Below are 57,671 nucleotides of genomic sequence, written 5' to 3'. Positions count from 1 at the left end.
AAGATCTTGTTGAGACGCTTGTCCTATCTCTGCAATCGCTTCTCCATTTGCAGGGTTATAACTGGTAAAGGTTTCAGCAGATGTTGCACATACTGCTTTACCATCAATGTATAGTGATTTCATTTCCATTTGAAGAATCTAACTTATTTTAATTTTGTGAATGAGTGATGTATTAGAAGTAACTGACTCGATACGTTCTTAAATCATCAAGAATTCATCGATTGTTGGGAATAAAAGGTGAGTTGTTTATCTAAGTAATCGTTGATGATTTCAGTGGCTTTCTCTCCATCAATACCATCAGGGTTGAGTGTGCCCCGCAGCCATATACCATCAATTAATGAAGCAACCCCGTGAGCCACGAGATCTGCTTGTTCAATTGGAAATAATGCTTTCAACTCAATTTTAAGATGTGACAATAGACGTTTTTCATTGACCCGTTGTAAGCGTTTAAGCTGAACGTCATGCATTGAATAAGACCAGAATGCTAACCACGTTTTCGCTACTTCATTTTTAACTTGATAGCCTTCGAAATTACCTTTAATGATCGCGTTGATCCGCTGATGGTGAGCATCCACAGGCAGTAATTTCAATTGGGAAGTGATACTGGTGGACAGCTGACGAAGGATCTCTCGCATCGTCTCTTCAAGCAGGCCGTGTTTGCCGCCAAAATAGTGATTAATGATTCCAGTCGACACACCAGCTTCTTTGCTGATCAACGAAATGCTCGCGCCATGAAGCCCTACTCGATCTATCACTGCCATCGTCGCTTTAACAAGTTGCGGTTTGCGAATATCTGGCATTCCAACCTTGGGCATTTCTGAACCTTTTATTTTTTATTGAACGATCAATTAAGTATAAAGTGCCAGAAAAATAGTTAGAGTACAAATTATTATTTCACCAAAACATTACATCTCACAACATACAAGCGCCACAAAATTACATAAAGGCAACATTTAATGCTTATGTTCAGAACGTAAGCAGAGCCATTAATTTCTTTAATTACAACAGTATAGAAATGATACTGAATATTTACAATGTAAACCCAAAAAGAACAACAGGATGGAAAATCATTAGACTACGAATTAATTACTTTGTAACAAAAACGGCTCCACTAACTTCATATAAGACACGTATTAAAGAAACATTCATCTGTTCAAATGGTGTTTTACTGGCACAAAAAAGCCCCAGTATCTAACTGAGGCATATAAGTTACAGGCATTAAAATCTGCCGTTCTCACCATTCATTGATTGTATATTGTCTGATCACCCTAAATCAAATTGCACTAAATCAGGTTCCAATCTTGATTCTCAGCAAGAGTCATTTTGAGGATGCTAAAAACTAATGATACTGACAAATACAGAGATGAGGATCCCGCCGACCATTGGAATCGTTGTTCTTTTTGCAAGTTCAAATGGTGAGACATCTGCAACGCCCGCAATGGCAACCATGTTAGGTGCGATTGGTGAGATATTACGACTCATCCCGGCAACAAACTGCATCGGTAACAGCATCATCACTGGTGCAATGCCCATCTTACCTGCGATTTCAGGAACTAAATTGGCAAACGAGAAAAATGCCGCATTACCTGAACCCATCAAAATAGCTGAAACCATAATGATTGCGACCATCACAATCGTCATAAGTACTGGGCTAAATCCAGCAGATTCGGCTGCATTTACAATCACATCGATGGCACCAATGGTTTTCAAACCTTGCGCAAAAACTTGGCCTGCAACAATGAATGTCACGACGTTAGCAAACTGACGCCCCATCCCATCGAAGAATATTTGAATAGAATCAACGACCGCTTTAGCATTGTCACGACGGACAAATTCAAATCCTAAAGTGATGACAATAGAAACGAGCATTGCCGTAGTCACGTCCATTTTAATGCTACTTATCATTAATTTACTGAAAGTAAAAATAAGCACTAAAGGAATAACCGGTAAAATAGCGTAGATGGTAGGCGCAATCGCTGAGCTTTCTTCGCTTACAGCCACAGTTTCTGATTGCTCATTCAAATGGCGATGTTCACTTGCGATATGGCCACTTTTTACATCAAAATACTTTTGTACCAGTACATGAAGAACAGCAATAACAGCTAATGCAGCAAGCGCAACCGCCAATTGATATTGCACAACGTAATCAACAACATCTATACCAATGATCTCTGCTGCAAAGTTCACGTTACCTTGACCCGGTCCCATCTCTACCGCAACCGCAGTCGCAATAGGCGCACATGCAGACAAACGACTTAAACCAACACTTCGCATTAATGGGTATAGCGTCACCATTAGTAGCACACCTAAACCAGATGCACTTGTAATGAAAATTGAGAGAAACTCACCAATAATGAAACACATCGCCATAAACAGGTAAGGCATATGCTTAATGTGAGTTAGCGGACGAGTAAGAACACGCACCAATGCCTCTGATGCACCAATCTCATGCATATAAAAAGCAAAGCCGGCAATCGCCATGATTTTCAGACCTAAACCGGCGCTCTGACTTGAAAAAGTGAGCTTAATAAAATGGAAAATATCAAGCCATTGAGACCCCGTTGAAGCACTTTCTGGCAGTGGTAAATCCTGCCCAATTAGCATTGCTGAAACCATCAAAACAATACCACCAGCAATTAAGATGGCTTGAGCCTTGTATCCCTTGAGTACAAAAGTCGCAACAAGCCCTGTCACGATCAGAGATATAATAATAGATAACATATAAATTCCCGAATAAAGCCCTAAAAAAAATCGATTCGCGCGGAGTTTATATTAAGAATTTTGACAATAATGTGATATTTGCTCGGAATATAAATTTATATGACATTAAATGCTTACGTTCCAAATATCGAATATTACATTGCATGTATATGCATAAAATATAATAGATAACGTGTTCTCTAGCACTTTAAATATTGCTCAATTGTTGTAGCGCTACAATTAAAATCAGACCAACGATGTACTTTGCCCTATTATTTATTACGAACTATTTTATAAACCAACTGTATTTACCTAATTAATGCGCGCAAATTTTATAATTAAAGAAATACACACTAATAAAGCAAAAGTGATTTGTGATAGATATGAAAAAAGCCCCAGCATTTCTGCTGGGGCTTTTAATCAATAATGGAGGCGCCTCCCGGAGTCGAACCGAGGTCCACGGATTTGCAATCCGCTGCATAGCCACTCTGCCAAGGCGCCATAATTGATATTGCTCTAATGAGCTTTGTTTCGATTTTACTAAAAGTAAAAATAAGATGGTGCCCCGGGCCGGACTTGAACCGGCACAGCGCGAACGCCGAGGGATTTTAAATCCCTTGTGTCTACCAATTCCACCACCAGGGCACGCAATTCTTGATTGCGATAATCGGCACCACTGTCAATAATGACAATTCCAATTTTCGTAAAATTCTTTTACTCAACAAGCTAACTGTGCGTTGCTCCCTGAGAACGAGATGTACTTTAACTGATTAAGAAAATGAGTCAACAATAAATTATATTGATTTGATTCAAATGGTTAAAAACCAAGCTCAACGAACATTTTAACACCAAAACGCAGTAAAAAAGGAGTTCAAACTTACTATTTAAGCTTTAGAGTTCTTGTTCAGAATTTGAAAACTTCAATATCTCAATATCTTTCACCGTCACTTTGCCATCCCTTCCCGCTTGATTGTCTTCGATAACATAATGATTCGCGTCAGTTTTGGTTATTGTATAATCACTTTCTGCTCCTGAAAATATAACGCTATTATTTCCTGAGTTACCCGTAACCCCGAGATTGTCGATTTTGGTTATCAATTGATATTGTTCAATCTCTTTGCTCGTCATATAGTGCATCTCATCTGACGCAGCGACATTAAGCGTAAACCAATAGAAACTCGCAGGAACCCCCATTTCTTGATAGTAATCTAAATATGGCTTATGCACGGGGCTTGATATAGGAAAGCTCCCACCATCCTTTACACCATCACTCCATGAGTGCACTCCCACTCTAGCACCTTCTACGAGTCTTCTCTTTGTTCCAGCGAGAAACAGATCGGTACCACCAGACGCAACATGCCCAGTTTTCCCAATTGACGTTGTAACTCCACTTTGCCTAATAAGCCTGCCTAACTGTAGGTTCGCATCATCGTCCGCTGAGCCATCAATATTAATGAGTGATAATGTTTTTATATTGGAGTTCGCTGCCAACATCTTACTAAATGCGGATGGTGTCCCGTCACAAACAACCCCAGTCACTTTTGCGATATCCCCTTCCACTGTGAATGACAGAGGCTTATCACCATCCATAGGAATTGAGCAGCTTGATTCAAATACTCCGGTGTTAGGAGAGACCGCTGTTGATGTTGAAGATGTTGAATTACAACCAACAAGAGATGAAACAACCATTGTGGTTAAAAGCGCAAGTTTTATATTCATTGCAATAAGCCCTATTTCGAGAAACGATGTGTTTACTTGAAATCACTTTAACAACATCAATACTGTAATTCTGGGCATGACACTTAGTACGACATACTGATATAAAGTGATACACAACAGCACAAATGAAAAGCGTCAGCTCATGTTCATAATTACGCCAAGGGATCAACTTCGTTCCCTATATTTGGGTAACTTGTTCAAAAAATTCGGCTAGTGAGGCGCTTTTGCACTTTCCATTAGATGAAACTTATATACAATATCGAGATTGCTCGCACATAACTAAAAATTTATATAATTAATACCAATACTACTGGGCAAAATTGCCCTATCTTGGTAGATAGTAGAATTATTGCTCTATCCAGTTATAAGAATAAATAAGGAGCAAATCTGGTGCTTCAGGAAGTAAATTTATCCGATCTAGAAATTGGAATGTACATCGTAGAAATCGCGCAACAAAAAAGTAACTCGCGTTTGCGTGATCCCGACTGGGTAAAAAGACAGTCAACCATTAAAAAGCTCGCAGAAAATGGCGTAATAAGTGTCATGGTTAATCCAGAAAAACGTAAATACGTTAAATCTGAAAACCATATAAAACACTTACAGCATAAGAGTGCGTTTGAAGATCTTGATGAAGCAAGTGAGCTTTTTATCGAGTCTAAATCTGTACAAAGGAAAGTTTTTGAAAACATACAAAACGGATTACAAATTGATGTGGAACTTGTGAAAGCAGCCACTGATAAGTCCATAGATATGTTATTCAAAAACCCTAACGCTATCAGCTGTATGCTGAATATTCGTGAAAAAGATGAGTATTTGCTAGAGCACTCGCTAGGTGTTGCTATTCTCACGGCCATGTTTGCTCGTTACCTCAATCTCAAGAAAGAAGTTATTCAGCACATGACTGTCGGTGCAATTTTGCATGATGTCGGTAAAATTGATATTCCAGACAATATTCTGCACAAGCCAGCGCGGTTAACTCATCCAGAGTTCGATATTATGAAAAAACATATCGACCACTCAATCACTAGGTTAGAAAAAACACCAGGGTTATCCAAACTTGCGTTAAGTACTGCGGCTTTGCACCATGAAAAGATCAATGGCAAAGGTTACCCATATGGTTTATCTGGAGAGGATATTCCACTCAATGGCCGAATAATTGGTATTTGTGATGTATTTGACGCTTTAACTGCAACACGTTGCTATAAGCAAGGATTTACTCATACGAAAGCATTCACTATTGTGCGCAAAATGGCAGCCGAGGGTGATCTCGACGAAGTGTTAGTCAAAAAATTCATTGATTGCGTGGGCTCATACCCTGTTGGTGCTATGGTGGAATTAACATCTGACAAGCTTGCGATTGTCGACACTCGCAACATAGATGATTCAACGAAGCCGAAAGTCTACACTTTCTATGACTTGAGCTCTCGTAAATACAGTGATGTGGTTCGCGTTGATCTAGCTGAAAAAGAAAATGTACAAATTGTTAAATGCATTCGAGCGGAAGAATATGGCTTAAATTTCCGTGAAGCGATTGAGCATATCAACACCAACAAAGTTTAAATCCCATTTGCAAAAAATCGCGATACCTAAACTCAATAGATCGAGTAGAAGGTATCGCGATTTCATTTTATCCCACTATAAGTCTTATCTACTACCACTTATTTTCAGAGACAATTACATATATTTGAAGACAAAAGATAAACAATATTAACTTCTGCAAGTATCAAATATATCCATCTCTTTATTATATATATTCGTATTTACATCCATTACACCAAGAATAGAATGAAATATATTATCCTGAGAATACTTGTTACTGCTCGCTTCACCTTTAATGCATGAAGTGTTGATCTTTTTAGTCTGCTTGAAACCATCAGACATCCAAAGCATCAGGGGAACTTTGGTTTGATATTCTGGAGCTAATCCATACGGCATTCCATGTAAGAACATACCGTTTTCTCCAAGAGATTCACCATGGTCAGAAATATATACCAGCGCGGTATTATATTTATCATTCAGATCTTTTAGCTTTTGTATCGCTTGGCTGATGACATAGTCAGTGTAAAGAATCGTATTGTCATATGTGTTAACTATCTCTTCAACGCTGCAGTTCTCAATATCGCTTCGTGGGCAATCGGGTAAGAATTTCCTCGCCTCTTTCGGGTAACGCTTATAATACGTTGGTCCATGACTGCCAATTAAGTGCAATGCAATCATCCTATTACCATCTAATGACTCGACATCTTGCTCAAAGCCTTCCAACAGAGCCATGTCATAGCATGTACTCCCATCACAGAGTTCATTCACTTCACTACGATCTACCACTTTTTTTGTAATGCGTTCGGCGACATTTTTATCCCCACCATCATTCTCTTTCCAAAGCACTGACACCTTCGCTCTATTTAAAATATCGAGTAAGTTATCTTGATTATCGGCAACCTTACGGTCGAAATTATTTCGAGTTAATGAAGAGAACATACATGGAACAGAAACGGCGGTTGCGGTTCCACAAGAGCTAACATTTTGAAATGAAACTACATCTAAATCGCGAGTAAACGCATTCGTAGGTTTAGAGTAACCGTTTAATTCATAATTTTGTGAACGAGCAGTTTCGCCGACCACAAATACAAGCAGAGTAGGCTTAGATTTTGAATCCTGCAGTGCTTCATCACTTTGTTTTGCATCTGCCCCTATATATTTATATTCAAGTGGTGTTGTGAGGTATTTATCCTTAATAAAACCTGTCGCGCTGTATATAAACTGAGTTGGAATGATTGCTTTTTTAAGTGCGCTATTATTTCTGCCTACTGATGCATAATCTTGATAATACATCATTGCAATTAAAGCAATCACTATAACGGAAGCTAGCATCGAACCGAGTTTAGATAAAACCATTTTGATGATATTTTGGTTCGCACTCAGCTTCGTCATCATTAGAATTAAAGCGGGCACTACACCCATTAAGAGAGTCCACACAACGGAGTAAACACTCAAATAAGAGCCGGCTTCACTGGTATCTGTTTCTATAACGTTTGCGATCATATTATAGTCAAACAGAGTTCCATAGTTATAACCCGCATAACTTACGACACTAGATAAAATTAAGACTATTACAAAAAATGGCTTTGTAATCATCGGCCAACTAAACAGATTGAAAATTAGATTCAATGCTGCCAAAAAGAAAATTGGGATTGATATTACAAACCCGACTTTAACGCCATTGATATCATTCAATATTGAACTAAGCTCGCTGTAAACAGGGATATTAACCACTACCGCAAAATACAAAGCGAGTATAAAGGTGACACCAGTATATGAAACCTTTCTTTTAAAGAGAGGCTTAATTAAATAATTCATTTTATTACCAATAGAGGTTAAAGCAGGATAATAGCCCATGTTAAAGCGGCAAAAACAAGCGAAACAAATACTGCGGCTGAGCCTATATCTTTTGCTCGACCACTCAACTCATGCCATTCAGACCCAATTCTGTCAACAACAGCTTCTATTGCAGAGTTAAGTAATTCGGCTAATAGGATTAAAACTAAGCTACCAATTAATACAACCCTTTCTACGTCGGTAATTGTAAAAACAAATGTAGCTATTGTTAATAAAAAGCAAAACACCACTTCTTGTCGGAATGCGGCTTCATTTATCCATGCCGCTTTTAAACCTTTCATTGAATATCCGGTTGCATCATATATTCTAGCAATTCCGGTTTTACCTGGTTTCATAATACATCCAAATATGAAAATCATTTCGAGGTCATACTAATCTTGTACGAGTGAATTTTATGTGTACAACTGAGTTATTTCCTCTTACTTTTTATAAATTAGGAAAAAATATAGTCCATCGGTTCCTAAATTCAATTCAATATTATTAAATTAGTTGCTTAATCTTCCGCATCATATACGGTGTATCCTTTCTTCACTAAACAACGTCTCAACACTTTGCTTTGCACTGCGGTCGCATCATTTGCTCCGGTTGCTGCTCCTGCTCCGGCACCAACAGCACCTCCGGCAACGGCACCAACAGCTGCCCCACCGACACCATCTTCAAGTACACCGACAAGAGCGCCCACTACTGCTCCTGTCACTGCGCTATTCTTCGCTTCCGTTTTAGCTGCTTCTGCTTTATCAACTTGCTCTGCGTAAGACTGGCAATACTTAAAATCTTGGTCATATTGATTTGCATCGACACCTGTCATATCTACGACAGGTTTTTGGTTGTAAGCACACGCTGATAGAGTGCTTGTCACTGCGAGTAACCAGATAATTTTTTTCATAACGGTACCTTATTGATTAAATTTAAAGTAACGTAAATGTACAGCGTTTTATTGGATATGACTGTCCTAATTTGTCTCGCTTTTGTCATACTCTGTCAGACACAAAAAAAAAGCGGTGCAAATGCACCGCTATATTTTTATAGAACACCGTTAATTATCTGACTATAAAGATTAATCAAACATCGTTTGGTATTTTTACAACAAAACAAGCTCCGCCTAAATAACTGTGGGAAATGCTCACTTTTCCTCGGTGACGATCGGTAATTTGCTTGACTATCGCCAGCCCTAAACCATGCCCTGATTTCTTTTTGTTTCGAGCTGAATCTGCACTATAAAATGCATCAAACAAATATGGCCAGTGCTTCTCATTGACTCCTTCACCGTCATCATGAACTTCAATACAGATATAGCCCTCATCTTTTGATAGAACAAGATGTATGTTCTGCTGTGCGAATTTACAGCCATTTCTAACTAAATTGTCCAACGCTCTTTTCAGTAAATGTGAGTCTGCTGTAAGGTAAGTTTCGACCGCAAACAAATCCGACTTAATATTGATCTTTGTATCTTTCCTCCAACGAATAATTTGATCTGTTATCCATTCATTGATTGAAATCGACTGTAGATTTAAATCTGTATCTGGCCTCTCGACACGAGCATAATACAGAAGTTCATCAACCATCGTCTCCATCTCTTCTGTATCTTCAATGATGCTTGCAATCGTCGTCTGCTGTTCTTTATCCAAATTCGTATCAGATAATATTTCAGCCTGCCACTGCACCCTAAAAATAGGGGTTCTTAGCTCATGTGCAACCGCATTAGTTAACGCTCGGTTACTGGTAATCAAACCTGAAATTTTATCAGCCATGTGGTTAAAGCTTTGATTTAAAGTTCCAACTTTTTTTGAACCTTTTAAAGGTGCTCGCGCATTAAAATCACCATCAGCAAAAGCCAAGGTGACTCTTTCTAATTCACGTATTCTGCGACTTAAAAACCAGATAAGTAGCACACAATAAAGAGCAAATCCAAAAATAAAAAATATCCAAACGATATTGTCATCAAAATCTATTTTCCGAATTAACGGAGCATCAGCATCAACATCCATTGTATAGATGTCATTACTATTGTTTATCGTAAACCATAAAATGCGTTCATCATCATAATAAAATCGCTGATCCACATGAGCAGCGATTCCATCTCGAACTTCTTTTGACTCACTACCTGAAGGTATAGTGGTTAGTATTTGGCGTGTTTTACTGGTGAAGTTATGCAGGGCTTCTAACGCAGCTTCTTTTCCTTGCCCATCAGATATTGTATCAATGGTGTCTAGGTAAGCCTCAGCTTCGTACTCTTGTAAAATATAATCGTAATCAGTATTAATTTGATAAATAACGATTTCATAGCCCACTAAACTCATAAAAAAAAGTAATATAAGCCCAAAGAATGACTCTAAATATATTCTTCGCATCTCACCCCTACCATATAACCATCATTATCGAATCTAGTTTTCCCATGCATCAGGGATAAACAGATACCCTTTACCGCGAACAGTGATGATTTTCTTTGGTGGCACGCTCACATCACCCAGCTTTTTTCTTAGAGCGACGATCTTATTATCGACGGTTCGATCAATACCATCATACTCGATGCCTCTTAGTAACTTAGTGAGCACATCCCGAGACAACACCTCTTCCGCTGATGATGCGAGTAAAAGTAGCAGGTCAAATTCGCTGTCTGTCATCACGATGTTCTGAGCACCAAGTTCACAACTACGATGCGCTTTATTTAACTTCAGTTGTCCAAAATGTAATTCATTCTTGTTTTCGACTACAGAAGTACTCTCTGCCCTACGTAACAACATACGGATACGAGCTAAGAGAACCCTTGGCTTGACCGGTTTACTCACAAAATCATCCATTCCAGTCTCTAGAGCTGCCACATGATCAAAATCATCATCACTTGCAGTAAGCATCAAAATCTTACCTCTATAGTCATTTCTGATCTGTCTACAAATTGTCAGTCCATCTTGGCCAGGCAACATGAGGTCGAGTAACACAAGATCTGGATTTTCATTGAGGATAACCTGCGGAGCTTCATTTCCATCCCCCACAGTAATTACGTTAAACCCTTGTTTTAAAAAGTAATCATTGAGCATTGACTGAAGTTTTAAATCATCTTCAACGATAACGAGTTTTTGAACGGACATAATTGATTCTCTGTACTTCAACTAGCGATTATGAATTGTCAGAGTTCGCCTGACACATGATTACAATGTTATAGAATTTCAGGTCATATGTATTTATAAATTGCGGCTGCAACCATAAATATCGCATATTTAGAAAACCGAAGTATCAATAAGTTCAATACGTTACTTACAAAAAAAGAGGCACCAAAATGATGCCTCTTTAAGAGAAAGTAATTATCAGTTAAGCGATGAGCTAATAGCTCACGATTATGGTTTGTTGATGCGATACATTTTGAGCATCAATAGCCAGTTCAAGTGTATTCCCCTGCATTTTCCATGATGTGATTTTTTCACCGTTCAATTCGACTTTTGTTGCTGAGAGCCCATCAAGTTGCCACTCAACCAATATTGGTCTTAATTGAGGAGCGCCTTCATAAGTCCCACTCGTCGTGAGCGTCAGTTTTGCCTCAGATTTTTTCGTATCTAGTTTGATTAATGTACGTCTTAAATCACCATCCAAATACTCGTTAGTGACGCCATCATCTTCATAGAGTGTAAATTCACTGTGTTGAGGTAAACCAAATACTTTCAGCGCTATAGTTTCAGGAACGTCACTGGTTAACTTACCGCTAGCAGCAGGGTTGAATGGCACAATGGCCCCCTCTTTCGCGTAAAGTGGTAGTTGGAACAGTGCTTCACCTTTCAGCTCAGAATAGAGCGGTTGTTCTTTCAACTCGATGCCAGTATCACTGTTATATGATTCGCCTGTTCTAAAGTCAAACCACTTCCCTTTCGGTAAATACACATCCACATTTTTTTGGCCTAACTTTGCGACAGCAACACTGAGTAATGATTCACCCATCATTTTGTGATTGCTTAGCGTTACTGCTTTTGGATCGTTTCCGAACTCAAAACCAAGACTTGGGAACACAGGAGCGTTGGTTAAATGTGCCGTATGAGCATTTGAGTAAATATACGGAATTAGCTGATACCTCAGTTCTAGGTTCGACTTATTACTCTCTAGATCACCGACTCTGTCCGGCGCTGTTTCTTTACAATTACATAAGTTCTCAGTGTGCGGACGAACAGGCACGTCAAACAATGAACTGTATGCGAACCACTGTGTGTAGGTTTCAGCTAGCGCTGCGTCTTTATCCTTACTCGGCACACCTAAACCCGCGCGATGGAAACCACCAATATCTGAACCATAATAATCCATACCCGATAACATCATATTGGTCTGCATACCCAGTTGAACCGACAAACTGGTAAGATTCGAACCAATATCACCCGACCACATTGAAGCACCAAAACGTTGAATACCTGGTGCACCTGAACGTGACATCATGAACGGACGCTGGCTGACATCATTACGCTGATAGCCTTGGTATATACTTTCTAACCATTTGTAATTGAAAATATTGTGTATTTCATTGTGTCCTTGATCGCCAGCATAGATACCATTGCTATTGTACATTTCAGGCTCACCAAGATCCGTCCAATGACCAATTACGCCCATATCAATCAGCGGTTGGCGTTTCCAATCATGCCACTTAATACCCGCCTCTTTATTGGTCCAATCAATCATTCCGCCTTTACCCCACCAGTAGCCACCGCCGTCTGAGTTGGTATTGATCGCTTTACCTGTTTTAGGGTCTCTGGCTAAGAATCCAGACTCTTCCATTATGCTATGCTCTTCGAGATCACGGCTCACGTATGACTCTTCAATCAACATCATGCCAATGCCGCCGTCTTTTAACTGAGCAATTTTCTGTTTCGGTTTTGGAAAATTATCTTCATCCCAAGTCAAAGTGCCCATATGGCTCATTGGATCGTAAGGCTGAACATTCCCAAACCACTGCAAATCCATCACGACGCCATCGATCGGAAATTCATTTGACGCTAACGTTTCAAGCTTGCTGTCCATCTCTTTCCAATTATCAAAGCCGTACTCCGATAACCACATACCAAACATCTTTCTTGGTGGAACAAGTGGGTTACCAACCATCGACATATAGGACTGGCGCAATTCAGGGAGATTCTCGGCTGCGAAATAGAATAAGTTCACATCGCCTTGCGCAGACTTAATTTTCCACGGGGACTGGCTGAAATCCCACTGTGTTGAGTACATATTGTCTAAATAGACGGCAAAATCCGTTTGATTTGGTGATGATGCATATAAAATTGGGAACATGGTATTGCCTGTTCCACCGCCATTAAACCCTTCCATACGGTTATTGGAGTGTCTCACTTTGCCATTCCAACTAGAGTCAATAACGCCTGGGTTCTGAAACTCTTGCCCTAAACCATTAAGTCGATACTGCTCATCCGCTGAAACGGTAAAGGCGGTGTTTGTGTCCGGGCAAATTTCACTTAATTGGTTATCTTTCTGATTTTCAAACGAAATACATAAGGTTTGCTCATCAACAGACACATCCAAGGCTGGCGTATTAAAGCCGTGTTTCGTTTTCTTAACCTTTGATGGTGCTTTAAATTTCGATAGATCAATCAGATCAGAGTGTTTAAACGATGCCTTTTCATCAGCGTCTTGGTAGGTGATTTGTAGAGCATTATCTGAATGAACAAAAATAGACAACTGCTTACTCTTTTGCGTCGCTCTCGCTTTGATGTTCGAGTATATTTTCTCGACAGTCGCGCTATCTAACTGCGTAGAGAGCGCGGATTTGAACGTATCTTCTGTATAAAACACTTCACCAAAAATAGGCCTCAGTGCCTTAGTCACATTCTCTTCTGGGAAGTCTTTTCTAAGACGAAAAACATCAACAGCCGTCACCTTGTAGGTATCTTGACCAGAGAAATGAAAGGATTGAGGCGCAGACGCCAATGCATGGCCGCTTAAGCCACTAAGAATACATGCGGTTAGGATATTAACGGGTAGTTTTTTGATAAGCACAACATCACCTAGAGATTGATTTTCCTTCACTTCTAAAACACATTCACTTAAGAGGAATGTTGTAATAGAGTCCTTGAAGCTTTATCCCATAGTAATAAAAGTGTTCACCGCTGAAAAATAGCCAAACTTAAACAAGATATAGATAAAAGCTATACCTCTGGTGCAACATAACGAGTTATCAGAATTTCGAGCAAGAAACAGAGAATTTATAGATGTTAAATATGTGACTTTACGACTGATATTGATCTCAAGGCGAATTGATAGTGTTCTGGTGCGCAGAAAAAATGAGTGAGCATGAATACCAAATGCTCACTCATTTGTTAAGAATAGAAGGCAGAACGTGCTGCCTTCGATATTAAAGTAGCGTTATCTTTTTCACCATCCCTTGCTCTGCATGTTCAGGAATATTACATGCAAATTCAACATTGCTATCCCCATGAAAGTGCCAGAGTAACTGTTTTGCTTTGCCAGGTTTGACTGTAACGGTACTGCCCGAATCATGGTTATGATGCGGCATAGACTTCATCATCTTACGATGTGCTAACTGCTCTTTCGCTGAACCAATCGAAAATTCATGATCTTGCTTACCAAGGTTCATCACAACAAACTGAACCACATCATTTGGTTGTATCTTCACCTCTTTCTTAAACTTAATCGTCATATCATCGTTGAGTAGAACATGAACAACTTTGTCTGGTTTTGCTCCTTTTGCTGGCATACCCACTTCTGACATACCTTCCATATTCATCATCGAATGGTCCATCTTGCTGTGGTTCATCTCGGTACTGTTCACTTTGGTACTGTTCATTTCTTCGTGGTTCATGGCTCCGTGATCCATTGTAGAGTGGTCAGTATCAGCCAATGCGTATGTTGTTGTGATCGTAAGCAGTGCTGCTAGTAGAGTCTTTTTCATGCGATTTTCCTTAATAAGTCATCTAATCTTTTTGATTTTCCATGTAGAGAGGGGCAGAAACCAATGGCTTCTACCCACTTAGCTTTAATCGTTTACCTTGCTCAGTTCTCGTTGCTTCCAAAGCTTAAAGATGGCTGGGAGTACCAGTAAAGTAAGCAGTAACGCTGATGCCATACCGCCAATCATAGGAGCCGCAATACGCTGCATCACCTCAGAGCCCGTACCTTCACCATACATAATTGGAATAAGGCCAATAATGACGGTGAGTACCGTCATCATGACCGGACGCACTCGAAGTCCTGCCCCCTCTCGAATCGAATGAGTTAGGTCTCTCTCTTGTAGTGTTAAACCTTTTTCTTTTGCATCGAGTTTGGTGTAATGCCAAGCTTGGTTGAGGTACACCAGCATAATGACTCCAATTTCTACCGCGACACCTGCAAGCGCAATGAAACCCACACCAACAGCAATAGAGAAGTTGTAGCCAAGGTAGTGCATTAGCCACAACCCTCCAACCATCGCTAGTGGCAACGTGAGCATGATGATCATCACTTCACCGACTCGTCTAAAACTCAGGTAAAGGAGTAGCATAATGATAGCGATGGTGATTGGCACAACGACACCTAAGCGCTCCTTTGCTCGCTCCATGTATTCGTATTGACCTGACCAAGCAATTGAATAGCCCGCAGGTAAATCAAGCTGATCACCCACCGTTTTCCGCGCATCTTCTACGTAAGAACCAAGGTCTCGACCATCAATATCCACAAACACCCAACCATTAGGGCGAGCATTCTCTGTCTTTATCATCGGAGGGCCATCTTCATAGCGAATATCGGCTACGTCTGCCAAGGCTATACGCGCACCATTTGGTGTAATCAGGGGTAAATTTTGCAGTTTTTCAACCGAATCACGATATTCTTGCGGGTAGCGAACATTAATTGGGTATCGCTCAAGACCTTCAATCGTTTCACCCACGTTCATACCACCGACTGCGGTCGAAACAACTTGTTGGATCTCTTTAATGCTCAGCCCATAACGAGCCGCAGCTCGGCGGTTTATGTCAATCGTGACATAACGGCCACCAGCAACACGCTCTGCATAAACCGATGCAGTGCCTGTAATGCTATTCAATATTGGCTCTAGCTCAGACCCAATCTGCTCAATGATTTTAAGATCAGGTCCCGCAATCTTGATACCGATTGGCGTTTTAATGCCAGTCGCAAGCATGTCGATCCGGGTTTTAATTGGCATTACCCAAGCATTGGTTAAACCTGGAAACTGAACTAAATCATCAAACTCTTTACGTAAAGACTCTGAAGTCACCCCGTCTCGCCATTGGCCTTTTGGTTTCAGTTGAATAACAGTCTCAATCATGGTCAGTGGGGCTGGATCGGTTGCGGTTTCAGCGCGACCTATCTTGCCCCATGCAGTCTTCACCTCTGGTACTGTCATAATCAGCTTATTTGTTTGCTGAAGTAGTTCTCTCGCTTTACCAATCGATATACCTGGGTATGTTGTTGGCATGTACATAAGATCGCCCTCATCTAGCGGTGGAATAAACTCACTGCCGAGTTGGGTGGTTGGGTAATAAGCTGAGCCCATCAGCGCAAGCGCAAGTAGGATCATGCTCTTTGGATACTTAAGGCTAAGGCTAAGTAGCGGTTTATACAGAGCTATCAGCCCTTTATTGATTGGGTTCTTATGCTCTGACAATATGTTTCCTCGAATGAAATAACCCATCAATACAGGAACTAAGGTAATCGCTAATCCCGCAGAAGCCGCCATTGCATAAGTCTTAGTAAATGCCAGTGGTGAGAACATTTTTCCTTCTTGGCCTTCCAAAGCAAATACGGGTACAAAGCTTAACGTAATGATCAGCAAAGAAAAAAATAGTGGAGCCCCTACCTCTTGAGCCGCATCACCTATCACTTGCCAACGGTTCTTATCGTTCAGTGGCGTTCGTTCGATATGCTTGTGAACATTCTCGATCATTACAATAGCCCCATCTACCATGGCACCAATGGCAATTGCAATACCGCCTAAAGACATGATGTTGGCATTGATACCTTGCCAATGCATGACGATGAACGCCGAAAGGATACCAACAGGCAAACTCAAAGCGATGACCAATGATGAGCGGATGTGGAATAAGAACAACGCACATACAATCGCAACCACCATGAATTCCTCTGCTAACTTTTTCCAAAGGTTCTCAACGGCAGCATCAATTAATGTGGAGCGGTCGTAAGTCGGAACAATTTCGACGCCTTCAGGTAAACTTCGTTGAAGTTCGGACAGCTTTGCCTTTACCTTAGTAATCACTTCACTGGCATTTTCACCAAATCGCATAACAATCACACCACCAGTAGCTTCTCCCTCGCCATTGAGTTCTGAAATACCACGTCTTATTTGCGGTCCAAAGTTGATATCAGCAATATCACCCAGTAACAAAGCTGTACCTTGTTGAGTGACTTTTAACGGCAGCGCTTCAATATCTTCAATGCTAGACAAATAACCCGTAGTGCGTACCATGTGTTCCGCTTCAGCCACCTCAACAACAGAAGCTCCACTCTCTTGGTTGCCATTTTGAATAGCCATATTGACTTGTTGTAAAGTCAGGTCATAAGCGCGTAATTTAGCCGGGTCGATTTGCACTTGGTACTGCTTAACCATGCCACCAACCGTTGCCACCTCTGACACACCTTCAACCGTTTGAAGCTCATACTTTAAGAACCAATCTTGCAAGCTACGGAGTTCCGCAAGGTCATGCTGTCCCGTTTTGTCTTGTAACACATAGCTGTATACCCAACCGACACCTGTCGCATCGGGACCCAAGGTTGGTTTTGCACTTGGCGGAAGCTTTGGTGCCACTTGGCTTAGATATTCAAGAACACGAGATCTTGCCCAATACATATCAGTATCATCGTTGAAGATAATGTAGACGTAAGAATCTCCAAAAAATGAGTATCCACGCACCGTCTCGGCACCAGGTACAGCAAGCATCGCAGTCGTCAGCGGATAGGTGACTTGGTCTTCAACAACCTGAGGAGCCTGCCCCGGATAGCTTGTTTTTATGATCACTTGAACATCAGAAAGATCGGGGATCGCATCGACAGGAGTATTCTTTACGCTGTATAACCCGCCCAAAATAAGTGCGATTGTTGCCACCAGAACCAAAAATCGGTTACTGATAGACCAACGAATGATGGCATTTATCATTGTTCACCCTCGCTTATTTCTAGTCCTTTCAATAGATACTCTGAACCTTGATTTTCAACTAAAAAACGAACGCTTTGACCTTCTTCAAAATCAACTAAATTCACCTCATCTCCAACAGAGAAGTTCATCTCTCCAGCGTCCCAATCCCATTCTGGTACTGGTTGATGATTAAGGGTGATCATGCCGAAATCAGCCATCAGCATGGTAATGTCACCGTTAATCCAAACTTCAGAAGCCATTAAAGATTCACTGATCTTGTAATCGACTATTTCATACTGACCCGATGCGGCCTTTTGCATCTCAAACTCCAAATGCTGCCCTGCAACAAATGAATCAAACGCTACGCTATCTGCTACGTTAAAGTTCATCACCATTCCGGGCCAGTCCCAATCAGGTACAGGTTGATGATTGATAGTAAGCATGCGATGACCCGCCATCACATCGGTGATTGTCCCTTTTGCCCAAGCCGTTTCAGCAGGAACTTCCACACCATTGATGCGTGATAATTCCGCAGACTGGCTAGACTCTGAATCCAGCATGAAGTGTGCAGAGGTAACGATGCTGTCCCCCGCAGCTAAGCCTTGTAAGACTTCTATTTTGTCCGACGCTTCTCTTCCCACTTCGATTCGTACAGATCGATACTTGCCATCCCCTTCCGCTAACACCACTCGGGCCATGCCGCCAGACCGAATAACAGATGAACGAGGAATCGTTAAGACTGCATCGCTAGTAACCGGTTTTAGGACCACGTTTGCAAACATATTGGGTTTTAGCTTACCTTCTGAATTACTAAAGCGCAGACGTACACGTAAAGTACGAGTGCTTGGATCTAAGATCGGGTAGACATAATCCACTTCCCCACTCCACTCACCTCCAGGTAATGCATCAAGGTTCATTGACGCTTGGCTGCCCTGCTTAATCCAATGGGATTGACGCTCGAAAACTTCCGCGTTGACCCACACTTCATCCAATGGCCCAGCACTAATGACGGCTTGTGCCGGAGAAAGATAACCCCCTTCTCGAATGTTCAAGCTTGCTATAACACCATCGGCAGGTGCTTTTACCTCAATGGTTTGAGAAGCTTCCCCCTTACGAACTATCGACTTAATTTGGTTCCGATCCACACCTAACGTAATTAAGCGCTCTGTCGCTCCTTTAACCATGCCTTTTCGGTTTGTTTTGTATGCACTGATAAGCTCTTCTTGGGCTTTAACCAATTCAGGCGAGTAGAGTGTAAATAGCACTTCACCCTGTTTTACTCTCTCACCTACCGCATTAATAAAGAGCTTCTCTACCCAACCAGATACACGAACATTGGTTTGCCATAATTGACTGTCATCAAAAGCGATATAACCCACCGTTTCGATACGAGGGGCTAATACTTCACGCTGGACTCTTGCCGTCTTAACACCGAGGTTATTCTCAACCGCAGGATCAATCTTCACTGTTCCTGGTTTATCATTCTCACCATTAAGGACCTCTGCATATACTGGTATAAGGTCCATCCCCATCGGTGACTTACCAGGCTTATCTCGTCTGTAATTTGGATCCATCGGAGCTGCCCAATATAACGGTTCATCACTACCAGTAACGTCTTCTGAACTCGCCATTTTGTCGTTCATTCCTGAGTGAAAGAGGCTTGCGCCGTAGCCTAATACGCCACCAATGAGTAACGCCATGCTTGCAACTTTAATCGTTTTCATTTTCGTTCCCTTTTTATTCTTCTAGATATTGGGTATTTGGCGTGCTGACTTGGTACTCGAAAGCACCAAGTAAAGAAGCAAGCTTGCTGCTGGTTTGATTAAAATCGGTAACTAAGCGACTCAGCTCGATCTTCAAGGCTAATTCATCAGTCGAAGCTGTAATCACATCACCAAACTGAGTTGTATTATTTTGATAACCTCGCTCAACAGCTTCGATTCGATCGGTGACTTGTGGCAATAGGCGGTCTTGATAACGCTTGATTCGCTCCTCTAAATTCACTCTATCGGTCACGAGTGCATTGACTTGTGCGTTCAACTGAGCGAGAAGAGTATCCTTCTGATATTGGGCAGCCCCAACTTGATACTGAGCTGAGGAAAGGTTCTTATCTTGTCGATTACCGGTGAACAAAGGGATGTCCATCGTGATATAGGCGCTAAGTAAATCAGAAGCGGGATCGCCCATCATGTTGTCAGCTTGGCGATAGGCATACATCACTTCCACACCAAATTGAGGACGATAAGCCTGTTCCGCAACCTCAACTTGAGTACGAATTGCCGAGATATTTGCGTCTGCCATTCGAGCCATTGGGTGGCCATTAAGCAAAGCGTAATACTGATTATTAGTAGGATGAGCCTTTAAGGTTGAACTCAAACGTTGCCAATTTAACTGGAAGCTCGCTTGCTTTGACGTTTCTGCACTCAGCCAATCCGCTCCTAACCATTCTGAAAGTTGGGCCATCACTCTGGCTTGCATTTGCTTATTTGAGTGAAGTTTTTCATCAAGCTTGCTCACCTGGAGCTGGGTATTCAGTAGGTCTTGAGCTTCGCTTTTTCCAATAGAATAGTTGGTTTGGACATACTGCTCCATCTCTGCCATCAGACTTCGAGTCTCTTTAACCAAAACTTCAACATGCTGGAGGTAACCCAGCTCTAACCATAGCTGAGTGACGTTATTTGCCACATCACGTTCACGTACTTGGATTTGATAAGCGGCACCGTCAGCCTGCTGGTTGGCTTTACGTTGTTTGAGTTCGAGAGTCGACCCGCGTTCAAACTGCTGCATCAACCCAACTGAGATATTGGTCATTGGATCATCATCAAACTTAAACGATTCAACAGGCAAACCACCAAATCCGACTTTAAGTTTTGGATCCATTAAGGTAGCACTGGCAATGCCTGATGCTCGAATGGTTTGTGACTGCGCTGCATATTGCGACCGACGGGGATCATTAGCCAATGCCGTCTCAATCAGCCAATTGAGTTGCTTAGTTGATGCAACTTTAGATGGCGAAACCGTTTGTGTTGCCGCATTAGAAATAGCCGGAATTGCAGATACAACAACGACGATCGTTAAGCAGCAGGTTTTAGGTAAACCTAATCTATAAAATTCAATATTCACTATGTTATCCACGATATAGTGTTATGGATATCCCAAGTAACCAAGCAAAGTAATGGTTAGACTTGAGAGCTAAATGTGCTGATATTGAATTAAGCGGAAGGTGGGCGGAGCAAGCCTTGGATACGCGTCACTTTATCACCAATCTTGAAAGTATGGTGTAGTGCCAGAGATGGTGACACGATTTTAACGCCATAAGACGGATCGATGGGATAAGACACACTCGAACAGACCGACACACAGCAATCATCAACATTCGATTCTGAATCTCCGCAATGCATCATGGTTGAAGATGCCTCTGCGCCTACATCAACTGTCGGAGTATTGCTACTCATCGAATGACAATTTGTTTTAATCGGATTGGTGTGATGATTGGTTGAGGTAGTTTCGGTACTTGTTCGCGTTTGAGCATGGTGCGTAGGTTGATCAAGTGTGGTCATCGCTTGGCTTTTCATATCACTCATCGTCATGACTGGCGTACTCGACACATAGTTAGACATCAGCATCGCAAAGATACTGAACATCGTGATCCATATGTGTTTAAGTGAGTGTTTCATATCATACCTATCAGAGTAATAAGTGGATTTTAAACATTCCCCCTAGGGTAAGGTCAATGCTTTATCACAAATTACTCAATAGAAAGTCTCGATTGCCATAAATGAAAGGCAACCTCATCTCGCTGAAGCAATGATCAACCGAGCCGACCATTACAACCGAACCTTAGCGTTTATTAATAACCCACCTCAAGATTGCACCATTAATGTTATAACTCCAGATGATAACTTTGCTGTAGGAAGATTAACGACAAATAACAACAAACTTGAAGCTGGGTATCAGATGGGTCTAAGGACGGCTAAAAATGCATCCATTTCAGCTTTAGGGACAAATTGAGTAATTCGGTAGCCATCGCTCAGATGATTGAGAATGAGATCATTGATGGGAAACTTATACCGATACGATAATGACGCATTTGGTCAAAAACCGTCTAGCGCTATCATTATGTACTTGAACGTCCAAAACAAAAAAACGAGCACTAGGCTCGCTTTTCTCTGTCATTTTTTAAGCTCTATTACAGCAATTCAATCGATTGTTGAGCAATAACAAATTCTTCATTGGTTGGAATCACCATTGCGACAGCACCTAGCATCTCAGACTTGCCGACGATACCAGCCGCACCGAATCGAGCCGCTTCATTGCCTTTCTCATCTTCTGCGAAGCCTAGTAATTTAAGGCTATTAAGAATTTCACGACGAATTGGCAGTGAGTTCTCACCAATGCCACCGGTGAAGATGATGCCATCAATAGAATCCAAAGCGACCATGTAAGAAGCAATGTATTTTGCTACACGGTAAGTAAATACTTGGAATGCAAGCTTAGCGCCTTCATGACCTTCTTCCATCGCTTCAAGAATGCCACGAGCGTCACTTGTTAAACCAGACACGCCTAAGAAACCAGATTTCTTGTTCAACGCTTCAAAGACTTTCTCTTGAGACCAGCCTTTCTTCATCAAGTACTCAATGATGCCTGGGTCTAAATCACCACAGCGAGTTCCCATCATTAGACCAGACAGAGGAGTGAAGCCCATGCTGGTATCAACACTTTGGCCATCTTTAATTGCACAAACAGAAGCACCATTGCCTAGGTGAACAGAAACAAAGCTGCTCTCTTCAACTGGTTTATTAAGCATTTTTGCTGCTTCACGGCTTACATAGTAGTGGCTAGTGCCGTGGAAACCGTAACGACGAATACCGAAGTCTGTATAAAGCTCTTTTGCAATAGCACCTGTGTACGCTTTTGCAGGCATAGTTTGGTGGAAAGCAGTATCAAACACAGCAAACTGAGGGAGCTCTGGGAATGCAGCCATAGAAGCACGCATACCAATTGCATGAGCAAGGTTATGTAGAGGGGCTAAATCACTTAGAGCTTCTACGTCTGCAACGATAGACTCATCTAAACGAACGGTTTTAGTAAACTTCTCACCGCCGTGAACCACTCGGTGGCCTACAGCAACAACATCTTCAATTAATTTGTACTCTTTTACTAACTCAACTAATTTTGCGACTGCAAGTTGATGGTGATTCTCTGTGCCTTGAATAGCGAATTCAAATTTTTCACCTTGGAATTTCCAGTTCATGCGAGCATCTTCTAGCCCGAAACACTCACCAAGTCCACTTAATACAGCATCACCCGAAGCTGAATCAATAACGGCAAATTTCAGAGACGAACTACCTGAGTTTATAACCAGAACAAACGAATTAGACATTTGTATATGCACCCTGTTTTAGACTGAATTGTGAAGCAATTGCTTCATGTTTGTATGAATCCATTATTCAATAATTTTTGAATCTTTCAACTTTCTTTTAGAAGGAATAGCATGCGAAACGCTTTTTTGTTGATCTAGGACAGTTTTTGATTTTATTTGAGCTTAAAAATATAATTAACCTGATTCATATAGTTGAATCTTGCAGATTTTTTTGAATTCCCCACCTAAACTAATGTTGCAACTAACAACTTTATAACAAGATTAAATTTTAACGAAAAATGGCTGCTAATCTGCTTTTAATTAGGATGGAGTATAACTTTGCCCTTTTTTTCTATGTTACTGGTTACTATTGGGATCGCTCTTTTGATTTGGGCACTAACACCTGCACAACAGATAAAAGAGACCACCAATCAACATGGTTGGAATCTACTCTGTAATTTGATCAGAGCATTTATCATTGGCTACTCTCTGTTCTTGTACAGTTTACTAAATCAAGCTCCCACCCTACTCATCACCGGACTTTCACTTATTCTTTTCGGCGGCAGCATTTTTGTAGTGATGGTCATCCACTTCAGTTCGACAACGATCAAAGAACTTGATTCTTTAGTCGAGCGCGAGCGATTTAATGCACTACACGACTCTCTGACCTCTTTACCCAATCGACAGTTCTGTATGGAGACAATTAATAAGAAGATTAATGAGCAAACAGGGTTTACCACGCTACTGCTCGATGTGGTCAACTTTAAACAAGTGAACGATGCGATGGGACATGCATGTGGCGATAGGTTACTGATTAAAATAGGCCAACGAATTTCTGAATTACTTTCTGATGATGATTTCATGGCGAGGCTAGGAGGAGATGAATTTGTCCTTGTGATCAATAGAATGTCACACAATGAAGTTTTAACCTTAATCAATTTAATTGATATGAATTTACGTCGCCCTTTCAGCATTGATGGTTTTGAAGTCGCCTCAAGTGCGGTATTTGGGGCAAGCCAGTACCCTAAAGATGGCGAGACTCCAGATACTCTCATCAATCGTGCAGATATCGCAATGTACCATGCAAAACAGACAGGAAAACTACTTTCAAACTACACAGCAGAAATGAGTCATGGCGCTAAACGTAAGCTGCAGATCGCCAGCCAATTACAGCTTGCGTTAGATCATGATGAGTTCGTTCTTTTTTATCAGCCTATAATTTCAACAGAGACTGGGCGAGTAGCCAGTTACGAAGCCTTAATTCGTTGGAATCAACCTAATGGAGAACAGATAAATTCTTCGGTTTTTATTCATATTGCAGAACAAAGCAACAAGATCACTCAAATTACCCATTGGGTATTAAAACAAGTTGAATTAGACATTATGGCGTTTCAAAAACAAGGGCTGCACTACCCAGTTCATGTCAATTTATCGGGTAAAGACGTACTAGGTAATACAATCACCAAACTATTAACCGACCTTGTTCAACGTACACCAACGATTGCCCAATATTTGGTTTTAGAAATAACGGAGAGTACGGCAATCAGTAAAATGGCGAATTTAGAACTTATTATTTCTCAAATAAAAGAACTTGGTTTTAGCATTAGTCTAGATGATTTTGGCACAGGCTATTCATCACTTTCACTACTAAAAGATTTACCCATCGATCAAATTAAAATAGATCGCTCCTTTATACAAAAGATCATAACAAATAAACGTAACCAGTCTATCGTTGTTAATACGATTGCACTTGCTCATGGTCTTGGTTACAGCGTGGTTGCTGAAGGGATAGAACATCCAGATACCTTACATTTACTGACCGCATTCAAATGCGACTATATTCAAGGACACTACTATTCCGCAGCACTATCCATTCAAGATGCGATTAACTGGTCACAACAGCACAATGCGGAAGCGGAATATGGAAAAACCTTATCGACCGCAGTAAAAAGCAATTAATTGAAAGCCCTTCTTTTAAATACAAAAAAACCGAGCACTAGGCTCGGTTTTTCTTACTCAGGTTAAATTAACCTTCGTTATTGCGGCGACCGCGGTGACCAGCACCACCATTGCCTGAATTTCCATGACCACGTTCGCCACGGTAGTTACCACGGTTGTCACCACCACGGTTACGGTCAAAACGACGTTCGCCATCACGAGAAGATGAACCACCTTCACGGTTTCCACGGTAGCCGCCGCCTTCACGGTTTCCGCCATTTCCACCTTCACGATTACCACGGTAACCGCCGCCATCACGACGTTGATCACGACGCTGACCACCATCACGACGAGGTGGACGGCTGAAGTCAGTGAAATCAACAACAACAGCACCTACATCTTTTTGACGGATGCGTAGCTTGCGAAGTTTACCCGCAGTGTCAGAGTTCATTGCTTTAGGAAGCTGAACGTAAGTTTGACCTTGGTCTAGCTTGATAGCACCGATAGAACCTTTAGTTAAGCCAAGTTCGTTTGCTAGTGCGCCAACGATATCTTTAACTTGAACGCCTTGCTCACGGCCAACTTGTAATTGGTAAGTATCCCAATCAGCAGTGTTACCACCGAAGTCACGACCACCATCACGACTATCACGTGGATTCTCACGACGCTCTTTACGACGGTTTTTATCACGCTCGATTGCAGCAATCATAGGATCTGGGCCAGTGTAGAACAGTGGCTGTTTACCTTGTTGACGCTTAAGAAGCATTGCAGCAAGTGTTGTTGAATCAATTTCAAGAGACGCTTGTAGTTTCTCTACTAATTCAACGAAGTTTACTAGTGCTGTGCTTTCTTTATCAGCTTCAAGCTCAGTACCTAGCTTAGCAAGACGAGACGCTGCAACTGCATCACGTTCTGGAAGTTGAATCTCTTCCATTTGTGATTTAGTAACACGTTCGATAGTGCGAAGCATACGAATTTGGTTTGTGCGAACAAGAAGAATCGCTTTACCTTTACGTCCAGCACGGCCAGTACGACCAATACGGTGGATGTAAGATTCAACATCGAATGGAATATCGTAGTTGAATACGTGAGTAATACGCGGAACATCAAGACCACGAGCGACAACGTCAGTTGCAACTAGGATATCGATAACACCTTTTTTGATATGATCAACAGTGCGCTCACGTAGAGACTGAGGAATATCACCGTGTAGTGCTGCAGCTTTAAAGCCACGAGCAGATAACCAATCCGCTAGACGTTCAGTATCTTGACGAGTACGAACGAATACGATTGATGCATCAGTTTCTTCAGTTTCAAGAAGACGAGCCATTGCTTCATCTTTCTCTACGCCTTTCACTACCCAGTAGTTTTGTGCCACTTTATCAACTGTGTGGTTTGTACCAGCAACATCAACACGTGCAGGGTTACGTAGGTAACGGTCAACAATAGTTTTCACCATTGGAGGCATTGTTGCAGAGAAAAGTACACGCTGTGCTGATTCTGGAGCTTGCTCTAAAATCCAAGTAACGTCATCAACGAAACCCATTTTTAGCATTTCATCTGCTTCATCAAGAACAAATGTATGCGCTTCATCTAGGTGTAGACGGTCACGAGTTAGTAAGTCTTTAACACGACCTGGAGTACCAACAACAATGTGAGCACCGCGGCTTAGAGCACGCATTTGGTCAACAATTGAAGCACCACCGTAGATTTCAAGAACTTTAAGACCTTTAATGTCACGGCCAAGGTTTTTGATTTCTGCAGCAACTTGAATCGCTAGCTCACGAGTAGGAGCCATGATGATTGCTTGTGGTTTGTGTTGGTTAAGATTAATTTTGTTCAGGATTGGTAAAGAGAATGCAGCTGTTTTACCAGTACCTGTTTGTGCTTTACCTAACGCATCACGGCCTTCTAGAAGAAGAGGAATAGCAGCCGCTTGGATTGGTGTAGGAGAAACGAAACCCATGCTGTTTAGAGCTGAAAGGACATTTTCGTTAAGAGCTAATTCATTAAATTGAATTACAGATTCGGACATTGGGATCCCACTATATAAATTAAAACAAAAGGTCCCAGGTGCTCTACCAATTCAATACTGATCCAATCAGATACTGATTCCGTTCAGTTGCGAAACAGTAATAAAAACGCATCAAGCCATTAGGGACGTCTAAGGGAGGCGGATTATTCCTTAAACGCATAAAAAAAGCCAGAAAAAATTGAAATACATCACAATTTTTTCTCATTAACGAATAAAGTGATCATCTATTCGACATATTTAGTCGAATATTTAGACATCAGCCTAGCTTTGTATGAAATCTAAGCTCTACTTTATTCATCTCCCAAGCTTGCTTTAAGTAGTAATCATTCCTCGCAATGATTATAGTGTGCTTAATCACATTCGTTTGAAAAAAGACAGTATGTTTCAAGATAATCCTCTATTAGCTCAGCTAAAGCAGCAAATCCAAGAGACCCTTCCTAAAAAAGAGGGGACAATTAAAGCAACAGAAAAAGGTTTCGGCTTTTTAGAAGTCGACAGCAAAACAAGCTTTTTTATTCCGCCACCATATATGAAAAAGTGTACTCATGGCGACAAAGTTGTTGCGATCATTCGTACCGAGAAAGAGCGTGAAGTGGCGGAGCCTGAAGAACTAATAGAGCAAGGACTGACACGTTTCATTGCTCGCGTTAAACTATTCAAAGGCCGTTTAAACTTAATTCCGGATCACCCTCAGCTGAAAAAGCTTCAATTAAAAGCAAAAGCAAAGAAAGGGCTGAATCCTGAACTATTGAAAGAAGGCGACTGGGTCGTTGCTCACCTTATTCATCACCCTTTAAAGGGAAACGATAACTTCCTAGCTGAAATTTCAGAAAAAATCACAGATGCGGATGATAAAATCGCACCATGGTGGGTCACTCTTGCACAGAATGATCTTCCAAATAGCGAGCCTGAAGGTATCGACAACTGGCAAGTCAATGATGATGCCGATCTAGAACGCGTTGACCTCACCGATTTGCCTTTAGTGACCATCGATGGTGCTTCTACTAAAGATATGGATGATGCGCTATACGCAAAGAAAACAGAATCTGGCGATTTTGAACTGACTATTGCGATCGCCGATCCAACCGCCTATATATCACCAGAAGATGAGATGGATAAAGTTGCCCGTGAACGCGGCTTCACTATCTACTTACCTGGTCGTAATATCCCGATGTTACCGCGCGATCTTGCTGATGACTTATGTTCACTGATCGAGAACGAAGTTCGCCCTGCCCTCTGTTGTACCGTCACGGTAAGTAAAGATGGCGTTATCGGTGACGATATCAAATTCTTCGCTGCGAACATCAAATCTCATGCTCGTCTTGTATATGATCATGTATCGAACTGGCTTGAAAACGGGAAATCAGAGGAATGGCAACCTGAAGAGCAAATCGCTACCGTTGTTAAAGATCTTTATGATTTCTCACTTACACGTGCAGATTGGCGTAAGAACAATGCTGTCGTATTCCCAGATCGCCCGGATTACCGCTTTGAATTGAGTGAAGACAACGATGTGATTGCGATTCATGCCGATATGCGTCGCTCTGCAAATCGATTAGTTGAAGAGTCGATGATCACCGCCAATATTTGTGCGGGGACTATCCTTAAGAACACTTTTGGCAATGGCGTATTTAACACTCATGCTGGTTTCAAGCCGGAAAAGCTGAAGGATGTATTAGAGCTAGTCAATCCTCAATCTGAAGACGCATACACAGAAGAATCAATAACAACATTAGAAGGATTTGCAAGCTTACGTCGTTGGTTAGGCACGTTAGACACCAACTATTACGATAACCGTATCCGTAAGTACCAAGCATACAGTGAAATTGGCAATCAACCTCTTCCTCACTATGCCATGGGCCTAGACATTTACGCGACGTGGACATCACCAATACGTAAATATGGTGACATGATCAACCATCGAATGTTGAAAGCGCACATTCTAGGTAAAGACCCAATACAGACGGCAGATGAGTCGGTGGGTGAAGAGCTAGCGTTGCACCGTCGCCACCATAATATGGCAGAGCGAAATGTGGGTGATTGGCTATATGCACGTACTTTATGTGATGAGCCAGCTAAGGAAACGCGTTTCAAAGCAGAAATTTTTGACATTAACCGAGCAGGCATGAGAATCCGCCTTATCGAAAATGGAGCCGCCGCTTTCATACCTGGCTCTCTTATTATTGATAATAAAGAAAGAATTAGCTGTAATAGTGACGACGGTACTATTTGTATTGATAAAGAAGTGATATATAGAACAGGTGACGAATTAGAAGTTGTTTTAACAGAAGTCAACCTAGAGAATAGAAACCTGGTCGCAAAACCAACTCAAGTTTTTGCAGAGCAGCCCTCAGAGACTGATGAAACTAAAGCATAATTAATTCAACCTCTTAGATAGGCGCTCACATTATGAGCGCCTTTTTTTGTCACAATTAAACGCAAAATCTGTTTTATATTGACAATCGCGGCTTAGGTCTGCATTTGAGGTAATCAATGCCCATCATCGATATCATAAAGTTATCAAATTTAGAACAAAGGAAAACGGAGCGTTACCCAGCGCCCAGAAATGGCATTTTTATCGTCAGACAAGGAACAATGCATTTTAGCTACCCAAACGGGAAGAAGGGGAAACTTGAGGCTGGGGAATTTGTGCTATACAGTTCGGGGGAGTTTTATAGTGCGAATAAAGAGATAAATGGAGACAACTTCGTCGCAGAATCAATCAATTTTGATATCAGTCTATTTCAAGAATTTAGGCAACATTATGATGATATCAACTTTATCTCTAACTCTAATAAACTGTACAAGTTCGATCAATCCGACACAAAAATTTTTAAACTACTCACTTTTTTGATCGATACTCACCACAGTGCTTCATTTAATAGATTTGCTCAATCACATATCGCGTTTGCGCTTCTCGCGATGATGTTAGAGAAGTACCCATCACTATTCAGTACTGTGGTCACGGCTTCAGAGCTCACTGTCACCCAGAAAGTCATCAACTACATAGACAACAATATAGAGAATGATATCTCACTTGACTCTCTCGCTTTACATATTGGAATGTCAACGGCCACATTAAAACGCAGGCTCGCAGCCGAAGAGCTTTCATTTTCAAATTTACTCAAAATAAAGAGAATTAATCACGCCTCTAACCAACTAAGAAACTGTTCAAAATCAATCACTCAAATTGCGTATGATTCTGGCTTTAAAAGCGCAGCCCACTTTAGTACTGTATTCAAGAGTTTACAAGAATGCACCCCAAAAGAGTTTAGGGCAAAAGCAGCCGTAGAGGCCTAACCCTACACGGTTTACCAAATATAAGCTTTAGGATCCCTTTCTATCTCTTTCAACACTGCCACCAAGTCAGTACTTGAAGGCAAATAAGGGTAAGGGATCCATATCAGTGTTTCTCCACTATGCTGTGGAACAAAAATAGACCACCTTCGGGTTTGGTTATCAAATTCAATTTTGGCAACAGGACTTATATATTCACAGTGGCTAGAGTCGAGTAAGTAATGCGCTTTAGAGAACTGTACTCCATTCTCACATGTTTCAAATAGAGACTTCCCTAACTCCACAGGATGATTACTATTACGCTCATGACAGAGTTGTGTCGCACTTCGTTCGAGCCGATGCTTATCCATCTCAATAACTGCCATTCAAACCTCCTTAGGCAATAAAACATTTCTTGAAGCGGTGAATAAGAACCCAAGTAGACCTCCCTAGCACAAGTCTAGGCTCTCAATCTTTATAATACCATTTATCCTATTCACAAAACTGTAACCAGAACCTCATATGATGCTGTGAGCTTAAACATACCATATGGAGTTATTTATGTTACGAGTCGCAATTGCCACTCTCCTGTCTGCTTGCCTACTCACTTCTAATGCGTTTGCACAAGAAACGAATATATCAGGATCAACGTCTGTTGCACGATTGATGGACGTTCTTGCCGAGAAATATAACGCAAGCCACCCAGATTCTTATATCGCGGTTCAAGGGATTGGTTCGACTGCTGGAATTACAATGGTTAAAAAAGAGGTCACCGATATTGGAATGAGCTCCCGTTACCTTACCGAACGTGAACAAGAAGCGGATATGGACGTGTTTCCCATTGCTTATGATGGGCTTGCATTGGTCGTTAATCGTACTAACTCGATTGGCAATCTAACCAGAGAGCAGTTATACGATATTTACAAAGGAAAAATTACAAATTGGAAAGAAGTCGGTGGGGAGGATAAGCCAATTGCAGTGGTCACTCGTGAGCCTTCATCCGGTTCAAGATACAGTTTTGAGAGCCTGTTAGGTTTAACAAAAATCGTCAACCATCGTTTAGTATCTGATATAAATCCAAACAATTTAGTCGTGAACAGCAACAGTATGGTTAAAACAATCGTTAACCATAACCCGCACGCGATTGGTTTTATTTCAAAAGGGTCCATTGATCAATCCGTAAAAACGATCAACTTTGCAGGTGTTAAGCCTACTTCTCAAAACATCGCAAAGGCCCATTACGGACTATCGCGACCTTTTTTGTTATTACATAAAAAAGACTCATTAACGAAAGAGTCCTCTCAATTTATTGAGTTCATAAAATCGCCTCGCGGACAGGCGTTAATCAAAGAGTATGGATACACTCCTGTTAAGCATTAACAAAAAGAGAGAGCAAATGCTCTCTCTTTTTTTATTCAAAACATCACGGTTTAGAAGTGCAATTGAATCACTGAGGTCACTACACAACCAGGTCTACGAATTCCTTCAATCTCAACGCGAATTTCACGTTCAATCTCAAGACCTTTTTTAATCGGTGTCACTTTTAGTAGTGTGCTCTTCGCTCGAACATTATTTCCAGATTTTACCGGATATGGAAAACGTACTTGATTCAACCCTATGTTTACGACCATTTTTGCCGTTGGGAACATTGAATTTGATTCGTCTACACTATCAGTCAGCTTAGGGAGTAACGCTAAAGTGAGAAAGCCGTGTGCAATAGTGGTTTTAAATGGTGAATCTGTCGCTGCTTTTTCTGGATCCGTATGGATCCACTGATTATCTTCAGTTATCTGACCAAACTGATTAATACGATTTTGGTCCACTGGCAACCAGTTACCCACATGGATAACTTCACCAACCTGAGTTAATAGTTGATCATATACTTCTTGGGCTTCTGGTTTTAACTCAATAGGCTCAGGAGCCGGAGCTTCTTCATTAACAGCAGGTAGCTGATGATCTCTCACCCATGAGAAAAAATGACTGTTTTGAGTTTTATTCAGAAACTCTCCCCAGTACTCACGTAATGCAGGGGACATCCATTGCATGAATTCAGAGTGCTGTGCAGACCAGCTCTCTCCACGATGTTTAAAAATATTTGCGACTTTCATAAAAAACCTCAGTCTCACCCAAGAACACTAACTATTACTCTTTAATTTTGAAACACTTCACAGTTTCGTGCAAACACTTTCGAGCTAACACGCGTACTCTTAATAGCATAAAACCAATAATTTCAATATCTTGCCAATAAAACATTATTTTATTAGATATCACCAAGCTGAGCATTTACTCAAAAAACTATTGATATGATGAATAAAATAGGCAAGCACCATAAAAATCAGCCTCAATGCATCTAACGGCTAAAATAACAGCAAATAAATAATTTTCTTCATTTTTTTCTTTACAAGGTTCGTGCCAATACATATTATACGCCACGAAACGGAGGGATGGCTGAGTGGTCGAAAGCACCGGTCTTGAAAACCGGCAACCGTTAATAGCGGTTCTAGGGTTCAAATCCCTATCCCTCCACCACATTTCGAAAAAAGCCTTTGATTATCAAAGGCTTTTTTTATATCTGCAAGACACGTAACTAATCACCAAGAATAATCGACACCACTCCCTTTTCTTGAATTCAGTTTAAATTATTCCACCGATCTATTTCTGTAGTACTACACAGCGGACGGCAATTCACTTCCTCCTTATTCTAGTTATACAAACACTGGTAACGAACCATTGCCTTTTACTTGCCGTATAGCCAGGTGAGTATGGATATCTTTTACATTGGTTAAACGCTGTAGTTTCCTAGTAAACGCTTCGTAGCCCACAAGATCTTTACTCACCACCTCTAGCAAATAGTCATAAGCTCCCGAGACAACATGACAGTTCACTACTTCTTCCATATCCACAATGGCATGTTCAAATTCATCAATAGAGCTCTCTTGATGGTTATTCAAACTCACTTCGACAAACACAGTCATCGCGATCCCAACGGACTTCCTATCCAAAGTTGCTCTGTATCCGTTGATCACGCCCTGCTCTTCTAACCTTTTCAAGCGTCTCGCGCACGGTGAAGCAGACAACCCCACGAGATCAGCAAGTTCAGCCGTCGTTAAACGTCCATCACTTTGAAGTAGATGCAACAAATGACGATCAATCCTATCCATGCGCACTTTCCTTTCATGTTTATAGAAAATTGAGTGGAAACCATTAAAACCAGTCCACCTCTTAGCGGAACCCACCATTTACACCTTACTATAACTGCAAGTTTGCCAAATTCCACCCGTAAAATTGATACATAATTCCAACATCCACCTAAAAAGATACCAACATCATATGAATTACGGCTACCCTGCAATCATTGCGACTCTTTTACTTTGGTCTGGTTTCTTTTTGTCACTAAAAGGAGGAGCAAATTCAAATCTTACTCCGGCAGATATTGCAATGATGCGATTTGCGTTACCTGCTTTGATATTACTTCCTTTAGTGGTAAAAGCGAGAATCGAGATAATGAAGGTTCCTCTGCGTTATTTGATAGGAATGTTTATTGGATGTGGCCTACCCTATCTACTCATTGCAAGTACAGCCATGCACTTCGTTCCTGTTGCCCATGGCAGTGCTTTAGTCCCGGGGACGCTTCCACTTTTTGTTTCTGCAATTGCGGTTGTTTTATTTAAGCAACCTCTTAGCCAACATAGAAAGTTAGGTCTTGCATTTGTGTTTCTAGGGATCCTGTTATTTTTAACGAGTAGCTTAGCTGAGTATGATGGAAACCAACTGACTGGGCACCTACTGTTTCTAATGGGAAGTATGATGTGGGCGATGTTTACCATTTGCGCTCGTGTGGCTAACTTAGATGCTCTCGTAAGCGCAGGGCTAATTTCATTGTTATCCGTGATCGCTTTGTTTGCACTGGTGAGCACTGGCACGCTCGATAGCCACTTAACATCTATACCGTTTAACTCTTGGCCATGGCAAGAGCTCGCTGGGCATTTGATGATACAGGGCTTAGGGGCCGGCTTACTTGCAGCATTTACCTATTTATATGCTATCAACAAGTTGGGGGCAGAACGCTCAGCAGCCTTTGGATCCGCAACTCCGGCAGTCGCTACTCTGCTGGCTATACCTATTTTCGATGAAGTTCCAGACTTGACCACATGGGCGGCACTAGGATTTATCTGTGTTGGCAGTATTATCGCGAGTAACGTATTCCTTAAAAATGACGCTTCGCTTCAATATCGCCCTCCCACACGTGATCAATAGACTGATTTCAATCGCCTCTGATTCAAGCGGGGATTATTTCGATTGTGGGGGAAAGTCGACTACGTTACATTATCTTTTTTGTAAGGCTCTCGGAGCAAATTATGATCACTCCTATCGCTATTCGCCTCACTCAAGGTCGAGATTTGAAACAAGCTATAGCTGAACTCGTACTAGACAACAAAATCAGTGCAGGCTCTATTGCTTCTTGTGCAGGGTGCATTTCACAGTTAAATATTCGACTGGCTAACGCAGATAATACGTTGAATGTTTGTGCGCCTTTCGAGATTGTATCTTTGACTGGCACGCTCACGCCAAACCACCAGCACATTCACATATCCGTTGCCGACAGCGAAGGAAAGGTATGGGGTGGTCACCTATTAGAAGGTACTATTGTTTCGCACACCGCAGAACTTATCGTTCACCACTACCCTGATCTGATGTTTTCGCGAGAACACGACGCTAGTACGGGTTACACTGAACTGCTGGTTTCCTCATCACAATAGTAAAGTCCTCTTCAGCATAGTCATCGATTAATGACACATCATCACACTGAAGTTTGCAGTAACGATAAATAGCCTGTTTGTTATAGCTCACAAGCAATGGCTGAGGTGGGAAAACATCTGCATTTAAAAGGTTGAAAATAAGTACTTTGTCCGCAGCTTGATACATCTGATTTATGACTGAAGATAAGTAATCGTCATTACGCGAACGATAATTTAACGAGCCAGAAGCGACAACAATATCATGCGGCTTAAGGGTCATCTGGCTAAAATCACCCCATATAAAGTGACTTGCTGTTTTGGTGCTCGGATCGAGATGGTGTTGAGCAAACCTCTTTTTCGTGGTTTGAATAAATGGGCGATGCTGATCTATCCCTGTGTATGAATCGAGAGTGTATATCTCATCAAGATAACGAAACAAATCACCGAACCCACACCCCAGATCTAAAACGCTCCGATCATTAAAATTCGTCGCCGTGGCAATAGCTTGAAAGCGTTTATTCTGAGCAGTTTCATCTGACCATCCTAATATTTTCGCGTTTCTTCCTCGCCATTTTTTCAAACGAGTACGATGAAACAAATAGATCTCTAATCGGTCCAAAAGGTGCATTATCTTATCCGCTTTATTCGTCGCGTTTTGATCTATTCAATAGAAAAATTGACGAGTATTAATTAATGGTCGCATATCGAGAAGTATGTAACAATCCCACCTCTTATTTACCCGTTAAAGTCATACCAATGAAATTTCAAGCCGCTATTTTCGACATGGATGGACTCCTCCTCGATACAGAACGTGTCTGCATGAGAGTCTTTAAACAAGCCTGTGAAGTCCAAAATCTTCCATTTTATGATGATGTCTACCTTTCTATCATCGGCCGTAATTCAGCAGGAATTGAAGTCATTTTTCGCAACGCTTATGGAGAGTCTTATGAACGACTTAATGCAGAATGGCGTGAACGCTACGGTGCGATAGTTAAACACCAAGCAATTCCAATAAAACATGGCGTGATTGAGCTACTCGAATGGTTGAAGGAAAATAAATACCCTATTGCTGTCGCTACCTCAACCCAAAAAGACATTGCTGAAATTAAACTTCGGCTCGCCGGGTTAGATCAGTATGTGGATAGCTTAACCACGGGTTGCGAAGTCAGCAAAGGTAAACCAGATCCAGAAATCTATCTGCTTGCGGCCAATCGCCTTCAAGTACAACCTGAATTGTGTTTAGCATTTGAAGATTCCAATAACGGAGTTCGTTCTGCTATCTCTGCCAAGATGATCGCTTATCAAATACCAGACTTGGTTGAGCCTTGCGAAGAAGTATTGGCTCTGGGGCACTCCATTTTGCCTTCGCTCTCGCATGTATTAGCGTCATTAAAAGAGTAAACATACGATAGCAGTAGCAATAACATATAAGTTCGAGTTCAATCGCTGGTTAATTACACTCCCTCACTCACATTTGAGTCGATGTGGGGGAATGTGCTAGCTCCTTGAATCAAGCTCTAAGAGTTTGAGATCGTACTTTCGAATCCAAGTCGAACAGAAACTTTGCAGCCTCAACATGTTGCGGGTATTCGATAAATTTCTGACGACAAGCTTCTGTCATCATGTGAAGCTCTTCTGCCAACATTAATTCCCAGTAGAGTGATGTTGTATGCAACATCGCTAAAAGTGGCTTAAACACCTCTTTTTCATACGCCAACATTAAATCTTCTAAGATTATGTCACGTTCATCTTCACTGCTGATCGGTAATTCAATCGCTGCTTTTGCTTTAAGGTAATGTTCGTTACCAAGCAGATTATTCATGACGGGTTGATTGTCTTGAGCTAATTCAATGAGTTCTATCTTGATAGCTTCTCGCCAGTTCTCTTGGCTAAGATCATCTTCAGCAACAGTGTCAAACTCATCATAGATCCTACGCTCTGTTGCTCGTTGCACCTTCATCAGCACCGAGCGAACTGTTTGAAAGGGTAATTGATACTCTTTACAAAGCTCAATGATTAATGAGTGGAAACCGCCATGAGGGAGATGAAGATTTGTTTTGAAAATAGCAAGAGCGGCTTCTTGCTGTGGCGTAAGATCGCGCATGATGGTTATGGTCCTTTGTTCTAGTTTACTCTTTATTTAGACGGCTAGCTTTCTAGGAAAAGCTAGCGGCGTAAACCATATACCAACCATAGGCTTGAAGATAGCTTTATAGTGAAAAGAAGCCCAACAATCAGGCCAATCAACCCAACCGTTCCATCAAAACCTTTAGATTTTTATTAGATAGCGATATTCGTTTGATGCCAATAAATATTTAGCAAAATCACGATCGTTCTCTTCTGCCATAATGTGCTCAATAAGCCAATTTGCCATGAAGAGTATTACCGTCTTCAATTCACAATGGTTATTGATAAACTGAGAGCATTGATTTTTAAGCTGCTTAAGTAGCATATTATGAACATTAGTATGTTTTTCATAGCCGTCATAACGAGAAAGCACCATAAGGTTCTCTTCACTTATGAAATGATATTCCGCATAAGCGATAACTTCGTTGATCAAACGCTGCATTATGCCTCTCGATTCATTTTGATTAACCAATAACTTATTAATCATCGCGAGCAAATTCTTATGTTGCAAATCTATAACTTCGATACCAAGATCATAGCTATCTAGCCAATTGTAAGTATGCATTCCTACCCTACCGCAATTTGTCATTAATAAAACGGAGTATGAAGAGGTGCAATTTTTGTAACATACCTTCAACCCACTCCGTATATCGTACCAATAATCGAACACTTTTGGAACGTAAACAAGCGGCATACGGTAAATTGGTGGCATATTCTCTCTTAAAATTTTGCCCAGAAGCAGAACTAAGACATACCGCCTCATTTTAATCCACCAGTAGCTTATAAGCAGTATAAAAAACTATGATTCGGGAACAAATAAACACGTTTATTGTAAAGGTAAAGATCAAAGATCAGAGCGAATCCAATGCCAAAGTACCTGAATCGTTTTAAGAAACACGATGATAAAAACAAAATTTATGATCGCTTTCATGATTCCCACTTTAAGAAGTGATATCAGAGCAATCAATATGGCGCTTGAAATAACAATTTTGTCGTATAGTGGTACGTCTTCCGTTTGTTTACTCATAACTTACTCGATTTTCCTGCCGTAACCCTTGTAGTACCTATCAAGAATTTGATTATATTATTAACCTGATGAGATTCTTCAATTCCAGTTTTACACCAAATCGCAAAATGCTCACAGTTATTAAAAACCAAATTATAGCTATCTTCTCCAAGCCGAGATCTTGCCCTTTCTACCGTTTTCGTTGCAGAATAAAGCTTATAATCATGTTTCTTTTTATGCTTTAGAAAATGATCCAATATCAAGGTCTTGTCGATACTAAATGATGCCTGACTAGCCAATTTAACTTTATCTGGTTTCGCATACTGATCAGGAAAAACAAGAACAGAGTACTCTCTAGCCCCTCTTAAAAAACGTTCAAAAGAGGTTGATTGAATTAGATTATCACCAATATCAGATTTATCTGATGTGTAGCTTATTACTTCGTGCTTATTAATGTAGATACCGTAATGATCATAGAGGCCCCTCGACACTGCAACAATATCACCGGATTTTATACCTCTTTTCTTTTTCTCTTTTTGTTTCTTAAATGTACCTTTAGAGTGCCCGCCAGATAAGCCTATCAATCTTTCAGCTAAACTGGCATCTTCATACTCTTCACAACCGAATAGAGCATCGCCTCTCCTTGCAATTTTTCGCCCTTTTTCTTCTATCGTATCCACAAGCCAATCACCAAGCCCCACAGCTATCTCCTAGATTCCATTAATAAATCAAAGTATTTTTATTGTCATAAATATGACACAATCACCTATAAAGTCATTGATTAATTTCAAGTTTTTATGAATTGCAATGATAATTATCGCTATACTCCAACCACCTTGCTCAAAATCAAGAAAAGAATCCAATATAAAACCTCACCATAATGAATAACAATGCAATTTAACTGCCTGTGGCAAACTCATCATAAATCCGGTGTAGACACTTTTGAGACAAGCGCTGTTTTTAGGCAAAAAAAGAGCCACTAAAAAGCGGCTCAATTCTTAAAAATTTAAATGTTGAAACAACCATATATTGATATCACCAAAAACAACCATAAATTGATATTTTTGTGAAAGTTAAGATTTAGTCGAATACAGCCTTAAAGAAAATTACTTTCAAATATTGGCTAATCTTTCAAAAGACGACTTCTTAAACCGGAGACTCACACTTTGGGCATTTTATATTAGTCGGCTGCATTGGCATTGTGGAATGATACGTCCAATACTCGCCATTCTTAATCAGTCTATGGTTGCAGCTATGACAGTGGTTGTAGACGGTAAACAGTTCACATTCATTGCATTGGTACCACAATTTCTTAGAATTTCTTTGGTTGTGTAGGACTAGTCGTAGGGAACTAGATCCACAACCGATGCAAAAGTTATGGTTCTCCACATCATCACTCTGATGAAATTTTGATGGCTCATACTGTAACAGCATTCCAATCAACCTCTGCATTTCGTCACTGTGCTGATGTGATAATAGAGGATTTAAACAAACGGCCCCATATTGGTGTGGAGGGTTTCGGCTGTCCCAATCAAACAACCTTAACTCACCCAGATAGGTGATTGCACCCCACTCTTGTGGTGACACAGGACCACCCGCATCTTCTAAAGCATGAGCTTCTGGATGCAACACATAAACAGCATTTTTGCTATTCTCAGAGTAGTCTTTTTTTATTGCGAGTTCTTCAAGAACGCCATTTAAGCCCCCTCGGCCACGCATGAACGCTCTAGAATAAAATTTCGCATCCAGTACCACTCTTTTTTTCAGCTTAACCCCTTTTTTAGTTTCAAACGTCATATCAAGAACAAAATCAGGAGTCTTACCATTGCTCAACCTTGGTTCATAACTCAACGATATCTCTCGTTTCGAGCTATTATTAAAAAAGTAAATCACATCATCAGAATATTTGTTTTCTAATATTCTCAGTAATTTACGCTTCCACCCATCTTCAACCTGAAATCTAAAGCTATGGATAAAAGATTTGATTAACTGAAGAAGGCACCAACGTTCATACAAGAGAGGAATATTAACCAAACCAATGCTATCAACTTTCTCCAAGGACATTAATATATCCTCGTCTGTTAAACCGACCTGCTCTTTTAATTTCTTGTACCCACTATGGACCGCCTGATAACTAGGATTTTGAACAAACGTCATTGAGTTCGGAAACGAACTCTTAGGGTAAACTCCTAGTGCTTTAATCTGCTTGATTAACTCTCGTAGTTGTTTTTCTTTAGGAGTAAGAAATTCATAAACATGAGAAATACTTTGTAGTTGATGACTAAAAAAAACTTGTCGGTTTCTGATCGATACTCGTTCTTTCTCTTGTTCTTTCAACTCTTCATTCGATAATTTCCGCTTCCACCCGTTACTCTTAAGCTCAATGGCTTGTTGCTTGATCTTTTCAATGTCAGCGATTTTTTTAGAAGACGGTAAAACCTTAATATTACTAATATAGACTGGTTTGAACACTACTGTCTGGCCATTTTTATACCAGCTTGTAGTCATTTCTGCAGAAAGTAGATACTCGGAATTCGGCTCAAATAGAGGAAAATATTTCTCATTAAGATTCAAAATCATCGAACTGGAATTACCTAGATTCTGCCATTCTCCATTGTCATCGTACTTAATTTTACAGAAATAACCATCGTTGTTATTGGTTGCTTTTTGGACTTTTACGAAGCCCGTTGTGCCCCCCCCTGAAGAGGAATATTGGTCAAGTTTCTCCAGATATTTAGCTTTGTCTAAGTTGATTTTTTCTACGTTCACGCTTTCAAGGGCAACCTTATAATCCTTTACCACCAAGTCACGCTTTACTTCTTTATAGTCTTTAAAACTATCAGCACGCTGTTGTAGCTTCTCCAAATTGTTTGATAACCGTTCTGTCTTGCTTCGAGATACACGGCATAACTGGGACACAATACGCTGAGTGGCCATCAGCACATACAGTACATAGCAATTTTCTGCGACGTTGAAGTTTGCCTTGGACCCCCGGCTAGTTAGTTGCCTGCTTTCACCCTTAGTTGCTATCTCCATGAAAGTACGAGGTACAGGTTTCACCGCTTTTCGTGGTTTGAGCGTTTGTATTTCCCTCAGTTCTGACTTTGGTTTTTTCAGAACATGACGCCCAGCACTCAATATTGAGTCGACTAGCTTTAGTGTCGTTTCGTCAACACTTCCTGCTATTCCTTTTTTTGCTTCGGCATGAATGTAACTACTTTCATCTAAAATTAGTTCCCACATACCCGATTTGAAATCAATAAGGTATTTATCCAAATCATCTTTGGATGCATCACTTAACGTAACGTGTAATTTTAAGTTTTGCTTACCAATACGGAAACTAATAGCGCCGGCGGTTCGATGAGTATTGTTACGCCATTCTTTATTATGAGAGTTCCACTCGCCTGGCTCTACCCACCATATTTTTCCAGTATTAGGATCTTCGATTTTTGTGAGTGGAACTGTAGTTCCGCCAGGTAAGACAATTACTGGAGATCGGTGGGTTTTCCTATCTGTATAGGAAATAGCTATTTGAGAACGCTTAAGGCCCTCTACATTCGGGTAGATAGTGGTAAAAGCCTCAAATTTTTCTTTAGAGACTTCATCGAGAAGTAAGTGATACTGAGACTCGACAAGTTCAAGTAGAGTGAATTTGTCGTGCCAAGAAGTCTCAATATACTTAATTACAAAATTGGCGTTGCTCATTATTACGCCCAATAGTTAACAACATCATCGTTGGCTTTTGCAGTTTCTATTATTTCTTTAATAGCTTCTGTAACCGAAAACTCTTCCGTGACAACTAAACCATGTAACTGTTCTTCAACTTGAGTTAAGAACACTCGCTCAATGTGAGTAATCTTATCTGTATTTCCCATGGGTTTAGAACCGTCAAACGTAAATTTTGGCAACACCTTGTGGAGAAGAAAGTTATTAAGTGCGAGTAAATCGTTAGGATTTACATCTCGATAAAGCGCAACGTAGTTCAAACCTTGTCTGATAGTTCGCATTCCGAATTCAACTCCCAATGGGTGAAAATGCTCTCTGTTGAAATCAGTAAATTGTCTACAAAACTCATCAGAAGGTGAGAAGTTGGGGTATTGTTCACGAACACCTAGTTCGTCAATCGACAAGCGTACCGACTTGCTCATATCATCCAAGTTATAATTTTCTATTTCTTGTTCAATAGCATTCCAATCAGTTAAAAGCGGACTATTGAATTTCATGATGTGTGCACGATCGAGAATTTTGGGTGACAAGTAATGTGTAGTTTCATCAATGTTTATAGCACCGACAATGCGAACATTACTCGGAATAGTGATTGTTGATGGAATACCTAGAACACCTGACAACATTCTTCTTACATCGCCATGGTATTTAATAAGGGAATCTTTATCACTGAAACCAAATGCGCGCTTCATTTCTACATTGATTTCATCATCCTGCATCAGCGCAACAAAATCTACGATACCGTTCTTATTGTACTTTTCTCTCGCTCCACTAATGATCGAAACCACACCTCGCAACTCTGAAAGTACATGAGCTGCTTCATCGTCAGAATAAAGTTGGATCTCAGGCTGCTGTTTTCGCTCTTCTAGTTTCGAGAGAAAATCTGCGAAGTAGTATTCGACACGAGCCAAGTTCATCTCATCAAGGCAGATAAAATAGGGAACCGTTGGGTTTTGGTTTGCTTCTAACAACGCTTCCAAGAAAGGAGTGGCTAAATACTTCTTCTCTAAAGGGTTGTAATAGCCTAATAAGTCTTCACTACTCGTCCAGTTTGGTTTCACTGGAATTATTTTAGCTACCCCGCCAACAGCTTGGGCAAATGATTGAACAAGGCTCGTTTTTCCTGACCCAGAATCTCCCGCTAGGATAACCAGATCGTTAGTGCGGATAAGAGTTAAATAGTTTTCGACAATGTGACGGGAGTAATACTGCCCTTGTTCTTTTAAGTATGCCTGTAGATAAGACGTTAGCTTTGAGTAATCAGAACCAAAATCATCCACAAAGCTTAAACCTGAGCTATGCTCACCACTGTCGGGCTTACTGCCTGATAGCTCGGCATGAACATCCTCATCAATAAACTCAAAGTCTCTTAGAAAACTTGCCTTTTCTTCAACGTATTGTTTTAGTAATTCTATTTTCTTGCTCATTTCGTCTTCGATCTGCTGTTGTTTTTCTATGATTAAGTTGAGTGTTGATTTTTCTTGCTCGATATTAGCCTTGACTGTGTACTGTAATTTTTCGAGATCTTTCAGTTTATCCAGCAAAGAGTCTCTCTTAACGTTCAGACCTTCGACCTTACTATTGATCTCATCAAATTGAGTATCTAGGATTTTTTGCCTCTCTGAGTATGTAACATCGAGCCTTTTTAACTTGGCCTCAGCCTTCTCTTCATCAACTGCAGTTTTGCTTTCCAAATTTGATAAGAAATGCCGATAGACGTTCTCAGATACAAGAGTATTCAAATCTGATTGCATAATGTCGTCAGTACTGAACTTGGGTAGCTCAGTAAGAACCTCAACGCTAGAGGGTACAAGCGATACCAAGAAAGGATTATCTTTACTCTTGCGATTGTTGACCGATGCTAACTTGAGCTCTCCCTTAACTAGAGCTGACTCTTTTCCATTTAATAAGGCCTGAGCTGTTGCTGGATGGAGGAATACTCCCGCCTGCAAATCATTGTTGTTCGGAAGTGGATATTCGATGGGCTCACCAGTATCGATGAGTTTTGCTTGCTTTAACGAAAACCAAGTTCTAGCGGCATTACCCTCTAAGCTCCCCCATACTTGGATAGTATCATTTTGGACCTTCCAAGCGTCATATAGGCATTTGTATAACTCGTTATCATCGAGTTGCTTAGCGTAATTCTTATCATAAAGAAACTTGTTATCATCCACTACTGGTCTACCCTAAACCTTAAAACACATATGAATACATTCACTATCTGATTCCTAAACGAATTAACAATTCACTTGTTAGCTGAGCCAAAGCATCATGGTGCTTCTTTTGTTGAGTTTTCATTGGCCCCCCAAAAAGGTCATTCCAGAAAGATCTATGCTTTCTAAATAGGGCAAGTTCTGCTTGAATTTTAGGAATATACTCAGACATCAGTCTGGCAACGTTAGCTTGTTGTTTCCTAGCTTCACACAATTGAGATCTCGCTTGAATCAATAATGTATTTAGTTTTTCACACTCTTCCGTTAACTCACGCTTTTTTTCTTTTAGGGTATCGACTTTTTTGTAAGCGTTTTTAGTTGAAAAAAACACAATTGGAGCAGCGACAATTCCTCCAAGAACCCAAAAACCACCAGCCATGCCCGCACCACCAGTTGCAATTGAGCCACCACCAAACCAAGCCAATGTTGCATTAGTGGCAGCAACGCCGGATAGAGATGAAATAGCTGTTCCGGTTGATGCTGAACCAATTAATGAAACGAGCCCCCACGCACCCAGCGCTGTGGAACCTCCAACTAAACCACCAAACCCGGTATTCAAACTCGTATGAAATCCAGAATGAAACTTGTCCAATTGACTTAACGAATATCGAGCTTCTGACTTACTAGTAACCTTTGCTTTCAGAATTCTACTTACAGATTTCAGTAGCTTATTAAGGCCTGTTAGTTGCTCGCCTATTGAGGATAAGCTTTCATTTGTATCTCGTTCAATTGATTCAATATCTTTACGGGTCGGCTCATATACAGCACTATAAATATCAGTGTAATGTTTGTTATGCATCTCTAGCATATATGAGCCACCAAGCGAGACAATGCCACCTATAATTTTACTGGTATTTCGAAGAATCCCTCGCTTGCTTTCAGTTGATTCATAAAAATCAACTTCTTCGAATACATCTTCTAATAAAGAAAACGAATCATTAGCAATATCTTTTAGTGATTTCGAATTGCAATCGGTGACTTGTTGATAGGCAAGAATCGAGTTGCCAGTATTACGGTATGCTTGGATAAAAGAGGACACTTAAAATACTCATAGTGAACTTGGATAACTGCAAAGCAAACTTTACCACATGGCGTGCCGATATGTACAACTTAGATTTTGCTTAAGATCAATCAAATATGTAATGTTGCTATCACACGAGCTTTACGCAAGTAATCCGTGCTATCCCCCCTTCTGCTACATTTTGAAGCAAAAGATGGAAATAGACTTGCCTAACGGCCAAGCTTCTCACGTTCTTCGCCATACTTTCGCTAGCCACTTCATGATGAACAGCGGGAATATACTTGTTTTAAGAGATATCTTAGGCCATGCCGATATTAAAATGACGATGAGATATTCGCACTTTGCTCCTGATCATCTTGCTGAAGCCATAACAAAGAATCCAATATCAAACCTCGCCGCAATGAATAACCATGCAATTTAACTGAATATTGCAAGTTCATCATAAACCCTGTGTAGACACTTTTGAGACAAACGCTGTTTTTAGGCACAAAAAAAGAGCCACTAAAAAGTGGCTCAATTCTTAAAAAATTTAAACAAGTATTTTAAACGCTACTCTTTACCGAACACGTTGTTCTCTTGCTCTTGCACACGAATGAAAGTCGTACGCTTGCTTAGCTCTTTAAGCTTTGCTGCGCCTACGTATGTGCACGTTGAACGTACGCCACCAAGGATGTCAGAAATCGTATCATGAACAGAACCACGGAACGGAAGTAAAACAGTTTTCCCTTCTGCTGCTCTGTATTTTGCAACGCCGCCAGAGTGTTTCGCCATCGCACTTTCTGAAGACATGCCGTAGAACTTCATAAAACGTTTGCCGTCTTTTTCAACAACTTCACCACCAGACTCCTCATGCCCAGCTAACATGCCACCAAGCATTACAAAGTCAGCACCACCGCCAAACGCTTTCGACACATCACCAGCACATGAACAACCACCATCTCCGATAATCATACCGCCTAGACCATGCGCAGCATCCGCACATTCAATAATGGCAGAAAGTTGAGGGTAGCCAACGCCCGTTTTTACACGAGTCGTACAAACCGAGCCAGGGCCAATACCCACTTTTACAATGTCAGCGCCTGCAAGAATAAGCTCTTCACACATATCGCCAGTCACAACGTTTCCAGCAGAAATAGTTTTGGTTGGAAACTCAACACGCACTTTCTCAACGTACTCAACCAAATGCTCTGAATAACCATTAGCAATGTCGATGCAGATGAAAGCCAGTTCATCGCTAAATGCCATTATTTCTTGAAGTTTTTTAAAATCAGCATCCGAGGTTCCAGATGAAACAAACACGTTATTGAGCGTTTGAGCATTTGAATTTTTAACAAATTCGCCCCACTGTTCTACGCTGTAGTGTTTGTGAATTGCGCTCATCACCCCATGTTCTGCGAGAGCAGCTGCCATTTCAAAAGTGGCAACAGAATCCATATTTGCAGCGATTACCGGAACTCCTGACCATTGACGACCACTATGCTTGAATGTAAAATCGCGGGTTAAATTTACTTGAGAACGGCTTTTTAGAGTTGAACGCTTAGGGCGAAACAGTACATCTTTAAAACCTAACTTAAGTTCTTGTTCGATACGCATGGTGTAATTCCTTGATTCATTAACTTATGTGTCATTCGCATTATGCGTGGTTTTGACTTTGGCAGAAGTCGTTACCATTTTTCGGACACAAAAAAACCGGAGCGTTGGCAGACGCTCCGGTTTTCAGCATTATAGGCCCTGATTTCCATTCGGCAAGTCTGATAAATGCATTTTTTTTGTGATATCATCTTAGAAATTCCAAACCTAAATACCCTTCTTACCCGGCACTTCTAGCTGTTATTAATAAAATCAATTAGTTACAACAACCTTAAAACTTACCGATTGCGCAAACCTTTGCGTGCCATCTCTATCTCTTGCTGTTTTCGCCATCAATGTTGCCGTTTATATCAAATAATGTGATCTATACTGAGTATAAATCCACGCAAAAAGTCCAAAAAATTCAACGCTAAATTCCTTAAAAGTGATCTCACCCCACTATCGGTGGAGCATTTCTTGCTATGAATTTATAAAAGGAATACTTGCTGTCAATGGCAAATCACAGGAGTTGAGAATGAAAAGACCACTAATATTGATATTTACCACGATGGTTTGTCTGCCCACTATGGCAAATGCAGCAGGAAACCGTGGTTCACTTTATACCAATGTGGGAGCGACATTAGTTTCTAACGATTCAAATCAAGAGACCGCCTACTTTATTCAAGCCGGGTATAACTATCAGATGACGAAACTATTATCTGCGGATGTGAGTTATAAAAGAGTGGAGACATTTAACTCCAGCGTGAGTGCTAATTCTGACGATTTTGTTCAAACTTACGATGCCTATGGTCTTGGGGTGCGCGTTGATCAACAAGTGGGACTTCTTGGTATTTACGGTAAAGCGGGAGGAAGTTATATCTCATCTGAAACTACTGTCTGGGATACGGTTGCAGGCGCGAAGAAAACAGAAACCGATGACAGCTTTAAACCTTATGCCAGTGCAGGAGTCAGTTTAATGTCTCCGATAGGTCTAGTACTTGATGCAGGGGTAACTTATCAATTACTTCCAAATGACGAACACGCGACCTCTTTTAACGCAGGCGCTAGATTCGCATTCTAGATCTCTGTGGTTTAATTGCTCAGTCTCCCCGATCTCGCATCTCAATTACGGATGTGAGATCGAATACAAACGCTAGCCTTGGATGAGTGGACCATTGATGACACGACGAAGCGTTTGAAAAAGGTCACTAGCGACTAAGCCAATCTCACCATTCTCTTTGGCACAAAGATCAGCAGCACAACTATGGATAAATACACCAATTTGAGCCGCATCCGTTAGTGTAAGATTTTGCCCCAACATCGCCCCAATCACGCCTGACAATACATCCCCAATACCTGCGCTTGCCATTCCAGGATTTCCCGCGTGACAAACCCACGTTGCTTTGCCATCGTACACAATAGTACCCGCTCCTTTTAATACGACAACACCACCATATTTTTGCTGAAGATCTTGAGCCGCTTGATAACGGTTTATCTCAATGTCAGCAACCGTACAGTTTAACAACCGCGCGGCTTCTCCTGGGTGTGGCGTTATAATGCGATTTGGGTCTTGATTAGGTTCAACGGCCAGTAAATTAAGCGCATCCGCATCCAGAACCTTTTCACCTGAAGATTGCTTTATGTATTCAAACCACCTTTGGGCTTGCTCATCCTGCCCCAAACCTGGCCCTAAAACATAGGTGCTTGCCCAGTGGATCTTGTCTGAAATGACTTTGCAGTCGCTTTCCCAACTCTGAGCCATAATCTCAGGGCGAGAGGATAAGATTGGTAAAATATTATCAGGATGGGTTAATACACTCACTAAACCCGCGCCGCTACGAATACATCCTTCAGAAGCAAGGCGGATTGCCCCTCCCATCCCAACATTTCCGCCAATCAACAAGACTTTGCCATTTAGCCCTTTATGAGCGGTGCGTCTTCTTGGCATGAGTAAGGTAGGAATTTCATCCGCGCAAGAATAGACCGCACTGGCGACATTCATTTGATTAAAACTTTCATCGACACCTAAGCCGGAGAAGTGCAACAAGCCCGTATGATCTCTTGCCGATCCCGTTACCAATCCTTGCTTAATACCTATGAAGGTTATGGTATGAGATGCAACAATCGCCAGGCCGTTCTGCTCTTGCCTTCGATTGGCTTCTTCAAGGGAGTGCGGTTGAACGTGACCAGTATCAGCATCTAGTCCTGATGGAATATCGATGGAAACAATGGGTAAGTGAGTGTGGTTAATTCTAGAAATGAGTTCAGCATAGTTAGAGCGAAGTGGTGGTTTAAACCCTGTACCGAGTAGTGCATCCACAATAAGATCACAGTCTGGTGGGATTCGGTCTTTAGCATGACAAACGGCACCATCTATTGTTAGCCAAAGCTCCAACGCTTGCTGAGCATCTTCTGTCAGCTTGTCGGATAAATCCCCAGCCTGCCAAACATGAACCTCTATTCCTGCTTGCTTTGCCAAACGCGCCACAACATATCCATCGCCGCCATTGTTGCCTTTACCGCAACAAATGAGCCATTTTTTAGAATGTGGGTAGTGAGATATAATCAATTGAAAAGCAGCCTCTCCCGCTTTTTCCATCAATTCGAACATTGTGATGTTGTTCTTTTTGGCCGCTAGGACTTCTCCTTCACGCACCTGCTTTGCCGTATATAAAGGCTGGGAATGTAATGAGGTCTTCATTGAGCTATCCCTCCAACTCACTTAGTTAATCTCTTCGTTATTTAAGCTCTTGTTTAGGTAAAGCCAAGAACTTCGCTTGGCTTTAATCACTACTTTTTCACTTGTGATGCAATGGCCTCTGCTGTTGCATCTTGAATGGATAAAAACAGAGAGTTTATTTTTCCTGTCGGCGTTCGCATCGGGTTTAATGTCACGTTTTGATACATGAAGTTGGCCTGCTGCGTAATCGGTCTAACATTTCGACAGTGGAAAAGATAAGGCCTTTGCTGCCAAGTAATAAAACTGCGGCAACCTAGGTCATAAACAGGTTTTGTTTTTAATCGAAACCAGTCTTGCGGAATTTCAGGGAAAAGTTCGAATATCGACTTTCCAATAGCGTCATGTGCTTGTTTACCACTGTGGTGAGTCATGAACCCATTCCACACCTGAACATTATAGTCACGATCCAAGACAATTAAGCCCATATCAACATTTTGGACCATATCCACCATCCAGTGGAATTGTTCAAACTCAGCAGGAAGATTAAGCATTAAAAGTCCTCCATTAAGTAGGCTAATTTGTTATCTAATAAAGGCAATGATTCGTCCACGAACATAAACAGTAAATCACATCGAATCGATGTATCATCAATGTTATAGCTCACTTCAAAGGTCATCGTTTTATTAAATGAACCTGAAGTAGAAGCAATAACAGAATCAATTGAGATATGTTGGCCTAGAAGTACTGGAGAACTCTGGAAGAAGCGAACTTCAGACTGCTCGCCTAAACCATTTAGGAATGAGCCCACTAAAATATTAGAGACATCCATGAGTAGTTCTAATTCTTCTAGCTCTTCGCTATCTGCAGGGATCTTCATTAATTTTTTAAGATCTGCCACACTGGAGTCACTCAGTAAGACTAGCGCTTCACCTGCGATCCCTTCTCCACTGAACCCTTGGCAAATGCCAGAAACCTGATCGTTGTCCGCCAAATCCCTTAATGCCATGTGTAATTCACTCACTTCGAGGATATTTACATTTGGCAGAGGCAAGTGGACAAAAACATCAAAATGCCGTGCTAATGCATCTGCCGCACGACCAATTGAGACGTTCGCCACTTCCATATAAATATCACGTCGACGGAGAATGGGAAGATCAACACTGGTTGGTGTAATGATGCGAGGCTGCGCGACTGGCTCAACGAGTTCTTTCAGAACATCATTAAGAACAGCTTTATCAATTGGCTTTTGAATAAATGCTTTCGCACCCAAAGCTAACACTTTTGCTTTGGCTTTCGGCTGAATATCACCAGAAACCACGACCACTGGCGTCGTATTTCCGAGACGCTGTAACTCTTCTAATGTTCCAAAGCCATCCAATTCCGGCATGGTTAAATCTAAGAACATCAATTTGAAATCATTGAGTTCGAGTTGTTTTAGAGCGTCGAGACCATGAACCGCGAAGGTAATATCCGCATTTAATGATGCAGGGAGGGAGCGTGCCATCTGCTTGCGCGCAAGTGCTGAATCGTCACAGATAAGAACGGGAAATGACATTCAATCACCTTCTTCTATTAGTTCGTACAATAAATACAGTGTAACAGAACAATATAAAGTCAGGTATGTCGAATTAACCAATATAGGTTGATTCGCGTAATAAAAATAAACGTATTAACCTCTTTAATTATCTTGAATAAACAACACACTAGTACTTACCTATCGAAGATTAGTAAGAAGGCCAAAGAGTTAAAAGTAGAATACGCAATATAACTGCAAGTACGATAAAAGCCACGCCTAAACGATACCATTTATATTCGCCGATACTGAGAGGAATGCGCTTATAAAACATCGTCACCACCCCTTTCCAATCATGGCTGCGTTTGCCATATTGCATGACGCTGGTTAGTACAAACATAATACCTACAATCAACAATCCTTTTTCCGCCACAAACAGTCCAAACTCCATAGCAAATCCTTTTATTCCAATCATTAAACGGGTTAAGTCTACCCAGAGGCGTGAATAAGATCTGTAGAACTATAGTCGTAGAGTGACCACGCTTTTACCAAAATAGATGCTTTACCAAAATAGATTGTGTAGAGGAGAGCGACAAATGAGTAGAAGTGTATCGAAACAAAAAAGCCTTCTTTTCAGAAGGCTTATCGCGAGTATTTAAGCTGTGACGTTTTTGAATTTTGCAGTGATGTTATCTCGATATGTGAACCACAAATAAGTCACAATGATTGAAAAATGCAGATAAGAAAGAGCAAATACAATGGGTGACGTAATTAGATCTTCAGACATACCCCAAGCGACTCCAATGACGGTAATCGCCAGTTTAGATAGCATTCCACACATTAACAACAGAAGAGCAAGCTCAGGAAAGCGAGTGCTACGGAATGCAAACCAGTAACAGCTTCCAACAGCCAAAGACGCAATTGATAACCCTAACATGAAAGAATGTAAGTGGTCTGCAGAAGCCACCCCAGCGGAAAGCGATGTCATTAAGATTAATAATAATTTCATGTTTATTTGCCTTACTTTTTAAGAGAAAAGCATCCTTTCATTTTTGCAAACTCATTTTGCATGACATTTTGCGTATTTTCCAATGAATTGCAAGGCTAAAAACCGCACAACAAATGCGCAAAAATCGAACAGCAAACTTCTAATTACAAATATTTAACAAACAAGATGGTAGCAAATACCATTACAACAGGCTCTTATTGATTAAATGATTGGAATAGACGGTTCTTAAACAAAAATTTAACATGTGGATTTTTTCTTTAAATTACGACTGGTCAGGCATTTTGTACACTTAACTTAGCTAAAAAAAGCCAGTACAAAAATGCACTGGCTTGCTGATTAAGGTAATAACTTCCTACTAAGGTTATTTCCCTCACAGATGTTCTAGATTGAATTCATTGCAGAAACAAATGTAACCAAAACTAGATCCGAGCGGTTTTGGTATACACGTCCAACTCTTGCACACTAACAAAAGTGATAAGCTCATTGTCTAAATAAAAATTGACGCCTCCAATGCTCTTTTCACCTCGGAAAATCTGTTTAGTGCCATCTTGATATGAAATATCCATTTGAAGCGTATTTTCATCTATTTGCTTCATCACAGCATCTTCAACCCACTGATTATTAACTTGAATTGGTTCTTCAGTTAAAGATTTATCAAGCTGACTATTAACTTTAATTATCGCTTCTAATTTCGAGTCAACCACTGCTGGTGACTTCCCGGAAATAGGATTTTTTCCTGTCCAGAACTCAATTGAATTGAAAATAAACATATCGGCTACTGATGCGATCCCATATACAGGAGACAACAAAAGAAACACGCCTTCACGAGCGTATCTATTATCCACAAGCTGCAAGTTAAATTTTGAGACCAAGCCTGTTGTTGCCATTTGTCCCATACAACCTGTCAACGTTGATGCACTCAGCAGCATCACAGACACCAATTTCATTTTTTGCACTTTCATTTCTCTTACCAACAATAATGTTTTAACTTCAGATATTGAAGCGGGCCGGAGTTTAATGAATATAAATAGAATTGAATAGTGAAATAATCATTTATCTACAACAAGTTAACACGGACATTTTTACAACATCAGAAAAACCCAACTTTCATCATCAAAGAAAAAACATTGAGTATGAAGCCACTGCCATATCAACCTTCAATCCTCATCCCAACCAAGCAGTTAACAACTAATTATCAATTACTTTTCATTTGAAATTATTTTACATTCGCTCACAAAAAGAGATTCCAATCACACTTTTATTGGTTATAATCCGCGCTCTTTGCGACATCTATTGATAAATGCAAACTTATTTTGAGAAAAACACATTAACTAACTCTTCTTTCTATGAAAGAACCAAACTGAGAATAAAAATGAGCAAGATTGATAAAGCAATGCGTATCCTGCTAGCAGGTTTTTGTATCAACCTGTGTCTTGGCATCTTGTATGCGTGGAGCGTATTTAACAAAGCACTCGTAACCGACTTTGGATGGAGTGCGGCGGACGCATCTTCTCCTTATGCCATCGCGACCGTCACTTTCTCAGTTTGTCTTTTAGTTGCAGGTATCCTTCAAGATCGCATGGGACCACGTAAGATCCTTATCCTAGGCACAACATTAACAGGCCTAGGGATGATCGCTTCTGGTTTCGCTTCATCCGTTTTTGCGCTAAATATTACGTTTGGTGTGATTACCGGTGCGGGTATCGGTTTTGGTTTTGGTTATGCTTGTCTTGCTCCATCTGCAATGAAATGGTTCCATATCTCTAAGAAAGGCATGGTAAATGGTTTGATTGCGGCTGGTTTTGGTTTAGCGGCAGTTTACCTAGCCCCGCTAACATCAATGCTAATCTCTGAAGTGGGCATCAATACTAGCTTTATGATCCTTGGGGCTGGCGTGTTAGCGATTGCTGTTCCATTAGCGTGTACGATCAACAACCCACCAGAAGGCTACCAAGCTGAGCAACCAAAAGTAAAAGCAGGAAAAGCATCAATTGCGGTTAAAACGTCTGCTGATATGACTTGGAAAGCGATGCTAAAAACGCCTCAGTTCTACTCTCTTTGGGTAATGTACGCTTTTGCTGCCTCTGCGGGTTTAATGATCATTGGTAACATCACTAACATCGCAAGTGTTCAGGCTAACTTGCCTAATGCCGTTTACCTTGCATCAATCCTTGCGATTTTTAACTCTGGCGGTCGTGTTGCCGCGGGTATTCTTTCGGACAAAATTGGTTGCGTTCGTACTTTGATGCTTGCTTTCATCTTACAAGGCATCAACATGGTGCTGTTTGCTTCATTTGATACAGAGCTAACGTTGATTATTGGTACTGCGCTTGCTGCTGTTGGGTACGGAACATTACTTGCAGTATTCCCATCAATCACTGCTGAATACTACGGTCTGAAAAACTACGGTACAAACTACGGTGTTTTATATACGTCATGGGGTTTAGGCGGTGCAATCGGTGCTGCGATTGTAGGTTATTCAATGACTCAAAGTGATGGTTACACATTAGCGTATACCATTTCAGCAGGCATGATGGCAACCTGTGTGATTTTAGCTTTCGTGACTAAGCCGATGTCTGAAGAGAAAATTGAAGCACTTCAACAAGCTGCTTAATCTGGTTTTAAGATCGAGTTTCAAGGCCTAGCTATCAAGATCTGGCTTGCAAGATTTAGCTTTCCAGACTTGGATTTAAGATCATCGATTCGATAGAAAGGCGTATCACTAAGGGTGGTACGCCTTTTTTTCCCATCTTAGCTCTTTATTCGTCCCCAACCCCAAGCAGATCGTCTTACTCATTGATCGTACTAAATTTGTCGCTAACTTATATATCTGCTTTAATTAGCGCATCACTTGCTAATTTCATAAGACAATGCCACTTCGTCACATTATTCTACTTTGCTTTATTACCGTGTTTTCCGGCTGTGCTGTGTATGCAGGTCTAAACTACGATCAACTATTTGGTCCTCAACAAGTCAGAGATCGTCAAGCACCTCTTCAATCTCCTCAGGCGCACTTCTTTTTAGACGAAGTAAAGCCCATCATAGATAAGCGATGCGTTATTTGTCATGCCTGCTACGATGCCCCTTGCCAACTCAAAATGTCCTCCGTTGAAGGGATTGATCGTGGCGCGTCTAAAGAAAAGATTTATCAAGGCACACGCTTAACGGCTTCAAAGCCGACACGTTTATTTGAAGATGCTCAATTGACGCAAGAGTGGCGTGACAGTGGCTTTCACCCAGTACTAAATGAGAGAGTTCAAAACCCTACAGCCAACCTCGATGCCGGACTAGTGGCTCGTTTACTCAGCCAAAAAGAGAACCACCCTTTACCACAGCAAGTTCAACTCGAAGGCTTTGATTTTTCAACCGACAGAGATCAACAGTGTCCAACCATTGAAGAGTATGCTCAATACGAACAGGATTACCCAACTTGGGGGATGCCTTATGGTATGCCAAACCTCGAAGCATCCGATTATAAAACTCTAATGGCGTGGTTAGAGAACGGAGCTATCATGAATGAGCATATTCCGTTGTCTATGGATGAACAGTCCAAAATTGCCCAATACGAAGATCTCCTCAACAACAACTCACGTAAAAGCCAGTTAACTGCTCGTTACTTATATGAACACCTCTTTTTATTCCATCTCTATTTCTCTGAGTTACCCAGCCATCCACGTTTCTTTACTTTAGTACGTTCAGAAACACCACCCGGAGAGCCTGTAAAAAGAATTGCGACTCGTCGCCCTTATGATGATCCTAACGTCGATCGTGTCTACTACCGTTTGATCCCGGAACAAGGGACAATCGTCGATAAAACACACATGCCATATGCACTGAACAGTGATCGAATCGGGAAATGGAAAGAGTGGTTTATTGATGCTGACTATGACGTAGAGCAATTACCGAGTTATCACGTCGAAGTCGCAGCGAACCCAATGACAAGTTTCCATAGTTTGCCAGTAATCGCGAGATTTAACTTTTTGGTCGACAACGCGCAAAACACCATCATGGCTTTCATTAAAGGTCCGGTATGTCGTGGGCAGCTCGCTCTCAATGTAATTAACGATCGATTTTGGGTATTTTTTGTCGATCCGCAAAAAGCAAATTTACCTGAAATCAACGATTTTTATTACTCCCAAGAGCAAAACCTAAAACTGCCTGGTGAATTAGAAAGTAACACGCTTCCACTCACGAATTGGGTGACATACGCTCGTCAACAAGCCCGTTATCTTGATGGAAAGTCAGAATTTACTAATCAGTGGTTTAAAGGTGCTGATTACCTCAACACCTCTATTCTATGGAATGGTGAACAACGTAACCCTAATGCCGCACTGACAGTATTCCGCCACTTTGATAGCGCCTCTGTTGTCCAAGGCCTTGTTGGCGACAAACCCAAAACAGCATGGGTTCTTGACTATGCCCTACTCGAAAGAATTCACTACTTATTAGTCGCGGGTTTTGATGTTTATGGTAATTTCGGCCACCAGCTGATCACTCGTATGTACATGGATTTCTTACGTCTTGAAGGAGAGAGTAACTTTTTAACCCTGCTGCCTAAAGATGTACGCCATCAAGAACAATCCAGTTGGTATCAGAACCAGAGCGCTCAATTGAGTGATTTTTTGCAGCGTAATATCAGACCATTTGAGCAGGAAAGTAGCGAAATTTACAAAACTGACGATCCAAAATCAGAACTTTACGATAAAATCGTAAACCACTTAAAACCAGTTCTGAATGATCGCTATGATATTGTCGATACAGGGTTTACCTCTAGTAATGAAGCCCAACTTCAATCGATCGACAAAATCAAAGGCGCTGGGCTTCTCCCCTTGCCACAGATCACGATGTTGATGATTACATCCGATGGTGGAGATGATCAATTATTCACTCTGTTACGCAATAATGCTCATCAAAATATTTCTAGCTTATTCGATGAAAAAAGTAACCGCGATCCTAAGCATGACTCTCTTACATTGGTTCGTGGGGTTATTGGGAGTTATCCTGCGGCTTTCTGGTCATTAGAAGAGTCTCAAATCCCTGAGTTAGTCAAAAGACTAAAAAATCTCAAATCTGAGCAAGACTACATTAAGTTATTGGATCGTTTTGCAATTCGAAGAAGCTCAGATAAATTTTGGCCCTTCAGCGACAGAGTCCATGCTTGGTATAAGCAGAATCAACCTACTGAATATGGATTGTTGGACTACAATAGGTTTGAGAATCGGTAGTACTGTCGCTATAGGAGGCTCCTATGAGTATCAGAGATAATATCGAAGCTCTTGAACAGCAAATTTACGTTGCATGTTCAGAAGGCGATTATGATGCGTTAAATATGTTAGAGAATCAGTTAGAGCTGTTACGCGGAAAAGCTGAGCACCCTTTTGATGATGACCCAAATGCATTAGATCTAGGAAGCCGCTTTGAAAACAATTAGTAACAGAACGGATAGCTAACAAACCATCGCATCAATACTAAAAATCCTCTGTTGATACAGAGGATTTTTGTTTTTACCGTCTAGAACTTTTATCTAGCCGATTGTTGTATTTAACGCTTCA

Annotated in this window: 48 protein-coding genes, 3 tRNA genes and 2 pseudogenes (2 of these 53 cut by a window edge); 15 read left to right on the top strand and 38 right to left on the bottom strand. The window is 41.0% G+C overall.

Going from position 1 to position 57,671, the window contains the following annotated elements; all coding sequences use genetic code 11:
• The 6 genes from betB to FCV43_RS11900 form a co-directional block, all read right to left on the bottom strand.
• Window positions 1-129, bottom strand: partial view of a betaine-aldehyde dehydrogenase gene (betB, locus tag FCV43_RS11925; RefSeq protein WP_136995308.1) — the 5' portion only. 1,332 nt of this gene lie to the left of the window's left edge; 129 of the gene's 1,461 nt are visible here — the first part of the coding sequence; its start codon is at window positions 127-129; its stop codon lies off the left edge, out of view.
• Between the two features lie 77 nt (window positions 130-206).
• A complete protein-coding gene (betI, locus tag FCV43_RS11920) occupies window positions 207-815 on the bottom strand; it encodes a transcriptional regulator BetI (protein ID WP_136995307.1) in 609 nt (202 codons plus the stop codon).
• 517 nt (window positions 816-1,332) lie between these two features.
• Window positions 1,333-2,721: a C4-dicarboxylate transporter DcuC gene (dcuC, locus tag FCV43_RS11915; RefSeq protein ID WP_017052821.1), complete on the bottom strand. Its 1,389-nt coding sequence runs from the start codon at window positions 2,719-2,721 to the stop codon at window positions 1,333-1,335.
• A 406-nt stretch (window positions 2,722-3,127) separates the two neighbouring features.
• Window positions 3,128-3,201, bottom strand: a tRNA-Cys gene (locus FCV43_RS11910).
• Window positions 3,202-3,258: 57 nt separating this feature from the next.
• Window positions 3,259-3,345 (bottom strand) — tRNA-Leu (locus FCV43_RS11905).
• Between the two features lie 246 nt (window positions 3,346-3,591).
• On the bottom strand, window positions 3,592-4,419 hold the full coding sequence (locus FCV43_RS11900) for an alpha/beta hydrolase (RefSeq protein WP_136995306.1): 828 nt from the start codon (window positions 4,417-4,419) through the stop codon (window positions 3,592-3,594).
• Between the two features lie 390 nt (window positions 4,420-4,809).
• Here FCV43_RS11900 and FCV43_RS11895 point away from each other — a divergent pair, with 390 nt between their 5' ends.
• Window positions 4,810-5,979, top strand: a complete 1,170-nt coding sequence (locus FCV43_RS11895) for an HD-GYP domain-containing protein (RefSeq protein WP_113799688.1) — start codon at window positions 4,810-4,812, stop codon at window positions 5,977-5,979.
• A gap of 147 nt (window positions 5,980-6,126) precedes the next feature.
• Here FCV43_RS11895 and FCV43_RS11890 read toward each other — a convergent pair whose 3' ends face one another.
• The 11 genes from FCV43_RS11890 to FCV43_RS11840 all read right to left on the bottom strand — a co-directional run bounded on the left by FCV43_RS11890 (window position 6,127) and on the right by FCV43_RS11840 (window position 21,582).
• Window positions 6,127-7,776 (bottom strand): phosphoethanolamine transferase, encoded by a 1,650-nt coding sequence (locus tag FCV43_RS11890; RefSeq protein ID WP_136995305.1) that lies wholly within the window; start codon window positions 7,774-7,776, stop codon window positions 6,127-6,129.
• Window positions 7,777-7,793: 17 nt separating this feature from the next.
• Window positions 7,794-8,150, bottom strand: coding sequence for a diacylglycerol kinase (locus FCV43_RS11885; RefSeq protein WP_136995304.1), 357 nt, complete (start codon window positions 8,148-8,150; stop codon window positions 7,794-7,796).
• A 158-nt stretch (window positions 8,151-8,308) separates the two neighbouring features.
• Entirely contained in the window at window positions 8,309-8,701 is a 393-nt protein-coding gene (locus tag FCV43_RS11880; RefSeq protein ID WP_136995303.1) for a glycine zipper family protein, read from the bottom strand.
• A 175-nt stretch (window positions 8,702-8,876) separates the two neighbouring features.
• A complete protein-coding gene (locus FCV43_RS11875; RefSeq protein ID WP_170961652.1) occupies window positions 8,877-10,166 on the bottom strand; it encodes an ATP-binding protein in 1,290 nt (429 codons plus the stop codon).
• A 33-nt stretch (window positions 10,167-10,199) separates the two neighbouring features.
• Complete coding sequence (locus FCV43_RS11870; RefSeq protein ID WP_371730716.1) at window positions 10,200-10,907, bottom strand: response regulator; 708 nt, start codon at window positions 10,905-10,907, stop codon at window positions 10,200-10,202.
• Between the two features lie 229 nt (window positions 10,908-11,136).
• Window positions 11,137-13,827, bottom strand: coding sequence for a TIM-barrel domain-containing protein (locus FCV43_RS11865; protein WP_136995302.1), 2,691 nt, complete (start codon window positions 13,825-13,827; stop codon window positions 11,137-11,139).
• Window positions 13,828-14,152: 325 nt separating this feature from the next.
• The gene (gene copI, locus FCV43_RS11860; protein WP_017051893.1) at window positions 14,153-14,710 is read right to left on the bottom strand and encodes a copper-resistant cuproprotein CopI; all 558 of its coding nucleotides are present in this window, start codon (window positions 14,708-14,710) and stop codon (window positions 14,153-14,155) included.
• A gap of 84 nt (window positions 14,711-14,794) precedes the next feature.
• Window positions 14,795-17,926 carry an efflux RND transporter permease subunit gene (locus FCV43_RS11855; RefSeq protein ID WP_136995301.1) on the bottom strand — a complete coding sequence of 1,044 codons (3,132 nt, stop codon included), beginning with the start codon at window positions 17,924-17,926 and terminating at the stop codon, window positions 14,795-14,797.
• A complete protein-coding gene (locus FCV43_RS11850) occupies window positions 17,923-19,629 on the bottom strand; it encodes an efflux RND transporter periplasmic adaptor subunit (RefSeq protein WP_136995300.1) in 1,707 nt (568 codons plus the stop codon). The genes FCV43_RS11855 and FCV43_RS11850 overlap by 4 nt, the downstream gene beginning before the upstream one ends.
• Before the next feature lie 13 nt (window positions 19,630-19,642).
• On the bottom strand, window positions 19,643-21,028 hold the full coding sequence (locus FCV43_RS11845) for a TolC family protein (RefSeq protein WP_136995299.1): 1,386 nt from the start codon (window positions 21,026-21,028) through the stop codon (window positions 19,643-19,645).
• An 89-nt stretch (window positions 21,029-21,117) separates the two neighbouring features.
• On the bottom strand, window positions 21,118-21,582 hold the full coding sequence (locus FCV43_RS11840) for a hypothetical protein (RefSeq protein WP_136995298.1): 465 nt from the start codon (window positions 21,580-21,582) through the stop codon (window positions 21,118-21,120).
• A gap of 91 nt (window positions 21,583-21,673) precedes the next feature.
• On the opposite strand from FCV43_RS11840, the gene FCV43_RS20640 reads away from it, so the two are divergent.
• Window positions 21,674-21,916 carry a DUF6363 domain-containing protein gene (locus FCV43_RS20640; RefSeq protein WP_346762992.1) on the top strand — a complete coding sequence of 81 codons (243 nt, stop codon included), beginning with the start codon at window positions 21,674-21,676 and terminating at the stop codon, window positions 21,914-21,916.
• 178 nt (window positions 21,917-22,094) lie between these two features.
• Here FCV43_RS20640 and FCV43_RS11830 read toward each other — a convergent pair whose 3' ends face one another.
• Window positions 22,095-23,288 carry an acetate/propionate family kinase gene (locus FCV43_RS11830; RefSeq protein WP_017053536.1) on the bottom strand — a complete coding sequence of 398 codons (1,194 nt, stop codon included), beginning with the start codon at window positions 23,286-23,288 and terminating at the stop codon, window positions 22,095-22,097.
• A 318-nt stretch (window positions 23,289-23,606) separates the two neighbouring features.
• Between FCV43_RS11830 and FCV43_RS11825 the strand changes: the two genes are divergently transcribed.
• Window positions 23,607-25,226 carry a putative bifunctional diguanylate cyclase/phosphodiesterase gene (locus FCV43_RS11825; RefSeq protein WP_346762990.1) on the top strand — a complete coding sequence of 540 codons (1,620 nt, stop codon included), beginning with the start codon at window positions 23,607-23,609 and terminating at the stop codon, window positions 25,224-25,226.
• 67 nt (window positions 25,227-25,293) lie between these two features.
• Here the strand turns inward: FCV43_RS11825 and FCV43_RS11820 are convergent.
• Window positions 25,294-27,302: pseudogene (locus tag FCV43_RS11820) on the bottom strand (DEAD/DEAH box helicase).
• Window positions 27,303-27,619: 317 nt separating this feature from the next.
• Between FCV43_RS11820 and rnb the strand changes: the two are divergent.
• Both rnb and FCV43_RS11810 read left to right on the top strand, forming a co-directional pair.
• Window positions 27,620-29,617 (top strand): exoribonuclease II, encoded by a 1,998-nt coding sequence (gene rnb / locus FCV43_RS11815; RefSeq protein WP_136995296.1) that lies wholly within the window; start codon window positions 27,620-27,622, stop codon window positions 29,615-29,617.
• Between the two features lie 116 nt (window positions 29,618-29,733).
• Entirely contained in the window at window positions 29,734-30,540 is an 807-nt protein-coding gene (locus tag FCV43_RS11810; protein ID WP_136995295.1) for a helix-turn-helix domain-containing protein, read from the top strand.
• A gap of 11 nt (window positions 30,541-30,551) precedes the next feature.
• Here the strand turns inward: FCV43_RS11810 and FCV43_RS11805 are convergent, their stop codons facing one another.
• On the bottom strand, window positions 30,552-30,902 hold the full coding sequence (locus FCV43_RS11805; RefSeq protein WP_017053599.1) for a DUF3024 domain-containing protein: 351 nt from the start codon (window positions 30,900-30,902) through the stop codon (window positions 30,552-30,554).
• A gap of 175 nt (window positions 30,903-31,077) precedes the next feature.
• Here FCV43_RS11805 and FCV43_RS11800 point away from each other — a divergent pair, with 175 nt between their 5' ends.
• The gene (locus FCV43_RS11800) at window positions 31,078-31,896 is read left to right on the top strand and encodes a phosphate ABC transporter substrate-binding protein (protein WP_113799725.1); all 819 of its coding nucleotides are present in this window, start codon (window positions 31,078-31,080) and stop codon (window positions 31,894-31,896) included.
• Window positions 31,897-31,946: 50 nt separating this feature from the next.
• Here the strand turns inward: FCV43_RS11800 and FCV43_RS11795 are convergent, their stop codons facing one another.
• Window positions 31,947-32,624 carry a MaoC family dehydratase gene (locus tag FCV43_RS11795; protein ID WP_136995294.1) on the bottom strand — a complete coding sequence of 226 codons (678 nt, stop codon included), beginning with the start codon at window positions 32,622-32,624 and terminating at the stop codon, window positions 31,947-31,949.
• Between the two features lie 330 nt (window positions 32,625-32,954).
• On the opposite strand from FCV43_RS11795, the gene FCV43_RS11790 reads away from it, so the two are divergent.
• Window positions 32,955-33,045 (top strand) — tRNA-Ser (locus FCV43_RS11790).
• A gap of 176 nt (window positions 33,046-33,221) precedes the next feature.
• Here the strand turns inward: FCV43_RS11790 and FCV43_RS11785 are convergent.
• A complete protein-coding gene (locus FCV43_RS11785; protein ID WP_017053596.1) occupies window positions 33,222-33,677 on the bottom strand; it encodes an Lrp/AsnC family transcriptional regulator in 456 nt (151 codons plus the stop codon).
• A gap of 169 nt (window positions 33,678-33,846) precedes the next feature.
• Here FCV43_RS11785 and FCV43_RS11780 point away from each other — a divergent pair, with 169 nt between their 5' ends.
• Together FCV43_RS11780 and FCV43_RS11775 are read left to right on the top strand one after the other, a co-directional pair.
• Complete coding sequence (locus tag FCV43_RS11780; RefSeq protein WP_136995293.1) at window positions 33,847-34,773, top strand: DMT family transporter; 927 nt, start codon at window positions 33,847-33,849, stop codon at window positions 34,771-34,773.
• 101 nt (window positions 34,774-34,874) lie between these two features.
• Window positions 34,875-35,276: a PPC domain-containing DNA-binding protein gene (locus FCV43_RS11775; RefSeq protein WP_017053594.1), complete on the top strand. Its 402-nt coding sequence runs from the start codon at window positions 34,875-34,877 to the stop codon at window positions 35,274-35,276.
• Here FCV43_RS11775 and FCV43_RS11770 read toward each other — a convergent pair.
• Window positions 35,233-35,883, bottom strand: a complete 651-nt coding sequence (locus tag FCV43_RS11770; RefSeq protein ID WP_136995292.1) for a class I SAM-dependent methyltransferase — start codon at window positions 35,881-35,883, stop codon at window positions 35,233-35,235. The two genes, FCV43_RS11775 and FCV43_RS11770, sit on opposite strands and share 44 nt — an antisense overlap.
• A 128-nt stretch (window positions 35,884-36,011) precedes the next feature.
• Here FCV43_RS11770 and FCV43_RS11765 point away from each other — a divergent pair, with 128 nt between their 5' ends.
• The gene (locus FCV43_RS11765; protein WP_136995404.1) at window positions 36,012-36,656 is read left to right on the top strand and encodes an HAD family hydrolase; all 645 of its coding nucleotides are present in this window, start codon (window positions 36,012-36,014) and stop codon (window positions 36,654-36,656) included.
• A gap of 109 nt (window positions 36,657-36,765) precedes the next feature.
• Here the strand turns inward: FCV43_RS11765 and FCV43_RS11760 are convergent, their stop codons facing one another.
• The 7 genes from FCV43_RS11760 to FCV43_RS11730 all read right to left on the bottom strand — a co-directional run bounded on the left by FCV43_RS11760 (window position 36,766) and on the right by FCV43_RS11730 (window position 45,366).
• Window positions 36,766-37,359, bottom strand: coding sequence for a hypothetical protein (locus FCV43_RS11760; RefSeq protein ID WP_017053591.1), 594 nt, complete (start codon window positions 37,357-37,359; stop codon window positions 36,766-36,768).
• Between the two features lie 165 nt (window positions 37,360-37,524).
• On the bottom strand, window positions 37,525-37,947 hold the full coding sequence (locus FCV43_RS11755; RefSeq protein ID WP_017053590.1) for a bacteriohemerythrin: 423 nt from the start codon (window positions 37,945-37,947) through the stop codon (window positions 37,525-37,527).
• Between the two features lie 279 nt (window positions 37,948-38,226).
• Window positions 38,227-38,409, bottom strand: coding sequence for a hypothetical protein (locus FCV43_RS11750; RefSeq protein WP_136995290.1), 183 nt, complete (start codon window positions 38,407-38,409; stop codon window positions 38,227-38,229).
• Window positions 38,406-39,089 carry a lecithin retinol acyltransferase family protein gene (locus FCV43_RS11745; RefSeq protein ID WP_170961651.1) on the bottom strand — a complete coding sequence of 228 codons (684 nt, stop codon included), beginning with the start codon at window positions 39,087-39,089 and terminating at the stop codon, window positions 38,406-38,408. Before FCV43_RS11745 ends, FCV43_RS11750 begins: the two co-directional genes overlap by 4 nt.
• A gap of 445 nt (window positions 39,090-39,534) precedes the next feature.
• Window positions 39,535-42,093 carry a nuclease domain-containing protein gene (locus tag FCV43_RS11740; RefSeq protein ID WP_136995288.1) on the bottom strand — a complete coding sequence of 853 codons (2,559 nt, stop codon included), beginning with the start codon at window positions 42,091-42,093 and terminating at the stop codon, window positions 39,535-39,537.
• Window positions 42,094-42,095: 2 nt separating this feature from the next.
• A complete protein-coding gene (locus FCV43_RS11735; RefSeq protein WP_136995287.1) occupies window positions 42,096-44,288 on the bottom strand; it encodes an McrB family protein in 2,193 nt (730 codons plus the stop codon).
• Window positions 44,289-44,331: 43 nt separating this feature from the next.
• Window positions 44,332-45,366 (bottom strand): hypothetical protein, encoded by a 1,035-nt coding sequence (locus tag FCV43_RS11730; RefSeq protein WP_136995286.1) that lies wholly within the window; start codon window positions 45,364-45,366, stop codon window positions 44,332-44,334.
• Between the two features lie 139 nt (window positions 45,367-45,505).
• Here FCV43_RS11730 and FCV43_RS11725 point away from each other — a divergent pair.
• A pseudogene (locus FCV43_RS11725) lies at window positions 45,506-45,769 on the top strand (tyrosine-type recombinase/integrase); the annotation flags it as partial.
• Window positions 45,770-45,897: 128 nt separating this feature from the next.
• On the opposite strand, the gene FCV43_RS11720 reads toward FCV43_RS11725, so the two are convergent.
• Entirely contained in the window at window positions 45,898-46,941 is a 1,044-nt protein-coding gene (locus FCV43_RS11720) for a GMP reductase (protein WP_017053589.1), read from the bottom strand.
• Between the two features lie 511 nt (window positions 46,942-47,452).
• Between FCV43_RS11720 and FCV43_RS11715 the strand changes: the two genes are divergently transcribed.
• Window positions 47,453-47,998 (top strand): outer membrane beta-barrel protein, encoded by a 546-nt coding sequence (locus tag FCV43_RS11715; RefSeq protein WP_136995284.1) that lies wholly within the window; start codon window positions 47,453-47,455, stop codon window positions 47,996-47,998.
• A gap of 72 nt (window positions 47,999-48,070) precedes the next feature.
• Here FCV43_RS11715 and FCV43_RS11710 read toward each other — a convergent pair whose 3' ends face one another.
• From FCV43_RS11710 to FCV43_RS11685, 6 genes are all read right to left on the bottom strand, one after another.
• Window positions 48,071-49,618 (bottom strand): NAD(P)H-hydrate dehydratase, encoded by a 1,548-nt coding sequence (locus tag FCV43_RS11710; protein WP_136995283.1) that lies wholly within the window; start codon window positions 49,616-49,618, stop codon window positions 48,071-48,073.
• A gap of 89 nt (window positions 49,619-49,707) precedes the next feature.
• The gene (locus tag FCV43_RS11705; RefSeq protein WP_017053586.1) at window positions 49,708-50,148 is read right to left on the bottom strand and encodes a PAS domain-containing protein; all 441 of its coding nucleotides are present in this window, start codon (window positions 50,146-50,148) and stop codon (window positions 49,708-49,710) included.
• On the bottom strand, window positions 50,148-51,152 hold the full coding sequence (locus tag FCV43_RS11700) for a response regulator (protein ID WP_017053585.1): 1,005 nt from the start codon (window positions 51,150-51,152) through the stop codon (window positions 50,148-50,150). The genes FCV43_RS11705 and FCV43_RS11700 overlap by 1 nt, the downstream gene beginning before the upstream one ends.
• 169 nt (window positions 51,153-51,321) lie before the next feature.
• Window positions 51,322-51,561, bottom strand: coding sequence for a hypothetical protein (locus tag FCV43_RS11695; protein ID WP_017053584.1), 240 nt, complete (start codon window positions 51,559-51,561; stop codon window positions 51,322-51,324).
• 204 nt (window positions 51,562-51,765) lie between these two features.
• Entirely contained in the window at window positions 51,766-52,119 is a 354-nt protein-coding gene (locus tag FCV43_RS11690; RefSeq protein ID WP_017053583.1) for a hypothetical protein, read from the bottom strand.
• Window positions 52,120-52,538: 419 nt separating this feature from the next.
• Window positions 52,539-53,081, bottom strand: a complete 543-nt coding sequence (locus FCV43_RS11685) for a DUF3332 domain-containing protein (protein ID WP_136995282.1) — start codon at window positions 53,079-53,081, stop codon at window positions 52,539-52,541.
• Between the two features lie 410 nt (window positions 53,082-53,491).
• Here FCV43_RS11685 and FCV43_RS11680 point away from each other — a divergent pair, with 410 nt between their 5' ends.
• The 3 genes from FCV43_RS11680 to FCV43_RS11670 all read left to right on the top strand — a co-directional run bounded on the left by FCV43_RS11680 (window position 53,492) and on the right by FCV43_RS11670 (window position 57,550).
• Window positions 53,492-54,733 carry an L-lactate MFS transporter gene (locus FCV43_RS11680; protein ID WP_136995281.1) on the top strand — a complete coding sequence of 414 codons (1,242 nt, stop codon included), beginning with the start codon at window positions 53,492-53,494 and terminating at the stop codon, window positions 54,731-54,733.
• A 256-nt stretch (window positions 54,734-54,989) separates the two neighbouring features.
• On the top strand, window positions 54,990-57,344 hold the full coding sequence (locus tag FCV43_RS11675) for a fatty acid cis/trans isomerase (RefSeq protein ID WP_136995280.1): 2,355 nt from the start codon (window positions 54,990-54,992) through the stop codon (window positions 57,342-57,344).
• Window positions 57,345-57,367: 23 nt separating this feature from the next.
• Window positions 57,368-57,550, top strand: a complete 183-nt coding sequence (locus tag FCV43_RS11670) for a hypothetical protein (RefSeq protein ID WP_017053579.1) — start codon at window positions 57,368-57,370, stop codon at window positions 57,548-57,550.
• Between the two features lie 93 nt (window positions 57,551-57,643).
• Here FCV43_RS11670 and torS read toward each other — a convergent pair whose 3' ends face one another.
• Window positions 57,644-57,671, bottom strand: partial view of a TMAO reductase system sensor histidine kinase/response regulator TorS gene (gene torS, locus FCV43_RS11665; RefSeq protein ID WP_136995279.1) — the end only. Its footprint extends 2,933 nt past the window's final position; the window shows 28 of its 2,961 coding nt (coding positions 2,934-2,961); its start codon lies off the right edge, out of view; it ends in the stop codon at window positions 57,644-57,646.

It is taken from the genome of Vibrio genomosp. F6 (genome assembly GCF_005146325.1).
Classification (GTDB): Bacteria; Pseudomonadota; Gammaproteobacteria; order Enterobacterales; family Vibrionaceae; genus Vibrio; species Vibrio cortegadensis.
Note: the sequence above shows the minus strand (reverse complement) of the source record. Positions and strands in the feature narration are given on the sequence as shown.

Excerpts from the sequence above, each read along its gene's own strand:
- betI (WP_136995307.1), bottom strand. The coding sequence starts at position 815 with ATGCCCAAGGTTGGAATGCCAGATATTCGCAAACCGCAACTTGTTAAA.
- dcuC (WP_017052821.1), bottom strand. The coding sequence starts at position 2,721 with ATGTTATCTATTATTATATCTCTGATCGTGACAGGGCTTGTTGCGACT.
- FCV43_RS11900 (WP_136995306.1), bottom strand. The coding sequence starts at position 4,419 with ATGAATATAAAACTTGCGCTTTTAACCACAATGGTTGTTTCATCTCTT.
- FCV43_RS11890 (WP_136995305.1), bottom strand. The coding sequence starts at position 7,776 with ATGAATTATTTAATTAAGCCTCTCTTTAAAAGAAAGGTTTCATATACT.
- FCV43_RS11885 (WP_136995304.1), bottom strand. The coding sequence starts at position 8,150 with ATGAAACCAGGTAAAACCGGAATTGCTAGAATATATGATGCAACCGGA.
- FCV43_RS11880 (WP_136995303.1), bottom strand. The coding sequence starts at position 8,701 with ATGAAAAAAATTATCTGGTTACTCGCAGTGACAAGCACTCTATCAGCG.
- FCV43_RS11875 (WP_170961652.1), bottom strand. The coding sequence starts at position 10,166 with ATGCGAAGAATATATTTAGAGTCATTCTTTGGGCTTATATTACTTTTT.
- copI (WP_017051893.1), bottom strand. The coding sequence starts at position 14,710 with ATGAAAAAGACTCTACTAGCAGCACTGCTTACGATCACAACAACATAC.
- FCV43_RS11855 (WP_136995301.1), bottom strand. The coding sequence starts at position 17,926 with ATGATAAATGCCATCATTCGTTGGTCTATCAGTAACCGATTTTTGGTT.
- FCV43_RS11850 (WP_136995300.1), bottom strand. The coding sequence starts at position 19,629 with ATGAAAACGATTAAAGTTGCAAGCATGGCGTTACTCATTGGTGGCGTA.
- FCV43_RS11840 (WP_136995298.1), bottom strand. The coding sequence starts at position 21,582 with ATGAAACACTCACTTAAACACATATGGATCACGATGTTCAGTATCTTT.
- FCV43_RS11830 (WP_017053536.1), bottom strand. The coding sequence starts at position 23,288 with ATGTCTAATTCGTTTGTTCTGGTTATAAACTCAGGTAGTTCGTCTCTG.
- rnb (WP_136995296.1), top strand. The coding sequence starts at position 27,620 with ATGTTTCAAGATAATCCTCTATTAGCTCAGCTAAAGCAGCAAATCCAA.
- FCV43_RS11810 (WP_136995295.1), top strand. The coding sequence starts at position 29,734 with ATGCCCATCATCGATATCATAAAGTTATCAAATTTAGAACAAAGGAAA.
- FCV43_RS11805 (WP_017053599.1), bottom strand. The coding sequence starts at position 30,902 with ATGGCAGTTATTGAGATGGATAAGCATCGGCTCGAACGAAGTGCGACA.
- FCV43_RS11800 (WP_113799725.1), top strand. The coding sequence starts at position 31,078 with ATGTTACGAGTCGCAATTGCCACTCTCCTGTCTGCTTGCCTACTCACT.
- FCV43_RS11795 (WP_136995294.1), bottom strand. The coding sequence starts at position 32,624 with ATGAAAGTCGCAAATATTTTTAAACATCGTGGAGAGAGCTGGTCTGCA.
- FCV43_RS11785 (WP_017053596.1), bottom strand. The coding sequence starts at position 33,677 with ATGGATAGGATTGATCGTCATTTGTTGCATCTACTTCAAAGTGATGGA.
- FCV43_RS11780 (WP_136995293.1), top strand. The coding sequence starts at position 33,847 with ATGAATTACGGCTACCCTGCAATCATTGCGACTCTTTTACTTTGGTCT.
- FCV43_RS11775 (WP_017053594.1), top strand. The coding sequence starts at position 34,875 with ATGATCACTCCTATCGCTATTCGCCTCACTCAAGGTCGAGATTTGAAA.
- FCV43_RS11770 (WP_136995292.1), bottom strand. The coding sequence starts at position 35,883 with ATGCACCTTTTGGACCGATTAGAGATCTATTTGTTTCATCGTACTCGT.
- FCV43_RS11765 (WP_136995404.1), top strand. The coding sequence starts at position 36,012 with ATGAAATTTCAAGCCGCTATTTTCGACATGGATGGACTCCTCCTCGAT.
- FCV43_RS11760 (WP_017053591.1), bottom strand. The coding sequence starts at position 37,359 with ATGCGCGATCTTACGCCACAGCAAGAAGCCGCTCTTGCTATTTTCAAA.
- FCV43_RS11755 (WP_017053590.1), bottom strand. The coding sequence starts at position 37,947 with ATGCATACTTACAATTGGCTAGATAGCTATGATCTTGGTATCGAAGTT.
- FCV43_RS11750 (WP_136995290.1), bottom strand. The coding sequence starts at position 38,409 with ATGAGTAAACAAACGGAAGACGTACCACTATACGACAAAATTGTTATT.
- FCV43_RS11740 (WP_136995288.1), bottom strand. The coding sequence starts at position 42,093 with ATGAGCAACGCCAATTTTGTAATTAAGTATATTGAGACTTCTTGGCAC.
- FCV43_RS11720 (WP_017053589.1), bottom strand. The coding sequence starts at position 46,941 with ATGCGTATCGAACAAGAACTTAAGTTAGGTTTTAAAGATGTACTGTTT.
- FCV43_RS11715 (WP_136995284.1), top strand. The coding sequence starts at position 47,453 with ATGAAAAGACCACTAATATTGATATTTACCACGATGGTTTGTCTGCCC.
- FCV43_RS11710 (WP_136995283.1), bottom strand. The coding sequence starts at position 49,618 with ATGAAGACCTCATTACATTCCCAGCCTTTATATACGGCAAAGCAGGTG.
- FCV43_RS11705 (WP_017053586.1), bottom strand. The coding sequence starts at position 50,148 with ATGCTTAATCTTCCTGCTGAGTTTGAACAATTCCACTGGATGGTGGAT.
- FCV43_RS11700 (WP_017053585.1), bottom strand. The coding sequence starts at position 51,152 with ATGTCATTTCCCGTTCTTATCTGTGACGATTCAGCACTTGCGCGCAAG.
- FCV43_RS11695 (WP_017053584.1), bottom strand. The coding sequence starts at position 51,561 with ATGGAGTTTGGACTGTTTGTGGCGGAAAAAGGATTGTTGATTGTAGGT.
- FCV43_RS11690 (WP_017053583.1), bottom strand. The coding sequence starts at position 52,119 with ATGAAATTATTATTAATCTTAATGACATCGCTTTCCGCTGGGGTGGCT.
- FCV43_RS11685 (WP_136995282.1), bottom strand. The coding sequence starts at position 53,081 with ATGAAAGTGCAAAAAATGAAATTGGTGTCTGTGATGCTGCTGAGTGCA.
- FCV43_RS11680 (WP_136995281.1), top strand. The coding sequence starts at position 53,492 with ATGAGCAAGATTGATAAAGCAATGCGTATCCTGCTAGCAGGTTTTTGT.
- FCV43_RS11675 (WP_136995280.1), top strand. The coding sequence starts at position 54,990 with ATGCCACTTCGTCACATTATTCTACTTTGCTTTATTACCGTGTTTTCC.
- FCV43_RS11670 (WP_017053579.1), top strand. The coding sequence starts at position 57,368 with ATGAGTATCAGAGATAATATCGAAGCTCTTGAACAGCAAATTTACGTT.